The organism is Thermoactinomyces sp. DSM 45891 (assembly GCF_900119485.1).
Lineage (GTDB): Bacteria > Bacillota > Bacilli > Thermoactinomycetales > Thermoactinomycetaceae > Baia.
Genome location: NZ_FPJZ01000013.1, coordinates 1 through 57,671 on the forward strand (window position 1 = coordinate 1; position 57,671 = coordinate 57,671).

General features: G+C 41.6%; 52 protein-coding genes, 3 tRNA genes and 1 riboswitch (1 of these 56 running past the window's edge). Of the genes, 17 read left to right on the forward strand and 38 right to left on the reverse strand.

The features are described from left to right. Together BT147_RS10605 and BT147_RS10610 are read left to right on the forward strand one after the other, a co-directional pair. The coding region (locus BT147_RS10605) for a replication initiation factor domain-containing protein (RefSeq protein WP_143187981.1) at positions 1-622 on the forward strand (622 nt) is incomplete at its 5' end. A 14-nt stretch (positions 623-636) separates the two neighbouring features. Then, on the forward strand, positions 637-1,812 hold the full coding sequence (locus tag BT147_RS10610; protein ID WP_072334851.1) for a site-specific integrase: 1,176 nt from the start codon (positions 637-639) through the stop codon (positions 1,810-1,812). Between the two features lie 218 nt (positions 1,813-2,030). Here BT147_RS10610 and BT147_RS10615 read toward each other — a convergent pair. The 21 genes from BT147_RS10615 to citZ form a co-directional block, all read right to left on the reverse strand. Then, positions 2,031-2,119, reverse strand: a tRNA-Leu gene (locus BT147_RS10615). 27 nt (positions 2,120-2,146) lie between these two features. After that, positions 2,147-2,221: transfer RNA gene (locus BT147_RS10620), tRNA-Gly, on the reverse strand. Positions 2,222-2,224: 3 nt separating this feature from the next. Next, positions 2,225-2,300: transfer RNA gene (locus BT147_RS10625), tRNA-Phe, on the reverse strand. A 96-nt stretch (positions 2,301-2,396) separates the two neighbouring features. Further along, on the reverse strand, positions 2,397-3,332 hold the full coding sequence (dnaI, locus tag BT147_RS10630) for a primosomal protein DnaI (protein WP_083426517.1): 936 nt from the start codon (positions 3,330-3,332) through the stop codon (positions 2,397-2,399). Further along, positions 3,329-4,801 carry a DnaD domain protein gene (locus BT147_RS10635; RefSeq protein ID WP_072334854.1) on the reverse strand — a complete coding sequence of 491 codons (1,473 nt, stop codon included), beginning with the start codon at positions 4,799-4,801 and terminating at the stop codon, positions 3,329-3,331. The genes dnaI and BT147_RS10635 overlap by 4 nt, the downstream gene beginning before the upstream one ends. Positions 4,802-4,887: 86 nt before the next feature. Beyond that, positions 4,888-5,382, reverse strand: coding sequence for a transcriptional regulator NrdR (gene nrdR / locus BT147_RS10640; protein ID WP_072334857.1), 495 nt, complete (start codon positions 5,380-5,382; stop codon positions 4,888-4,890). Positions 5,383-5,539: 157 nt separating this feature from the next. After that, positions 5,540-6,580, reverse strand: coding sequence for a glyceraldehyde-3-phosphate dehydrogenase (locus BT147_RS10645; RefSeq protein WP_072334860.1), 1,041 nt, complete (start codon positions 6,578-6,580; stop codon positions 5,540-5,542). Between the two features lie 177 nt (positions 6,581-6,757). Then, on the reverse strand, positions 6,758-7,369 hold the full coding sequence (locus BT147_RS10650) for a lytic transglycosylase domain-containing protein (RefSeq protein WP_083426518.1): 612 nt from the start codon (positions 7,367-7,369) through the stop codon (positions 6,758-6,760). Next, on the reverse strand, positions 7,339-7,941 hold the full coding sequence (gene coaE / locus BT147_RS10655) for a dephospho-CoA kinase (protein ID WP_072334862.1): 603 nt from the start codon (positions 7,939-7,941) through the stop codon (positions 7,339-7,341). Before coaE ends, BT147_RS10650 begins: the two co-directional genes overlap by 31 nt. Before the next feature lie 13 nt (positions 7,942-7,954). Continuing rightward, entirely contained in the window at positions 7,955-8,617 is a 663-nt protein-coding gene (gene ytaF, locus BT147_RS10660; protein ID WP_072334864.1) for a sporulation membrane protein YtaF, read from the reverse strand. Positions 8,618-8,688: 71 nt separating this feature from the next. Then, positions 8,689-9,516 carry a DNA-formamidopyrimidine glycosylase gene (gene mutM / locus BT147_RS10665; RefSeq protein WP_072334866.1) on the reverse strand — a complete coding sequence of 276 codons (828 nt, stop codon included), beginning with the start codon at positions 9,514-9,516 and terminating at the stop codon, positions 8,689-8,691. A gap of 30 nt (positions 9,517-9,546) precedes the next feature. Continuing rightward, on the reverse strand, positions 9,547-12,207 hold the full coding sequence (gene polA, locus BT147_RS10670) for a DNA polymerase I (RefSeq protein ID WP_072334868.1): 2,661 nt from the start codon (positions 12,205-12,207) through the stop codon (positions 9,547-9,549). A gap of 536 nt (positions 12,208-12,743) precedes the next feature. Next, positions 12,744-13,097, reverse strand: coding sequence for a DUF2085 domain-containing protein (locus BT147_RS10680; protein WP_072334873.1), 354 nt, complete (start codon positions 13,095-13,097; stop codon positions 12,744-12,746). Between the two features lie 262 nt (positions 13,098-13,359). Further along, positions 13,360-15,102: a two-component system histidine kinase PnpS gene (pnpS, locus tag BT147_RS10685; protein WP_072334876.1), complete on the reverse strand. Its 1,743-nt coding sequence runs from the start codon at positions 15,100-15,102 to the stop codon at positions 13,360-13,362. Positions 15,103-15,108: 6 nt separating this feature from the next. Beyond that, on the reverse strand, positions 15,109-15,819 hold the full coding sequence (locus BT147_RS10690) for a response regulator transcription factor (protein ID WP_072334879.1): 711 nt from the start codon (positions 15,817-15,819) through the stop codon (positions 15,109-15,111). Between the two features lie 167 nt (positions 15,820-15,986). Then, positions 15,987-17,444, reverse strand: coding sequence for a PH domain-containing protein (locus BT147_RS10695; protein WP_072334882.1), 1,458 nt, complete (start codon positions 17,442-17,444; stop codon positions 15,987-15,989). Further along, the gene (locus tag BT147_RS10700) at positions 17,428-17,787 is read right to left on the reverse strand and encodes a PH domain-containing protein (protein ID WP_143187982.1); all 360 of its coding nucleotides are present in this window, start codon (positions 17,785-17,787) and stop codon (positions 17,428-17,430) included. The genes BT147_RS10695 and BT147_RS10700 overlap by 17 nt, the downstream gene beginning before the upstream one ends. Next, entirely contained in the window at positions 17,751-17,921 is a 171-nt protein-coding gene (locus BT147_RS15575) for a hypothetical protein (RefSeq protein ID WP_177239793.1), read from the reverse strand. Before BT147_RS15575 ends, BT147_RS10700 begins: the two co-directional genes overlap by 37 nt. A 120-nt stretch (positions 17,922-18,041) precedes the next feature. After that, the gene (mdh, locus tag BT147_RS10705) at positions 18,042-18,980 is read right to left on the reverse strand and encodes a malate dehydrogenase (RefSeq protein WP_072334887.1); all 939 of its coding nucleotides are present in this window, start codon (positions 18,978-18,980) and stop codon (positions 18,042-18,044) included. 28 nt (positions 18,981-19,008) lie between these two features. Then, complete coding sequence (icd, locus tag BT147_RS10710; RefSeq protein WP_072334889.1) at positions 19,009-20,298, reverse strand: NADP-dependent isocitrate dehydrogenase; 1,290 nt, start codon at positions 20,296-20,298, stop codon at positions 19,009-19,011. A gap of 85 nt (positions 20,299-20,383) precedes the next feature. Further along, positions 20,384-21,496: a citrate synthase gene (citZ, locus tag BT147_RS10715; protein WP_143187983.1), complete on the reverse strand. Its 1,113-nt coding sequence runs from the start codon at positions 21,494-21,496 to the stop codon at positions 20,384-20,386. 379 nt (positions 21,497-21,875) lie between these two features. On the opposite strand from citZ, the gene ytvI reads away from it, so the two are divergent. Beyond that, positions 21,876-23,000 carry a sporulation integral membrane protein YtvI gene (ytvI, locus tag BT147_RS10720; protein ID WP_072335053.1) on the forward strand — a complete coding sequence of 375 codons (1,125 nt, stop codon included), beginning with the start codon at positions 21,876-21,878 and terminating at the stop codon, positions 22,998-23,000. 209 nt (positions 23,001-23,209) lie between these two features. Further along, complete coding sequence (locus BT147_RS10725; RefSeq protein WP_072334895.1) at positions 23,210-23,785, forward strand: hypothetical protein; 576 nt, start codon at positions 23,210-23,212, stop codon at positions 23,783-23,785. A 94-nt stretch (positions 23,786-23,879) separates the two neighbouring features. Here the strand turns inward: BT147_RS10725 and BT147_RS10730 are convergent, their stop codons facing one another. The 9 genes from BT147_RS10730 to BT147_RS10770 form a co-directional block, all read right to left on the reverse strand. Further along, on the reverse strand, positions 23,880-24,278 hold the full coding sequence (locus BT147_RS10730) for an FxsA family protein (protein ID WP_072334898.1): 399 nt from the start codon (positions 24,276-24,278) through the stop codon (positions 23,880-23,882). A 4-nt stretch (positions 24,279-24,282) separates the two neighbouring features. After that, complete coding sequence (locus BT147_RS10735) at positions 24,283-24,723, reverse strand: acyl-CoA thioesterase (RefSeq protein ID WP_072334901.1); 441 nt, start codon at positions 24,721-24,723, stop codon at positions 24,283-24,285. A 331-nt stretch (positions 24,724-25,054) separates the two neighbouring features. Beyond that, positions 25,055-26,815: a pyruvate kinase gene (gene pyk, locus BT147_RS10740; RefSeq protein ID WP_072334904.1), complete on the reverse strand. Its 1,761-nt coding sequence runs from the start codon at positions 26,813-26,815 to the stop codon at positions 25,055-25,057. 29 nt (positions 26,816-26,844) lie between these two features. After that, positions 26,845-27,804, reverse strand: a complete 960-nt coding sequence (pfkA, locus tag BT147_RS10745) for a 6-phosphofructokinase (RefSeq protein WP_072334907.1) — start codon at positions 27,802-27,804, stop codon at positions 26,845-26,847. A gap of 78 nt (positions 27,805-27,882) precedes the next feature. After that, positions 27,883-28,860 (reverse strand): acetyl-CoA carboxylase carboxyltransferase subunit alpha, encoded by a 978-nt coding sequence (locus BT147_RS10750; RefSeq protein WP_072334910.1) that lies wholly within the window; start codon positions 28,858-28,860, stop codon positions 27,883-27,885. Positions 28,861-28,865: 5 nt separating this feature from the next. Further along, on the reverse strand, positions 28,866-29,717 hold the full coding sequence (accD, locus tag BT147_RS10755; RefSeq protein WP_072334913.1) for an acetyl-CoA carboxylase, carboxyltransferase subunit beta: 852 nt from the start codon (positions 29,715-29,717) through the stop codon (positions 28,866-28,868). Positions 29,718-29,745: 28 nt separating this feature from the next. Next, positions 29,746-30,441, reverse strand: a complete 696-nt coding sequence (locus BT147_RS10760; RefSeq protein ID WP_072334916.1) for a FadR/GntR family transcriptional regulator — start codon at positions 30,439-30,441, stop codon at positions 29,746-29,748. Positions 30,442-30,489: 48 nt separating this feature from the next. Next, positions 30,490-31,722 (reverse strand): NAD(P)-dependent malic enzyme, encoded by a 1,233-nt coding sequence (locus BT147_RS10765; protein WP_072334919.1) that lies wholly within the window; start codon positions 31,720-31,722, stop codon positions 30,490-30,492. A gap of 118 nt (positions 31,723-31,840) precedes the next feature. Further along, on the reverse strand, positions 31,841-35,278 hold the full coding sequence (locus BT147_RS10770) for a DNA polymerase III subunit alpha (protein WP_072334922.1): 3,438 nt from the start codon (positions 35,276-35,278) through the stop codon (positions 31,841-31,843). Between the two features lie 171 nt (positions 35,279-35,449). Here BT147_RS10770 and BT147_RS10775 point away from each other — a divergent pair, with 171 nt between their 5' ends. From BT147_RS10775 to BT147_RS10790, 4 genes are all read left to right on the forward strand, one after another. Further along, positions 35,450-35,653: a YtzJ family protein gene (locus BT147_RS10775; RefSeq protein WP_072334925.1), complete on the forward strand. Its 204-nt coding sequence runs from the start codon at positions 35,450-35,452 to the stop codon at positions 35,651-35,653. Positions 35,654-35,726: 73 nt separating this feature from the next. Next, the gene (locus tag BT147_RS10780; protein ID WP_072334928.1) at positions 35,727-36,008 is read left to right on the forward strand and encodes a YtpI family protein; all 282 of its coding nucleotides are present in this window, start codon (positions 35,727-35,729) and stop codon (positions 36,006-36,008) included. A 49-nt stretch (positions 36,009-36,057) separates the two neighbouring features. Further along, positions 36,058-36,642, forward strand: coding sequence for a TetR/AcrR family transcriptional regulator (locus tag BT147_RS10785; RefSeq protein ID WP_072334931.1), 585 nt, complete (start codon positions 36,058-36,060; stop codon positions 36,640-36,642). Positions 36,643-36,995: 353 nt separating this feature from the next. Beyond that, complete coding sequence (locus BT147_RS10790) at positions 36,996-37,442, forward strand: nuclear transport factor 2 family protein (RefSeq protein ID WP_072334934.1); 447 nt, start codon at positions 36,996-36,998, stop codon at positions 37,440-37,442. Positions 37,443-37,786: 344 nt separating this feature from the next. Here BT147_RS10790 and BT147_RS10795 read toward each other — a convergent pair whose 3' ends face one another. Both BT147_RS10795 and BT147_RS10800 read right to left on the reverse strand, forming a co-directional pair. Then, the gene (locus BT147_RS10795; protein ID WP_072334937.1) at positions 37,787-39,097 is read right to left on the reverse strand and encodes a DRTGG domain-containing protein; all 1,311 of its coding nucleotides are present in this window, start codon (positions 39,095-39,097) and stop codon (positions 37,787-37,789) included. A gap of 137 nt (positions 39,098-39,234) precedes the next feature. Beyond that, positions 39,235-40,026: a hypothetical protein gene (locus BT147_RS10800; protein WP_072334940.1), complete on the reverse strand. Its 792-nt coding sequence runs from the start codon at positions 40,024-40,026 to the stop codon at positions 39,235-39,237. 243 nt (positions 40,027-40,269) lie between these two features. Here BT147_RS10800 and BT147_RS10805 point away from each other — a divergent pair, with 243 nt between their 5' ends. After that, on the forward strand, positions 40,270-40,860 hold the full coding sequence (locus BT147_RS10805) for a class I SAM-dependent methyltransferase (RefSeq protein ID WP_072334943.1): 591 nt from the start codon (positions 40,270-40,272) through the stop codon (positions 40,858-40,860). Between the two features lie 164 nt (positions 40,861-41,024). Here BT147_RS10805 and BT147_RS10810 read toward each other — a convergent pair whose 3' ends face one another. The 4 genes from BT147_RS10810 to BT147_RS10825 all read right to left on the reverse strand — a co-directional run bounded on the left by BT147_RS10810 (position 41,025) and on the right by BT147_RS10825 (position 43,355). Next, on the reverse strand, positions 41,025-41,309 hold the full coding sequence (locus BT147_RS10810) for a hypothetical protein (RefSeq protein ID WP_072334946.1): 285 nt from the start codon (positions 41,307-41,309) through the stop codon (positions 41,025-41,027). 147 nt (positions 41,310-41,456) lie between these two features. Next, positions 41,457-42,107 carry a class I SAM-dependent methyltransferase gene (locus BT147_RS10815; RefSeq protein ID WP_072334949.1) on the reverse strand — a complete coding sequence of 217 codons (651 nt, stop codon included), beginning with the start codon at positions 42,105-42,107 and terminating at the stop codon, positions 41,457-41,459. Positions 42,108-42,292: 185 nt separating this feature from the next. Continuing rightward, positions 42,293-42,985 carry a metal-dependent hydrolase gene (locus tag BT147_RS10820; RefSeq protein ID WP_072334952.1) on the reverse strand — a complete coding sequence of 231 codons (693 nt, stop codon included), beginning with the start codon at positions 42,983-42,985 and terminating at the stop codon, positions 42,293-42,295. Between the two features lie 25 nt (positions 42,986-43,010). Next, positions 43,011-43,355: a YlbF family regulator gene (locus BT147_RS10825; protein WP_072334957.1), complete on the reverse strand. Its 345-nt coding sequence runs from the start codon at positions 43,353-43,355 to the stop codon at positions 43,011-43,013. A 193-nt stretch (positions 43,356-43,548) separates the two neighbouring features. Between BT147_RS10825 and BT147_RS10830 the strand changes: the two genes are divergently transcribed. The 5 genes from BT147_RS10830 to BT147_RS10850 are packed head-to-tail and all read left to right on the forward strand — an operon-like array spanning position 43,549 to position 49,307. Beyond that, the gene (locus BT147_RS10830) at positions 43,549-44,991 is read left to right on the forward strand and encodes a YheC/YheD family endospore coat-associated protein (RefSeq protein ID WP_072334967.1); all 1,443 of its coding nucleotides are present in this window, start codon (positions 43,549-43,551) and stop codon (positions 44,989-44,991) included. Next, on the forward strand, positions 44,988-46,121 hold the full coding sequence (locus BT147_RS10835; protein WP_072334970.1) for a YheC/YheD family endospore coat-associated protein: 1,134 nt from the start codon (positions 44,988-44,990) through the stop codon (positions 46,119-46,121). Before BT147_RS10830 ends, BT147_RS10835 begins: the two co-directional genes overlap by 4 nt. Positions 46,122-46,134: 13 nt before the next feature. Then, entirely contained in the window at positions 46,135-47,499 is a 1,365-nt protein-coding gene (locus tag BT147_RS10840; RefSeq protein ID WP_072334974.1) for a YheC/YheD family endospore coat-associated protein, read from the forward strand. A gap of 15 nt (positions 47,500-47,514) precedes the next feature. Continuing rightward, the gene (locus tag BT147_RS10845; RefSeq protein ID WP_083426523.1) at positions 47,515-48,837 is read left to right on the forward strand and encodes a YheC/YheD family endospore coat-associated protein; all 1,323 of its coding nucleotides are present in this window, start codon (positions 47,515-47,517) and stop codon (positions 48,835-48,837) included. Next, positions 48,834-49,307, forward strand: coding sequence for a GNAT family N-acetyltransferase (locus BT147_RS10850; protein WP_072334977.1), 474 nt, complete (start codon positions 48,834-48,836; stop codon positions 49,305-49,307). Before BT147_RS10845 ends, BT147_RS10850 begins: the two co-directional genes overlap by 4 nt. 90 nt (positions 49,308-49,397) lie before the next feature. Here the strand turns inward: BT147_RS10850 and BT147_RS15580 are convergent, their stop codons facing one another. Then, a complete protein-coding gene (locus BT147_RS15580; RefSeq protein ID WP_072334980.1) occupies positions 49,398-50,450 on the reverse strand; it encodes a C40 family peptidase in 1,053 nt (350 codons plus the stop codon). Positions 50,451-50,717: 267 nt separating this feature from the next. Here BT147_RS15580 and BT147_RS10860 point away from each other — a divergent pair, with 267 nt between their 5' ends. Continuing rightward, on the forward strand, positions 50,718-53,855 hold the full coding sequence (locus BT147_RS10860; protein ID WP_072334983.1) for a WIAG-tail domain: 3,138 nt from the start codon (positions 50,718-50,720) through the stop codon (positions 53,853-53,855). Between the two features lie 122 nt (positions 53,856-53,977). On the opposite strand, the gene BT147_RS10865 is transcribed toward BT147_RS10860, so the two are convergent. Next, positions 53,978-55,393 carry a SpoVR family protein gene (locus tag BT147_RS10865; RefSeq protein WP_143187987.1) on the reverse strand — a complete coding sequence of 472 codons (1,416 nt, stop codon included), beginning with the start codon at positions 55,391-55,393 and terminating at the stop codon, positions 53,978-53,980. A 203-nt stretch (positions 55,394-55,596) separates the two neighbouring features. Continuing rightward, positions 55,597-55,764: riboswitch (M-box (ykoK) riboswitch) on the forward strand. Positions 55,765-55,896: 132 nt separating this feature from the next. Between BT147_RS10865 and mgtE the strand changes: the two genes are divergently transcribed. Continuing rightward, entirely contained in the window at positions 55,897-57,246 is a 1,350-nt protein-coding gene (gene mgtE, locus BT147_RS10870) for a magnesium transporter (protein ID WP_072334989.1), read from the forward strand. A 289-nt stretch (positions 57,247-57,535) separates the two neighbouring features. Continuing rightward, a protein-coding gene (locus BT147_RS10875) for a branched-chain amino acid ABC transporter substrate-binding protein (RefSeq protein WP_143187985.1) crosses the window boundary here: on the forward strand, positions 57,536-57,671 show its 5' end (the start). 1,040 nt of this gene lie beyond the right edge of the window; the window shows 136 of its 1,176 coding nt (coding positions 1-136); it begins with the start codon at positions 57,536-57,538; its stop codon lies beyond the right edge, outside the window.

Consider the following 57,671-nt stretch of genomic DNA (forward strand, 5'->3'; position numbering starts at 1 on the left):
TGAAAAAATCCGACTCTCAGATGGATACAGAAAAGGGCAAACCATCTATCTTGGTTCTTCTTCTTCCCTACTCAAAGTTCGATTTTACGATAAGTACAAAGAAGCCCTGAAGGACGGAAATGAGAGCGAATTAGAAGGTATCAAGTTTTGGAATCGTACCGAACTGGAACTAAAGGACGAAAGAGCCGTTAAAGTAGCTTGGTTGATCGCAAATGAAGTGGATGCAGGCGAGATCGTAACAGGTGTTTTAAACTACTATGTCCGCTTTACAACGAAGGGAACCGATAGCAATAAAAGCCGTTGGAAGACTTGGAAGAAGTGGGAACGCTTTATTGGAGACGCAGCCAAAATCAAGCTTACAGAACTACCAAAAGAAAGAACCGTTGAAACGAAACTTAGTTGGTTAGATCGTCAAGTAACGCCTACTCTCGCAACCATCGTGAAAGCAGAATCCGAAGGGTTCTTGCTGGAGTTGGTACAAAAAGCGGTTAAGCGTTTGAAAGAGCAAGATTTTATTATGATTGACCAGTACAAGGATGCCAAGCAAGTTAGAGATGAACGTTTGAAGCAATTGAAAAGTATGATCCGTGTTAAAGAAGAATCCAAATCAGAAGCTATCTAAGGAGGAGACAAACAATGAGAGGACATGTTCGTAAACGAGGAGACAAATACTGTTTTGTGATTGACATGGGTCGCAATCCTGAAACGGGCAAACGAGAACAAAAATGGTTTTATGGATTTGATCGTAAAAAGGATGCCGAGAACGAAATGATTGCGATCATTCACGAAATCACTCAAGGAACCTATGCGAAACCTCAAAGAACGACTCTCATCGATTACTTGCAAGTCTGGTTACGGGACTATGCAAAAGTAAATACAGCACCTCTTACCTATGAAGGATATGAGTACATCGTGACGAGCCACATTCTCCCTACTCCTTTAGCTGAGATTCCTCTAAATGATCTAAAGCCACTGGATATACAAGGCTACTACTCTCGAAAGCTGGAGAATGGAAAAAAAGATGGCTCAGGCGGATTGTCTGCTAAGTCTGTGTATAGCCATCACCGCTTATTGCACGAAGCGCTTGAGCATGCGGTGAGATGGCAAATGATCGATTCGAACCCGATGAAGTCAGTCATTCCACCTAGACCCAAACGAAAACATTTCGATGTACTTTCTAAAGAACAGATTCACCTTTTGCTTCAAGAAGCCAAGAGGAGCAAGTTTTATTACCCTATCTACTTCGCCATCCATACGGGAATGCGTAGAGGTGAAATACTTGGGCTCAAGTGGCAAGATGTCGACTTAACAAACCAAGTTGTCAGCGTACGCCGATCCGTTCAACGGGTGAACGGGCAAGGGATCATTTTTAAGGATACCACCAAAAACGACGGAAGCCGTAGAACAGTAGCCATATCTAGCTCCGTCATCGAAACCTTACGTACGATTGAAGGGAAACAGAGCCGCCATAAGCAATCTTACGGAATTCACTATCAAGATTATGGATTGGTTTTCGCCAATGACAATGGATCTCCCTTCGATCCTGACGGGCTTTCTAGGGGGTTTCGACGACTTGTAAAGAACCTAGAAATCCCCCATATTCGCTTCCATGATCTCCGCCACAGTCACGCTACACTCTTGATCCAGCAAGGGGAACACCCGAAAGTAATATCAGAGCGTTTAGGACACTCCACTATCACGGTAACAATGGACACTTACTCCCATGTCATGCCACATATGCAGAAAGAAGCCGTACGAAAATGGGATGATTTTCTCTATGGCGGACAGGATGAACCGTATCGCACATCATGATACACCTATGGACACTTTGAAAAATGACAAGCCAAATGGACATAAATGACTTTTAAAAAATCGCTGAAACCCTTATATATCAAGGGATTTGGCGGTTTTATTTGTTGTACAACAAATTGCAAACGACTCACGGGTCAGAAAACCCAAAATGAACCAAAAAAGAGCCCCTCAACTTGAGGAGCTTTTTCTCTGAAACCCTTGATATTACTACGTTTTTTTGGTGCCGAGGGTCGGGCTCGAACCGACACGGTAGTCACCTACCGCAGGATTTTAAGTCCTGTGCGTCTGCCTATTCCGCCACCCCGGCAAGGCAGTATGAAATTCATTTTAAAAATGGAGCGGAAGACGGGACTCGAACCCGCGACCCTCGCCTTGGCAAGGCGATGCTCTACCACTGAGCCACTTCCGCAAATGGTGGCTCGGGACGGAATCGAACCGCCGACACGAGGATTTTCAGTCCTCTGCTCTACCGACTGAGCTACCGAGCCAAACTTTCTTTTCAGTAGATAAACAATGTTCGCTACCGACAAGAAAGAGTATAACATGGTATTCTTGCTGAATGCAACATGTTTTTTATTATATTTCTACAGCTCACTTTTCCTTCGATTATGGCCATCAACAAAATAAGCATCCGTATAATGCTCAATTCGTTCCATGATCCGCTTCGCCTTCATCACATCTTGCACATTTTTTTCACCTAAGCGAAGATGAGTCTCTAACTCTTCTAAGTCTAAGTTAGAGGTATAAATAGTAGGTAAGCCCTCTGCCGCCCGATAATGCAGCAAGGCCCCTAGAATTTCGTCACGTTTCCACACAGTTAAGTACTCTGCCCCAATATCGTCTAAAATGAGGACTTGTACCTCTTTAAATGCTTGCAGTTTCTGTTGAAGAGAATGATCTTGAATTGCATCTTGAACTTCCCTTATTAGGTCTGGGACGTAAACTAGATAAGAATGGATATTATGCTCTACTAATTTATTTGCAATCGCTCCGGCAATTCGGCTCTTGCCTACTCCAAGTGGACCATGTAAATATAATCCCCTTGCCGGGATTCCCTCTGAAAAGGACATACAAAAATCCATCGTAGCAGCGATCACTTCACTTCGTTCATCAAATTCCATCGTTTCAAAACTTGAATGCAAAATCTCTTTCGGAATATGAAGAGATCGAATTAGCTTCTGCTTCTCTTTCATCGATTCAAAAGCGGCTAATTTTTGACACTTCTTCATTCGAAACTCAATATACCCACCATATTGATTTAGATATGGATAATGCCCAGAGATCATATTAGAACATTTCTCTAGACCAGAGCAACGACTGCAATTTTCCCACTCCGACACCATCTGATTCATCTGAGGAAGCGAGCGGAGATATTGCTCTGATGGAATATCAGGATGTCGCTCCACAAAACTGCGAACCGCTCGATGTTGTTTTAACAGGCTTACTTGCTTTTCCATCTGCTCTGGTGTAATTCCTGTCCGACGTAGCATCGGCCCTACGACTTCGGAAATGGGGTTCACGGCATCTGCTCCTTTTCTCGTCCTCGATCCGCTAATTTTTCATTCATTAGGCGAAGTTTGGCTTGTAATCGTATCTTATTTTGCTCTAATTCTTCTTCACTCAGCATAGATGCAGCTTCATTATTTTTTTCCCGCTCCAACTGTTGTGCCACTGCTTTGGGTAGAATCGATTTAGAACGCTTTGATTTCGTCGACCGGGTTACCGTTCCTACACTTCCCTCAGACTCCCACTGCTCACTCTTGGCTATTTCAATTGCCTGCTCCATTGTTTTTACTTGTGCCCGTACCCAATGTGCCGCAATCTTATCAATCAGACTCCAAGTTAACTTTCGATTGTATTTAATCATCACATAGTCGATCAATACATTCACTACTTGAGGCGACAAATCATACTTTTGCACTAACTTCTCCACAATCTTTAAATCACTATCTGAGACCGGCCCACCCCCTTGATAACGATGTAACAATTCCACAGGTGACACGGTAGCCAGCAAATGAAAGTGTTTCTCTTCTGGTGAAGCATCGGATGCGGGTGTGATCACTTCTTGTCTTTCTCGAACAAGTTGTGCCTGCTTGAAAGATATATCTCCCTGTAACTGTTTCTGATGATATTGAACCTGTGGCAACCCACCAAAACGAAGCTGATACTCTCCGCGGACATAATTTCGAAGACGTTCTAAATTGATTTCTCCCCGTTGCGTGATGTACGGATCTTGTAAAACGGCTACTAAATCCCATGTCTCCAATTGATATAAGAAACAAATCTCTTTTAATTGAGCAATACACTCTGGGGTCCATGTACTTGAGTGAATAATCGACTGCAAGCGTGCTTTAATAGAGGTAAGATCCTCGTCGGACCACATCGGAATTTGACCCTGTTGTAAATCCTCTCGAATCGGATGCTCAGGGGCCGGAAATTCCTGATCAATCTCACCCATCTGCTGTAGGTCGTGAGGCGAGAAACTACCGTATACCTCTTTAAATGGCTTTGTCACATTGCGCTTTACTTGTTTTCGCCAGTTTTCAGATGGAACAGGTCCTAGCAATCTCTTTCGTAGTTCTGGGTATATCTCTTTTCCTACTGATTGATACAGAGCTAGATTGAAAACTTCGCTCTGAAAAAATTGGACCGGAGAAAGAGGGGAGATCATTTCATATTCATAGATTAAACCATTCTGAGGATTCCCAAGCTCATACGTATTTAGTAATCCTACCCCTTCCAGCCGATGCCGAGCCTCTAAAAAAGAGTCATAGGGCGTTCCTAGCATCTTCATTAGCATGGCATGTGTATGAACTTCCGTCATTCCTGCACGTTCGGTAGGCAATTGGTAGGAAAGGGTTAAATAGAGACTATAGGCTGTTGCCCCGATCAATGGTTGATACAGTTGAGTTAGCACGATCAAATCAGTGGGTGCCAACGGACGATGAGAACGACAATACCATCCTAATTCTTTCCAAAGAAACGCCATCTTCTGGTCTTCCTCCACACTTTCAATACTGATTTGTCCATTTTAACATAGGTTCCAATTTTAGAAAAAAGCTCATTTTTATCCAATTAGTCCTCATCTTCTTCAGAAGCCTTTTGCGTATTCTCCTGACGAGAGCGTTGTAATAAATCTAATTCTGTAACAAAAACGTGAATATCCTTAAACTGGCGATAAACAGAAGCAAAACGAACGTAAGCTACCTCATCAATGGCCATCAAGCGATCCATTACATACTCTCCAATTTCATTACTGAGAACTTCGGATGTATTTTGATCACGTAACAGCTTTTCAATCTCGTGGACTAGCTTTTCTAAGCTTTCAACCGAAACGGGGCGCTTTTCACAAGCTCGAATCAAACCACGTAGTAATTTTTCGTGATTAAACTCTTCTCTGCTTCCATCTTTTTTCACCACAATTAATGATTTTTCCTCTATCATCTCAAAGGTTGTAAATCGCTGTTCGCACTCTTCACATTCTCTCCGCCTACGAATCGCCCTCCCTTCATGAGCAGGTCGTGAATCTAACACACGAGATCCATAATGATTACAATCTGGACATCTCATCCTTACGTCCTCCTTCGCCATCCAAACAACTTTTCGCTCTAGTGCTTCAAATCTATTTTATTTCATCACACTTGGTATAAACAATGGAAAATCGGAAGTGCCTAAAAACCCGAGCCTACTAGAGCTCGGGTTTTACCCTGTGTAGCTATATTATATACTAAGCCGATTGAACTTTTATTTGCTCATTTACTTGACTAGTAGAAGAACCCACTAGTTTCACCAGATCGACAATGCGACAAGAATAGCCCCATTCATTATCATACCATGCCAACACCTTTACTTGGCGATCCCCCATCACCATCGTCGATAATCCATCTACTATAGAAGAATTTTCATTACCGATAAAATCTGATGATACCAATGGCAACTCTGTATAAGCTAGAATCCCTTTCATCGTACCTTCAGCAGCTTGCTTCAAAGCGTAATTTACTTGATCTCTGGTAACATCTATTTTTAGATCCACAACCAAATCGACGATTGACACATTGGGAGTTGGGACACGTAAAGAAAATCCGTTTAACTTACCCTGTAACTCCGGGATCACAAGACCCAAGGCCTTAGCGGCCCCTGTTTTAGTTGGGATGATCGATTGTCCACATGCTCGAGCCCGGCGCAAATCTTTATGTGGATTATCTAAATTTAATTGATCATTTGTATAGCTATGGATCGTTGTCATGAGACCATGCTCAATCCCAAATGTGTCATGCAATACTTTTGCGACGGGAGCTAAACAATTCGTCGTGCAAGAAGCATTTGAGATCACATGATGGTTTTCAGGTTGATAGATATCTTCATTTACCCCTAGTACAATGGTAGCGTCTTCATTTTTCGCTGGAGCCGTAATCACTACCTTTTTAGCACCTGCTTGTATGTGTAATCCTGCTCCTTCTCGATCGACAAATTTCCCTGTGGCTTCTACGACCACATCAATTTGGTGCTCTGCCCAAGGTAACTCAGCTGGATTTCGGTTAGAAGTTAACCGAACAAATTGTTTATTTACATAAATACCGCCATCTGTAGGGATTACTTCCTCGTCAAAAAAACCATGAATTGTGTCATACTTAATCAAATGCGCTAATGTTTCGGCTGGATAACTAGCATTAATTGCTACTATTTCTATTGTTGGGTCAACTATTGCTTTTCTAAAAAACATTCTACCAATGCGACCAAATCCATTTATTGCAACACGAATGTTCATTATGAATGAATCCCCTTCCGGCTATATAATACACACAATTCCCCTTTAATATTATAATCAGTATAACACATTTTGCAATAAAAAAAGAAAAAAAACCAGTCCTATTTGTGAACAGAAAAAGGGACCTGATCACTTATAAGTGACCAAGTCCCTTCCTAATCAACGATCCTTATTCCTCTAACCTTCTACTAGGTATCCATATACGGATTTATACTTTCCATAGTAGCCCATCACTTTTTGAACATATTTCCTTGTCTCTGAGTACTCTATGTGGTTGGCATTTTGCAATGTGCCATCCCATTTCTTATCCTTCAACCAACTTTTCACCTTATTCGGCCCTGCATTATAGGCGGCTATAGCCACCACTTCATTTCCATTAAACTCTTTAATCAAGTAGGCTAGATACCATGTACCTAGCTGGATATTAACCTTAGGATCACCGATTTGATCACGTACAGCAGGAGAAAAGGGTGCCCTTTGAATCACAGTATCGACAGTACCAGGTGTAATTTGCATTAAACCTTGTGCATTAGCATGCGAAATCTTCGACGGATCAAACTTTGTTTCGACACGTATCACTGCCATCACGAGAAAAGGGCTTATCTTATACTGTTTGGAGCTATTCAGGATATCTTCTTCGTATTTTAGCGGGTACATCCAGCGGTTAGAGACAGGAATCGCGATAAACATGATGATCACAATGAGTATGATCCCAATCAAAATCATTCTCTTAGGAGGCATCGCTCGAAGTGCTGGATCTATCCATTTTTTAAAACTAGATAATTCCATAGCTGCTCTACCTGTCTTTCTGTATGAAGTACGGGTTGACTGTTATCAATCACAAAATCGGCCATCTTCTTTTTCTCTTCAATCGAAAGTTGTGCACCAAGCCTAGCTTTTGCTTCCCTTTCCGTTAGTTGATCTCGCTCCATTAAACGCACGATTTGTAGTGCTTCTGGTATATACACAACAATAACCTTTTCCACTAACTGCGTCAAACCGCTTTCAAATAGGAGCGGAACATCCCAAATAATAACTGCTTCCATATTTTCTCTTTGAAATTCGGCTGTCTGTCTTTTCATCTCAGCTCGAATAAGAGGATGTAAAATAACATTTAACTGCTGACGCGCACTAGGATCATGAAAGATGATATCCGCTAACGCTTTCCGATTTAATCGTCCCTGTGAATCGAGAACTTCCTCTCCAAATACTGCGATCACCTGCTGTAACCCTTCTGTATCCGGTTCCACGACTAGCCTAGCAATTTGGTCTGCATCGATAATTTTCGCTCCACGCTCTTGGAACATCTTCGAAACCGTGCTTTTGCCCGTCGCAATTCCTCCTGTTAACCCAATGACCAAAACAAACACTCCTCTACCAAATCCGAGCCATTCCTAGAACAATTAAAAGTATCCCTGGAAGATACGACACAACACTACTAAACCGATTATATTGAAAACGGAATCCAATCCACATCCCAATGTGTAAAAACATCCCACACATCAGGGTAATTAAGCCAAGAACGACGAAAGGAGAATAACCCAATAAAGCTACTCCCAAGCCCGCCCCAAGCGAATCAAGTGAAAGAGCCATTCCAAGTAAGATTGCCTCTGTTGCATTAATACTGCCTGAATGATCTATATCAGCAGTGGTCGGCTTTTTGAGGACTTGAATCACCAAACCCCACTTGGGTAGTTCCCAAATCCAGATCTTTGGATCAATTGCTTGCGCTACCAACACTTCATCTTCTGGTCCATTATCCTGTTCATTTCGAGTTAGATAATGAAATAATGTCCAGCCCCCCAACAATATAAGGATGGTTGCTCCGATCCATTTTTCCATTTGAGGCGAGAGCCACGCACTAATTTGGTCCCCGATTAACATCGTCAGAAAAATACTAAGTCCTGAGCATCCTGCAATTATGAGAATAGAGCTAATAGGGATGCGAATTCTTCGTAATCCATATGTAACACCAGCACTGAAACTATCTAAACTGACCGCAAATGCTACTCCAATCATCGTCCATATATGCCACATAGTAAAACTCCTCCATATCACTAGGGTGCTATCCTAGCATATGAAGGAGCCCAGACGTGGGTGCCAATGCGTTACGTTTGGCACTGAGGGCAGATATGTGTCCCTCGTCCGCCTACTACCATACGTTCAATCGGATTGCCACAAGTATAGCATGGCTCATTCTTCCGTCCGTATACTCGAATCTGTAATTGAAACATCCCCATCTCACCTTGTCCATTTACATAGGAACGAACCGAAGAACCGCCTGCCTCCACTGCTCTTGACAATGTCTCAGAGATGCTATGGTAGAGTAGATGAACCTCTTTATCCGTTAGCTCATTAGCACTACGTTCGGGGTGGATTTTTGCGCTATGTAACGCTTCATCTACATAGATATTCCCTAAGCCAACTAATATCTCCTGATTGAGTAGAAGAGGTTTAATCTTCGTTTTTCTCCTCCGAATCACTGATTCAAACCAATCAAGTCGGTATTGATCTGGATCTAAAGGCTCTGGGCCTAGCTTTTTTAACGGCAGATGGCCTTCCTCTTCTCCTTTCGGAAATAGATGCATCGTACCAAATTGTCGTACATCCTTATAACGAAGTTCAGTTCCATCAGTAAAGTGGAAAATAACATGGGTATGCTTCTCTAAATCAACATCTTGATCCGCAACTCGGTATCTTCCTTCCATTCTCAAATGGGAAACAATCACCCATGGATCACAAAAAATCTTCAAAAACTTACCTCTTCGTCCAATCCCTGTAATCGTAGAACCTTTTAGTTCTCTACAAAAAATCTCAATATCATCTGGGCGCTGGATGATCCGCGGAAGATGAACCGATATGTCTTGAATCGTTTTTCCCACTACTAATTGTTCTAGCGTTTTGCGGACGGTTTCCACCTCTGGTAATTCTGGCATCTTCTGTCTCTCCCCTAGTTGTGCTTCAAACTATTTGGCTTCATACCAACTCTGGCCTATGTTTAGATCAACCTCCAATGGAACCGATAATTCGACCGCTTGTTCCATCATCTCACGTACCAAATCTCCCATGCATCCTAGCTCCTCCGTCGGAACCTCGAAAATCAGCTCATCATGAACTTGAAGTAGCATTCTACTTTTCATTTTCTTTTCGACCATTAAGCGATCAATGTCAACCATCGCCTTTTTAATGATGTCCGCTGCCGTTCCTTGAATGGGTGTATTCATGGCTGTTCGTTCTGCAAAGCTACGGCGGGCGAAATCAGTTGCATATAGCTCTGGAAGATAACGGCGACGTTGGAGCAAGGTTGTTACATAACCATCTTGTTTCGCTTGAGCCACAATCTCATCCATATATTTTTTAACACCTGGATACGTCTCAAAATAGCGCTCAATAAATTGTTTGGCTTCCTTCTGAGGAATATTTAGGTTCTGGGACAAACCAAACGGACTAATGCCATATACAATACCAAAATTAACCGCCTTGGCTTGGCGACGCATGAGAGAGGTCACCTCTCCTTCCTCTACTTGGAAGACATCCATCGCTGTTTGGGTGTGAATATCCTTAGAATCACGAAATGCCTTTTGTAAGCTAGGATCCCCCGAGATATGGGCCAACACACGAAGTTCTACTTGCGAATAGTCCGCAGCTAAGATCATCCAATTCTCTTCGGACGGTACGAAAATTTGACGGATCTTCCTTCCCTCTTCCAGCCGAATCGGTATATTTTGTAGATTAGGCTCTATGCTGGATAATCTTCCTGTGGCGGCAATCGTCTGGTTAAAGTGGGTATGAATTTTTCCATCTACGCTGATTTCTTTTTTTAGACCTTCTACATAGGTACTCAAAAGCTTTCCTACTTGTCTGTAATGAAGAATTTTATCCACAATCTCATGTTGCGGAGCTAATTTTTCTAATACATCTGCACTAGTTGAATAGCCGGTCTTCGTCTTTTTCAATACAGGTAAGCCTAATTTATCAAATAAAATCTCACCCAATTGCTTAGGCGAATTAATATTAAAATCCATACCTGCAATATCATAAATCTCAACCGTAAGACGCTCGAGAGTCTCTCGGAGAACAGAACCTAACTGTTCTAATCGCTCTCCATCTACTTTTACCCCTAATTTCTCCATTTTCCCTAATACGCGTGATAGCGGCATTTCCAAATGGTAGAGTAGATTAGCTAAATCAGTTCTCTCAATCTCTGGTTTTAATTGTGATTGCAGATCGTAGAGTACGTATGCTTTTTGGGCTAGGTGTTGGGCAAGGGTTTCCCCTGTAGGAAGTTTTCGTTTCGCGCCCTTTCCGTACACTTCTTCATCAGAGACTAAGCCAAATTCACTATGCTGCATAGCTACATCACTTAAATTCAAATTAGCCTCAGAGGGATTTAGCAGATAGGCGGCCAATAAAATATCGATTTCGATCCCCTCTAACGAAATCCCCAACTTTGAAAGAGTAATCTCTGATCTTTTCCCATCAAATACAATCTTCCGAGAGTTGCTTGATCCAAGCCAATCACGCAATTGATTCCACTTAGTCACTACTTCAGCTGGTATATACAGATTCGTAGCCCCATCGGATAAAGATACACCAATTAACTCCGAACGATGCGGATTCTCTTCACTCAATTCGATATGGAGTGCCAAAGAATCTGATTGTAATAAAGCATTCCAATCTCCTGTAGAATCTTCTGCTACGATTTGATACCCTATCAATGTTTGATCAGGCTCAGACACCTGTCCTAACGGTTCGCCAAACCCTTTTTTGATCCGATCCACCAATGTCTTAAACTCTAGCTTTTTAAACGTCTCAACTACTTCTTCAGTATGAATCGACGTATGCTCTAAATCATCGATGTTAAAGTTCAAAGGCACCTCACAACAGATAGTAGCAAGTCGTTTACTTAGTAATGCTTGCTCCTGAAATTCAGTCACTTTTTCTTGTAACTTTTTACCAGGAAGATCATGAACATGGGCAATAATCTCTTCTACTGAGCCATGCTGATGTAATAGCTTCAAGCCAGTTTTTTCCCCTACTCCAGGGATGCCCGGTATATTGTCAGACGGATCTCCCATTAATCCCTTTAGATCAATGATTTGGGAAGGGGTTAAACCATAACGCTCTTGAATGCTTTCTGGAGTATATCGATCTGCTTCTGTTACTCCTTTACGAGTCATTAATACACTAACTTGGTCCGTCACTAATTGGAACAAGTCTTTATCTCCACTCACGATGAGAGTTTCCGTCTCCTCGGCATCTGCCATTTTAGACAGTGTCCCGATAATATCGTCTGCTTCATATCCTGCAATGCCATAATATCGAATTTGGCAAGCATCCAGTATCTCTTTAATCAGCGGGAATTGCCCTGTTAGCTCACCAGGTGTTTTATCACGCTTTCCTTTGTATTCTTGATAGAATTCATGGCGGAATGTGTCTTTTCCTTCATCAAATGCAACAAGCATATGGGTTGGCTTTTCTTCTTCTAGTACTTTTAGAAGCATCATGGCAAATCCATAGGCGGCATTGGTATAGAGTCCGGAGGAATTTGTTAACAATGGCAAGGCATAAAATGCACGAAAGGCAATGCTATTTCCATCAATGAGAACTATTTTTTTCTTAGACAATGGGGTTCACATCCGTATCTAGATTCTATAAAAAACATATTGATTATGATTCCTAACCATGAAGATGTCCCAGGGCATGTATCTGCCACTTTTCTGTTTCCTGTTAATGAGTTGACTAGCGTTATGCTTTTTGAGCTTTTTCTTCAAGTGTGTTCCTATTAAAAAATAGTTTTGGGACTCTATCATTGTATCATGCGAACCACATTTTCTTCCAGTTTGATGGTAGTAGATTTCCATTATGGAACGCCGTACTGTGGATAGTGCGGATAGTATAATATCATTATTTTATTGAATACAACCACACTCAGGAGTGGGGATACATTCGAGTGAACAGTCCGGTATGTCATTGCAACTATGTTTAGAGTTCTTCTTTTCTCGACGATAATACCAAACCATGAATAAAAATCCAAAAATACCCATTCCTAGCAAATTCGCCCCGTATTCAAATTCTCCTGACCATAGCGAAACTATTCCACTTATCAACAAAGAAACATTCAACCCTAGTAGTAGAAAAAACAAAATGATTTGCCTCCCTGCTACAAAATATCCCCTAAAAGTAGGAAAATAAAGTGAGTCACTAAAATAGACATTCCTATTCCACTTAGTAATCCTGTCACACACCGTAATGTATTCGTACTCTCACGAAATCTAACCAGTTGAGTTAATCCGTCTATAAGCATAGGAACCTGCAATAGGAAGCCTAGCCACCACGGCATTGAAAAAGGAAGCAGAAGAAAAATCGGTAACCAAAGATATCCTATCAGGATACTCGAACAACGAGCACAAATTGGCATAGGCTTTCCATTTATATGAAAGCACCGAGAGACCTTGCGATGACAGGGAACTACATACGCTAATCGTGTCCAAATACTAACATCTTTCGATTCCATCACTCACGATCCATTCATAGATAAAATATAAGCATACTAAACACTTCCCGACTATCACGGATAAAAACACCCACTTTTAATTGATGAAAAAGTAGATCTGGATATCCAATTATCATGATCCGTAGGTAAAGACATGCCTCGGGATTGTCCAATAACCTTGTAAAATCAATAAAAAGAAGCTCTTAGGAAAAAGCTAGACCTTTCTCCCAAAAGCTTTATGCATATACTCTATCAGGCTCATTTCCTAGGAAATAGAAAGAACCTATGCCTTAGAAAACCAAATCGTAAAGGTGGTCCCCTCTCCTACTTTACTAGTTACATTGATCTCCCCTTCATACTCCTCAACCAAATGCTTCACAATAGCAAGTCCAAGTCCCGTTCCACCCGACTCACGCGATCGCGCTTTATCTACACGATAAAAGCGCTCAAAAATCCGCCCTAAATCCTCTTCTGGAATCCCCATACCAGTATCGGATACTATCAAAATCCAATGCTTCTCCTCTTGATCCACTTGAACCCGTATTTCACCGCCAGCTGGCGTATAAGTAATGGCGTTACCAACTAAATTTAAGACAACCTGTTTTAATCGATCTGGATCCATCTTAATCTGGAAGTCTTCTTTTATCTCTACTAGTAGGGTTTGTTCTTTACTACGAGCTTGTTCATCTAATGTCTTAGTAATGTTTTGGAAGAAGCTAGAAATAGAAAGCTGTTCGAAGTTCATCGTCATCTGCTTCGATTCAATTGTCGATAAATCTAGTAAATCGCCTACTAAGCGTTGCAAGCGAATACTCTCTTCCAAAATAATTTTTAGGAATTCTTCACAAGTATCTGGATCTTGCATGGCTCCATCCAACAGAGTTTCCGAAAAACCTCTTATGGATGTAATTGGAGTTCGCAACTCATGAGAAACGTTGGCTACAAAATCCTTTCTCATTTGCTCCAAACGTCTAATAGCAGTCAAGTCATGGAAAACAGCCACGACTCCAATCCCATTTGACTCCACCCACATCGGGGCTAGGTTCGCCTCTAGAATACGTTCAACTGGGTGATGGAGGTGAATCTCTTCCCTAATTCGAGCTCCTGTCTGAGCACATCGTGAAATCAATGAACTGAGGTCAAAGGTTGTCTGGATCTCGTCATAGGGTACTCCTACAATTTCACTCGGTTTCGCACCAAACTGCTGTTCAAATGATTTATTAGCAATACTTACACGACCTCTAGCATTAACCATCAATAAACCACTTTCCATTGATTCAATCACACTTGTTAACCTGCGCTCACTCTTCCGAATCGTCTCCATCTGAAACTGCAAAGAATGAGCCATTCGATTAATTGCCCGTCCCAAGCGACCTATTTCATCTTTTCCATCTTCTTTTACTCTTCGATGGAATCGTTTCTGGGCGATATCAACTGCTACCTGTGTCATCTCTTCTAACGGTCGTGTCACACTACTGGCAACCCGCGAACTCGCAAAAGCGGCCAAAGCATAGGCGATGACAAGCCCTCCCGCAAGAGATAGCCATACTTGAGAAAGTGATTGATTCACCTCATCTAAGGGAGACGAAATCCGAACGACTCCTATCTTTTTTCCGCCTTGAACCACCGGTACTGCAGCAATCAATTCATCCGACTTAGGGATCGTGATCACCTCTAAGCCATTCGACTGTGATCGTATCTGTTCCCACTCTGCATCTAACTCGGAACTCGATTTACTGTTCGTCGAATCCCCGAGGACTTTTCCTTGTACATTATATAAAGTCACATGCGCCTCTAAGGTATCTCCAAATGCCTTGATTTCTTGTTGTAGAGAAGCTAAATCGCTCTCGCCGCCATTCCATTCGATCATTTCAGCAATCATCTTACTTTCCTTCGTAAGCCGACTGCTGAGTGAGTCAATATAAGAGGAATGTAATAAAAGTGCTAAAAAGAATCCCGTTCCTAACACAGAGCAACCAATTAAAAACAGAAAAAGTGAAGTAATTCTAGCTCGAAACGTCTTCATAATGGGCTATAACTTCTTTCCCTCAAATTTGTAGCCAATCCCTCGAACCGTCTTAATATAATAAGGGTTGCGAGAATCGACTTCGATCTTATCTCGCAGATGGCTCACGTGGACATCAACGATTCGTGAATCCCCTACATAATCATAATTCCAAACCGCATTCAGTAACTGATCACGAGATAGAACCTTGCCCCGATGGTTCGCCATATAAGCTAGTAATTCAAACTCTTTCGGGGTCAGATCCAATTCCTCTCCAGCACGAGTCACCTCATAACCATCTGGATTGATCAAGAGTTCACCTATTTTAATCAGTGAAGGTTCCGTTTCCTCTTGTTGGCTTCCTTTTAATGCCTCCACCCGACGAAGAATGGCTTTCACTCTTGCAGTTAGTTCCCGTGGACTAAAAGGCTTGGTCATATAATCATCGGCACCTAGCTCCAACCCAAGGACTTTATCAAACTCATCCGATTTTGCTGTAAGCATGAGAATCGGAACATGGATTTTCTCTTGGCGCAACCGTCGACATACTTCCAACCCATCGATCTGAGGAAGCATGAGGTCCAATAATAATAAATCAGGAAGTTGATCCTTTAATTTCTCGATCGCCATCAAGCCATCCGAAGCACTATCTACAAGAAAGCCTTCTTTTTCTAGATTAAATTGTACCAATTTTACAATTGAAGACTCATCATCCACCACTAGAATTCGTTTTGACATGATCGTCACCCCACGTATCTTGATGTTACTTCTATCATCTCTGATTTCAATCCCTATTTCCAATGATTCAATCCGTTTTTTACAAATCCTTTACAAGAAGTCCAGTTTAGCAAAATAAACAAAAGAAAACACACCTTACTCCACAAAGGGAAGATGTGTTTTTTCTCCTATAGATCCATAAGTTTCTCTGCTTCACCGCGTGGAATATGTCCAATTCCAATGGGTTTACTTGTCAACAATGTAGTGTACCAAGTGAATAAGTCATGTCTACGATAAAAGGGGCTCTGACGAATTTTTTTAAATTGAATAGATCGACAATTAACAATCTCTGTAACACGGTTAATCCCACGACTCCGATGGATGAGCATTTTCCCAATTAAGCTATAACCTCCATCAAGGTAACAGATCCATGAATAGCCAATTATCCCCATACTGATCATGATCCCGATCAAGGCAGTCCACTGCCAACTCGATAGCAAAAAGGTATAGATACCTCCCGCGATTGCAAAACTGATAAGCACCTTAAGCCACATCCACTTCTTTAGGGGAATAGGCGAGAATCTAGAGAGATTAACATGAACACCTGATTGGAATTCTGGTAAGTATTCGCTAAAGAATTCCTCTAGATTTGTCCGACGTACAAATGGAAAGAGTATGTCCTTTTCTTTGTGATCATCATCCTTAGTCGTACACTCCACTGCTATGCTAACCCAGCCAAAGAGCTGACGAATAGGGGTTTCGACAATTCTTACCGCTTGAATCTTCTTTATTTGTATTGACGTACGATATTTCTCCAATAAACCTCTCTCAATAATAAAACTTGAGGGGAGCCTTGTTAATTGGAATCGGTAAAACTTTATAAATGTGAATAAGGCAGAACCACCCCACGCAACTAAAATCGCAAAGAAAACTTCTATCACAATCATCGATTGGCTTGTCCAATCAATTCCAGAAACTAATTGAGATAATCCTTGAGCAATCTCCTGCTTAAATCCACCTAATTGAAAGTCACTCAGCAGTTCACTCAGACGACTAAATAGTGCCCACAAGATAAAAATAACAGCAATATTAAATGTGCTCAAAGAGAGCAATCGTAGATCTGATGATGAAATACACTTCACCCGTTTTTGTGATGAATCTGTAGGTGAATCAAGGGCTTGCGAGTCGTCAATCCGGTTTTCGGTTAATAACACTGAGGAAGTAGGTGCTTTTTCGTCTAATAGCTTCCTCTTTAACTCCTCAGCCACTCCTAAGCGCAACCCAACTAATTTAACCTCTGCCCCTTTTCCGCTCGGAGTCTCAATCTGAAGAGTTGTCAGTCCTAGAAGCCTCTCTATCACAGATTGAGTCACGTCCACCGTTTGAATTCTCGAATGCGCAATCACAGTCTTGCGTTTTGTAAATGCTCCCTGATAAAGGTAAAAATCGGTATCTGATAAATGATATAGTGTAAACTTCCAGTCAAGTACCGCCAAACAAAGAACAAATGCAACTATTGCTAACAGTCCCCACAATCCCCAAGCAGTTGTGAAAGAAGCAACAATGATACCAATAAGAGGGAAGATGAAATCCTTAAAAAACTTGATTATGTATAGAATCATTGCCTTTTTACTCAGTTTTTGCATCGATTTCATCCTCATCTACTTTAATCCATTGACGAACTTGCTCACATAACCTCTCTGCTTCTTCAATTGGAATATACGCAACCTCAAACACACCGCTACCACCTGTATAAACACGAAACTCAGCTAATCCATATTTACTAATGATTGGACCCGTTTTAATATCAACATGTTGAATTCTGATCATAGGAACATAAATCGAATTTCGAAATAGTGCACCTTTTTGTATCACTACATCACGCTCATCCACATCATAGCGGAAGTATGCCCAGCGAAAGCGATTGAGCCAAAAGAAATCTAAGATCCAACCTAATATAGAAGGCTTGCCACAATAACAGGGATCCATAATGGCCAATTCCAGTAGGTACAACAGAAAAAAACAGCAATGCTGATTAAAACTCCCGTGCCATAAAAAATAGTGGACTGCATCTGATGCGCACGAAACGAACCTTCCGGAAGCTTCAAAGTCGGCTTCTTCATAACCTCACACTCTCTTCATAAATTTCAATTACTCAATACTAAAGATACCCATTGTACTGGCAAGTAAACGTAAAGACACACCCTCCTATACATGAAGGGTGTGTCTTTACGTTTCAATAACTAAGCGTTTAATACTTGCATTACTTTGCGAACAGAGTCAGCAGACTTATCAAGCTCTTTCTTCTCATCGTCTGTTAATTCTAGTTCAATGACTCGTTCAATTCCGCTACCGCCTAAGACAGTTGGAACCCCAAGGTATAGATCGTTATAACCATATTCGCCCTCTAGATAAGCGATGGATGGCAGGATACGTTTCTTATCTTTTAAAATCGCCTCTGCCATTTGAGTAAGGGCAGCTGCTGGAGCATAGTAAGCACTACCGTTACCAAGTAGGTTTACGATCTCTCCGCCACCTTTACGAGTACGTTCTACAATAGCATCCAGACGGTCTTGCGGGATCAACTTCTCCAGTGGAATTCCACCTGCATAGGAGTAGCGAACGAGTGGCACCATGTCATCCCCATGACCACCTAGAACAAAGCCCGTTACGTCTTCTACAGATACATTTAATTCTGCGGCTACGAAGCTACGGAAACGTGCTGTATCTAAAACGCCCGATTGGCCGATTACACGCTCTTTCGGGAAGCCAGATGTACGGAATACTTCATAGCTCATCGCGTCTACTGGGTTTGTAAGTACAAGAATAATGCAGTTTGGAGAGTATTTTACGATTTGTTCTGTAACAGAACGCATGACTTTGGCATTGGTATTTACAAGATCGTCACGGCTCATACCAGGCTTACGAGCGATCCCTGCGGTAATAATCACAAGATCAGAATCTTTTGTATCCTCATAGCTACTTGTTCCTGTGATCTTTGCATCAAATCCTTGAACTGGGCTTGCTTCAAACATATCAAGCGCTTTTCCCTTTGTTGGGTTTTCTGCTTGTGGGATGTCAACTAGTACTACATCACCCAGTTCCTTTTGTGCCACCATGAGAGCGGTTGTAGCACCTGTAAAACCGCCACCAATCACAGAAATTTTTTTACGACGAATCATGAGATTTCTCCTCTCAAATTATCTATTTTTAGGCCATGTTTTTGATAACATGATCAGCAAACTCGGAACACTTTACCTCGGTTGCACCATCCATCATACGTGCGAAGTCATAGGTGACCGTTTTATTCAAGATGGATTCTTCGATTCCTTTGTACACCAGTTCTGCGGCTTCTTGCCACCCAATGTATTCAAGCATGAGAACACCGGATAAGATAACCGATCCTGGATTCACTTTATCAAGACCTGCATACTTCGGGGCTGTACCGTGAGTTGCCTCAAAAATAGCATGTCCTGTCTCGTAGTTGATGTTAGCACCTGGAGCGATTCCAATACCGCCTACCTGTGCAGCTAACGCATCCGAAACATAGTCACCGTTCAGGTTTAGAGTGGCGATCACATCATACTCTTTCGGACGAGTTAGAATTTGTTGCAAGAAGGCATCCGCAATCACATCTTTTACGATAATCTTGCCGGCTTCCTCTGCCTGCGCTTGTGCTTCGTTTGCTGCCCCTGAGCCTAGTTCTTCTTTGATGCGATCATACTGTGCCCAAGTAAACACTTTGTCGCCAAACTCTCGCTCCGCCACTTCATAGCCATGAGACTTAAATAAGCCTTCTGTAAACTTCATGATATTTCCTTTATGTACGAGCGTAACAGACTTACGATTATGCTGAATCGCATATTCAATAGCAGATTTCACAAGGCGGGCAGTACCCTCTTTGGATACAGGTTTAATTCCAATACCAGAGGTTTCTGGGAAGCGAACTTTCTTCACTCCTAATTCGTCTTGCAAGAAGGAAATGACCTTTTTCGCTTGATCTGACTCAGCTTCCCATTCAATTCCAGCATAGATGTCTTCTGAGTTTTCACGGAAGATCACCATATCCACATTTTCAGGATGCTTCACAGGGGAAGGTACTCCTTCGAAATAACGAACGGGACGGAGACAGACATAGAGATCTAATTCTTGGCGTAGGGCCACGTTTAATGACCGAATTCCGCCACCTACTGGTGTGGTTAACGGTCCTTTAATCCCTACTAGATATTCTCTAACGCTATCGAGCGTCTCTTCTGGAAGCCATGTACCTACTGCACTATGTGCCTTCTCTCCAGCAAGCACTTCCATCCACGCGATACGCTTGTCACCTTTGTACGCTTTTTCAACAGCCGCATCTAATACGCGTTTCGCCGCTATCCAAATATCAGGACCAATTCCGTCCCCTTCAATAAACGGGATAACCGGTACGTTTGGAACTTGTAATTTTCCGTTTTGAATCGTAATCTTTTCCCCAGCAACTGGTGGGACATATTGTGCCATGATGCTACACCCCTTCATTTGTTCGCTGAATATATAAAAAGAAACCAACGGGACAGCAGCCGCCTGCCACTGCCCCTAATTGGTATTAACGTTGTTCAATTGGTACATATTTTTGATTTACAAGACCTGTATAATCTGCACGAGGGCGGATCAAGCGATTGTTACTGTATTGTTCTAGAGCATGTGCTGTCCAGCCTGTAATGCGGCTAATCGCAAAGATCGGTGTAAAGATATCGCTTTGGATACCGAGATAGTTGTATACACTTGCTGAGTAGAAGTCTACATTTGGTAAAATGCCCTTCTGCGATACAACGATCTCATCCAATTTGATAGACATCTCATACCATTGGGTTTCTCCCATTTGCTCGCCCAGCTGGCGGGACATCTCTCTTAAATGCTTTGCACGTGGGTCTCCATCTTTATATACACGATGTCCAAAGCCCATGATTTTTTCTTTGTTATCAAATTTTGTTTGTAGATAGGTTTCCACACGATCCAAGCTTTCAATCTCTTTTAGCATCTCCATCACTTGCTCGTTTGCTCCCCCATGAAGAGGCCCTTTGAGTGCACCGATCGCGCTAGTGATATCTGAGTAAATATCTGTTAAGGTAGCCGCTGTCACACGTGCTGCAAATGTGGAAGCATTTAATTCATGGTCAGCATGAAGCACCAGAGCCTTATCAAAAGCTTTTGCTGCAACGTCTGATGGCACTTCTCCATTCAACATATAGAGAAAGTTTGCCGCAAAGCTTAAACCAGGCTTAGGAGCTACTGGTTCATTTCCAGCACGAAGACGAGCAAATGCTGCTACAATGACAGGTAGTTGAGCGGTTAATCGAACGGATTTACGATAGTTTGCATAGTGACTATTGTCTTCTGTCTCTTCATCGTATAAGGATAAAGCAGAAACTGCCGTACGTAGGAAATTCATTGGATGTCCATCTAGAGGCCATGACTTATACTGCTTAAGTAACTCCTCAGGCAAAGTAGCATATGCTTCCAATTCTTGCTTCAATTGCTCTAATTCAGACTTCGAAGGTAAACGACCATTCCACAGAAGGTACGCAACCTCCTCAAAAGTAGCATGCTCTGCTAAATCATCAATGTCATATCCACGGTAAGTAAGCACTCCGTCCACAATGGAACTGATTTCAGAAGTAAGTGCTACAACACCTTCTAATCCTTTTGCAACCATGATATATCGCTCCTTTATTCAGTCTAACACGCATATAGGCACCGATGCATTCTATATTCACAAGTGAAGGCGATGTCAATTCGATTATAAATGAAAATAGCAAAATATAGGAAGGCCAATCATTACTTTATATAATTGTTGCCTTATACATAAAGAGGAAAGCCTACCTACAGATGCGAAATATTTTATTAATCTAAAAAACTCGGTGTATGGTGCCTCTATGTGCATGACGATTCATTTACGATATTAGTGTAACATAAACACCTTCATTTCGCACCTTGTGAGAAAGCTGTCAATGTACTCATTTGAAATGATATAATCATCCTAATAGATCTCTAAATTCTAGGAGGTGTGACCTCTGACATTACGACCATGGATGCAGGTGGGACTACGTAGCCTCGTTGTTCTACTCATTTTAATCGGAGTTTATTTAACACTTACCTACTCCCTACCTTTGGTATATCCCTTTCTCATCGCTTGGTTGATTGCCATCTTCTTAGAACCTTCTATAAGGTGGTTGGAGCGTAGAATTCGTCTCCCTCGCTGGGCTGGGGTTTTGATTATGTTAATATTCCTTCTCTCGATTGTGATTTCTACCATTATCTTCTTGGTTGCCGAACTGGTTCAAGAGCTTGCTAAGCTTGCTGATTTCTTACCTAAAATACTAAATCAGTTTGGACAACAATTACTCGATCCCTTTTCTAGAGATGGGTCGAGTATGAACAAGATTGTGGAAACGATTCAAACCTATCTGGCTAAAAATCCGACGCACCAAAAAGGGATTGAAGACAGCATAAGGGAAAATTTAGGCGTAGTTACGGTAAAGATTACCCAAACCATCACTGATATCTTATCTGGAATCGGAACCTTTCTAAGCAACCTCCCATTTCTACTAACCGTACTCGTCTTTGTTACCTTAGCTACTTTTTTTATCAGTTTGGATCTACATAAGATAAAGAATCGCTCAACCAAGTTTATCCCTGTGAAAGTCCGAAGTGCGGGTGGCCTTGTATTTGAAGACATTCGGAAAGCTTTATTTGGCTTTGTACGAGCTCAAGTAACGTTAATCTCCATCTCAGGACTTATCATGCTTGTTGGACTGTTAATTTTAGGGGTCAAGTATCCCTTTACCTTAGCTGTCGTCATCACGATTGTAGATCTTCTGCCGTACCTAGGAGTAGGCGCTGTGGTTATACCTTGGATTATTTATCTGCTTCTGATTGGCGACGTAGAACTTGCCATTGGACTCAGCGTAGTTTACGCGATTATCGTGATTACGCGTCAGATATTAGAGCCTAAGTTAGTAGCTAGTAATGTAGGACTGGATCCGTTGTTAACTTTAATTGCTTTGTTTGTAGGACTACAATTATTTGGCTTTACTGGGCTTATTATTGGTCCCGTTGTAACAGTAGTTATGTTAGCTCTCTATCGGGCTAGGGTGTTTCAGGATGTGTATCATTATATTGTGGCACCATTGAATCAAACCCATAAACAGCCCTCCCCGTAGTAGGTCGTAATAAATAGCAAATAGGCTCTCCTATAGTAGGGAGCCTATTTGCTATTTAAATTCCGATTCATTTTCCTATATTTTTATCCAATAACACAAACCATTTACATGTTGTGAATATATACTAATATACATGCTTTGATAAAAATGATGATGAAACAAGATCACTTCTGTCAAGAAATAAGAGAGAGCGGCAGGAGGAAATAGCGATGCAGGTCCTTAGCATTTACTTTACGATTTTATTTGTAGTCGTTTTTATAGTTGCGGATATATTACGGGAACTTTCTTCTCGATGGGTTGATGGTGAGGCGCCTGAGGAAAAAGGTCCGCTTACTGGTGATCAGATTCAGAAAGATTCTTCATGGTGTGAAAAAATGTGTATCACGCTTATTACATCGTTAGCACTCCTTTTTGTCCTGTTCCTTTTTTCTCTCCCCTTTTTGCTTTTCTTTCAAATTCTATCTTGGATTCAATATTCAGGACTCTACTTCGTCAACTTTGAGATGATGATCATGGCTTCTTTTTCAATCTGTATCGGAATTACATGTTCCAGCATTCTATTATTTCTTCCCTTTCGTGTTATCCTACAAGCCTTTCTTGACAACCTTCACATTTGGCTCCTATTTCCCGTCAGCATCACCATCGATTGGCTCATTATCCATTCCATCCTCATGATAAGCCCGGGTGTAGAAATCACCTCAGCAAGGATATCTTTTCTATTGGCTTTATATACAAATCTACTAAATTACCTTTTTAATCGAGCTAATCCTGACGAAAGCCAGTAATCAGAAACAAAAATCGAAATAGGGGCAGATTTATTGCCCCAGGAAATCCAATGTTTGATAATTGATTAAACAACAAATCTTATTCTCAATTCAACTACCTTCGCTTTGTTCCCCACACTACCATTCTCTTCGAAATACGAGTCTTAAAAGTATATTTTACCAATAGACGCATCATCCCTCGAGTATAGGGAGTCATCATTAAAATTCCAATTATATCGGACAAAAATCCTGGAATAATTAACAGAATTCCACCTACAAGGATGAGTAAACCATCAATTACTTCATCACCTGGAACTTCGTGATTGGATAGTCGTAGTCGAATCACCTGAAGAGTCTGGAGTCCTTGTCTACGAGCATAATGCCAACCCAGAAAGCCAGACGAGAGAATCAACAAGACCGTAGGAAGAGGACCTATCCAGTTACCCACGATGGCAATTCCCCATATTTCTAATACCCCTAACAAAATAAAAGGGAGGAAGAGGCGTTTCACCATTCGATCACGTCCTTTTTTGAGTAGCTGAAGCAACTAGCGTAGCATACAAATCAGGAAACTTTTCTTTCATGTTCACGCGTTTCATCTCTTTATTCACCCAGACATGAATACTATGTCCCGTAGTAAGCAATACTTGGTCTCGTTTCCGTTTTATCTCATATTCAAATATGAGCCGACTTCCGGAAGCTTCTGTACAAGTAGTATAGACAATCACTTCATCATCATAACGTGCAGGTGCACGATAATTAGCTTTTACCTCAATAAGTGGAAGCATAACCCCTAACTTCTCCAGCTCCCGATAACTATACCCCAAATCATGGGTATATGCAGTACGTCCTATCTCAAACCAAACCAGATAATTCGAATGATAAACAACCCCCATCTGATCTGTCTCTTGATAACGTACCTGGATTGATGACTGTGATACATAGTTAGATGCGTTCATATTAGAGGATACCTCCCGTTGCTTGTCAGTCATTGCTTACATCGCTTGTTGCTATTATAACTCTAAAAAACTGCTTGCCAACCTCACTCAAATGTGAAAAGATAATGCCGACACATATTTCTTCTGCCGGACTCACATAATGAGTATAAGCGAAAAAGAAAAAATCCTGCTTCGTGTACAGAAAATATAGATAAACAAAAAGAAAGGAGTTTGACACCATGTTTCGCAAGCGAAAATTAAAAAGAAAGCTTCGTTGGTGGGTGTTCCCACGCCTCAGTCTTTTCTAAATAAGATACATTTAGAGCACTGGTATAAGTCCAGTGCTCTAATTTTATGCCTTTGGAATGATATCTGCTTGTCCTGAGTAAATCGAACCACGTGAAGGGTCAATGGTAATAATCGTCTCACTCTTTAATTGATTCACTGCGTTCTCCACACCCACTATCACAGGGATTCCCAAACTAACCCCTACAACTGCGGCGTGAGAAGTAAGTCCACCTTCTTCGGTAATGACGGCGGCCGCACGCTCAAAGGATGGGATCATCTCTTTCTCCGTACCACGAGTGACGATAATTGCTCCATCTACCATTTTTCGATTGATTTCGTCCGCTGTGTTCCCTACCACGACTGGACCCGAAACCACTTTCTTCCCAATTCCCTGTCCTTGAAGGAGAACTCCACCTGCTACATAGATCTTCATCAGGTTGGTTGTTCCCGATTTTCCTACTGGCACACCGGCTGTAATGATAACCAAGTTGCCTTCTTTGATAAAGCCTGAAGCAAGAGAAGATTGTACGGCAGATTGGAACATTTCATCGGTATTACCACAGATATTACCACAAATAGGATAAACCCCGTGGATGAGCTGTAATTTTCTTTGTACATCTTTATGAGGCGTTACTGCAATAATAGGTACACTTGGACGATACTTGGAAATCATACGTGCAGTATAGCCACGCTCAGTTGCTGTGATAATCGCAGAGCAATCCAATGAGTGCGAAGTGTAAACCACTGCTTGCCCGATTGAATCGGTGATGCTGAGATCGGTATCTCGTTGCATCTTCTTCAACAACTCTTTATACGGGAGAGTCGATTCTGCTTTCTTCGCAATCGTAGCCATAGTGCGTACTGCTTCTACTGGATAACGACCTGCCGCTGTTTCGCCTGATAGCATGATCGCGTCCGTTCCGTCAAAGATTGCATTCGCTACGTCACTTGCCTCTGCTCGTGTAGGACGTGGGTTGCGCTGCATTGAATCCAACATCTGGGTAGCGGTAATAACTGGTTTTCCTAGTAAGTTACATTTACGAATCAGTTCCTTTTGCGCAATCGGCACTTCTTCAGTCGGAATTTCTACTCCAAGATCTCCACGAGCTACCATCAAGCCATCGGATACCTTCAAAATTCCATCGATGTTATCTAAACCCTCTTGGTTCTCAATTTTAGAGATGATTTGAATGTCAGATTGCTGTTTCTCCAAGATCTTCCGAATATCTAAAACGTCTTCGGGTTTTCGAATGAATGATGCTGCAATAAAATCAACACCCTGCTCTATGCCGAATTGAATGTCTGCCGCATCTTTCTCGGTAATACCTGGTAGATTGATTTTGATCCCTGGGATATTAACCCCTTTTTTATTTTTTAGAACGCCACCATTTGTAATACTACATATGATATCTGTGCCTGTTACTTCTTTTACTTCAAGTCCAATCAAGCCATCATCAATCAGAATGGTTGTGCCTGGCTTTACATCGTTCGGTAACTGATCATACGTAACCGCTACTTTTTTCTCGTCACCAAGGATGTCTTCTGTGGTTAAGACAAACGTTTCTTCCGCTTTTAATTCCACTTCGGGGACCAAGAGATCCTTTGTACGAATCTCCGGACCCTTGGTATCCAGTAGGATTGCAACGGTTTGTCCTTCTTCTTCGGCCGCTTGACGGATATTACGAATCCGACCTCCGTGCTCCTCATGGGAACCATGGGAAAAGTTTAACCGAGCCACATTCATACCTTGCTGAATTAGCTGACGAAGAATCGAGACTTCTTCACTGGCTGGACCGATCGTACATACTATTTTTGTTTTTCGCATAGATGAGTTCCTTCCTTCCCTGTCCATCATTATATCGATAATATACTTGCCAAATGATGATTCGATAAATCAAGATGATGCTTCTGACTGTTTGCCTCATCAAAATCAATTCCGAGCACTTCATTATTCCGAATCGCAACCATCATATCTTTCTTCCCGCTTAATAAAAGATCAACCGCCTTTGCTCCCATACGGCTAGCTAACACTCGATCGAAAGCGGTCGGAGTACCCCCACGCTGCACATGGCCTAATACCGTAATACGTGTTTCAAAACCAGTCGCTTTTTGGACTTGGCGTCCTATATCAACAGCACTGCCAACACCTTCTGCAACGATGATGATACTATGTTTTTTCCCTCGATCTGCACCGTGCTTCAGACGAGCAATGATTTCATCTAAACTTGAGTTTACTTCTGGAATCAAGATGGACTCTGCACCGCCGGCTAAGCCGGCTAGTAAGGCAATATCACCTGCATCTCGACCCATCACTTCCACAATATAAGTCCGTTCGTGCGAAGTAGCAGTATCACGAATACGGTCGATTGCATCTATCACTGTATTAATCGCTGTATCGAATCCAATCGTATAATCAGTACCATTTATATCATTGTCAATTGTACCTGGAACACCAATGGTTGGAAACCCAAGTTCAGTTAGCTTCTTAGCACCTTGGAACGTTCCATCTCCACCGATCGTAATAAGCCCATCAATTTGATGTTTACGTAATTGCTCTACAGCCTTCAGTCGTCCCTCTTCTGTACGAAATTCATCACAACGAGCACTATATAAAATGGTCCCACCCCGTTGAATCACATCCCCTACCGAGCCAACCGAAAGCTCTTTAAAATCGCCTTGTATAAGTCCTGTGTAGCCTCGATATACACCAACTACATGTAGTCCATGATAGATCCCATTCCGTACAACTGCACGAATAGCAGCGTTCATCCCGGGAGCATCTCCACCACTTGTTAGAACCGCAATCCGTTTCATTCTTTTTCACTCCTCATCGAAAGCATTTCCCATCCCACAGGGACAAATTACGTCCATATACTATAAAAAGAGAAACCGTTACCGGCTTCCCTCAAATACAGCAGCAGTAGAAAACTGCCCGATTTTCGAGAACTTTTGGTAACGGTCTTCCACTAATTCCGACTGGCTAAGTGGTAAGAGTTCATTTAAATGCTTACATAAGATATGTTGAATCGTTTGAGCCATTAGCTGAGGATTACGATGTGCCCCACCTTTAGGCTCTAAAATAATCTCATCGACAATCCCGAGTTTCTGGAGATCTTGTGCTGTAATTTTGAGTGCCTCTGCTGCTTCTTGCGCTTTCGTAGCATCTCGCCACAAAATGGCTGCAGCCCCTTCGGGAGAAATGACAGAGTAATAAGCATGCTCTAGCATCAAGAGACGATTACCTACACCGATTCCGAGTGCCCCACCACTACCGCCTTCACCCGTGACCACACAGATGATCGGAACTTCAAAGCCTGCCATCTCCCGCAAGTTTCGAGCAATGGCCTCACTCTGTCCACGTTCCTCTGCTTCAATACCTGGATGAGCGCCTTGGGTATCAATAAACGTAATAATAGGACGACCGAATTTATTAGCTTGTTGCATGAGGCGCAATGCTTTTCGATATCCTTCTGGATGAGGTAAGCCAAAGTTTCGGGCAATCTTATCTTTTGTATCTTTGCCTCGCTCTTGCGCGATCACGGTTACAGGAATCCCATTCAGCTTCCCGATTCCTCCTATGATCGCGGAGTCATCACCATGATGGCGATCCCCATGCAACTCAATAAAATCTTGGAAAACCTCTTGGATATAATGCACACTCGTTGGGCGTGATGCATGACGAGCAATTTGTACTTTCTGCCAAGTTGTCAGATTTCCATAGATCTCCGTTTCAAGATGTTTTGCTTTCGCTTCAAGTGTATCAATCTCTGAGCTAAAATCAATGTCTTTTTCCTTTGTAAATGCTTTCAATTCATCAATTTTTTGCCTAAGCTCTAAAATTGGCTTCTCAAATGGTAGATAATTACCCATCGCAGTCACCCCCTAGTAGTATGAAGTTCAAGGATTTTTACAAGCGTATCACGTAGTTCAAGCCTCGGGACAACTAAATCCAGTTGTCCATGCTTTAATAAAAACTCCGATGTCTGAAAGTCATCTGGAAGTTTTTGGCGCACAGTCTGTTCGATAACACGTCGCCCAGCAAACCCGATTAATGCCCCCGGCTCCGCAATATTAATATCCCCTAAAGAAGAAAAACTGGCAGATACCCCGCCTGTAGTTGGGTTTGTTAAGACGGAGACAAACAGAACCTGGTTTCGATTCATCTTTTGAAGAGCCGCACTCGTTTTCGCCATCTGCATAAGCGAAAGCGCTCCCTCCTGCATACGAGCTCCTCCAGAAGCAGAGAAGAGGATAAATGGAAATTTCTTCTGAATAGCACGCTCTGCTGCACGGGCAATCTTTTCCCCTACTACTGAGCCCATGCTCCCCATCCGGAACCTAGGGTCCATCACACCGAGAATGACAGGATAACCATCCATCGTACCTTCACCTGTGATAATCGCTTCTTTCAGATCGGTTTTATCCATATCCTGCTTAATTTTCTTCTGATAATCTGGAAATTGTAGGGGATCAACTGAAATCAAGTCAGAATCATACTCAAAAAATCGTCCATCATCTACTAGTGATTGAATTCTCTCTGGTGCTGTCATCGTAAAGTGATAGCCACATACTTTACATACCTTCTCGTTTTTCTCTACTTCCTTTGAAAGAAGAATCGTTCCACAAGTAGGGCACTTTTGCATGATCCCTTCTGGGACCTGATTTTTAGTAGCTTCTGTAGGAATAGTGGCATATTTTTTTTGTTTGCGAAATAGATCCTTAAGCAAGTGGGATCACCTCATTCGATAAATTCATCTATACTGGATTGCTCTGCGATTCAACCGTTTGAAACACGGATGGACTGAAATGTTCTTTCATCAGTGATAGAGACTGGACCATATCGCGCTCACGAATCGCTGTAAGTAGCTTCTTATGCTCGTCCCATAATGTTTGAGCACCCGTTACCTTTGATAATGATAAAACAGCAGGCTGTGTATGTAAAAACTGCATGATCTCCTGCCAGATACGAATTAATAAATGATTTCGGGATAAATACACGAGGCGCTCATGAAAAGTGGAATCGAGTTGTACAACCTGCTCGAGCTTCTCTACATGCAAAAGCTGATCATTCACCTCACGTAATTCGGCTAGATCTTCTTCCTTCATGCGATCGCATAATAGCCAGACAGCCCCCATCTCTAAAAGAACGCGTGTCTCTAATAAATTCTCCAGTACCTGATGTCCTTGCAAAATATATTTGGCCAATAACTCTACAATCTGATTCGACTGAGATGACTCCAAGAACGTTCCTTCACCCCGTCTGGTCGAAATGATCCCTAACAGTTCAAGAGAACGCAATGCCTCTCGTACTGTAGAACGCCCAACTTGTAGTCGCTCAGACAACTCTCGTTCAGAAGGAAGGCGATCACCTGTAGATAGACCATCCGCTTTGATTAATTGATGGATACTATTTAAGATGCTATGGAATTTATTCGAACTTACATCCTTCATCCTATGTGCTCTCCTAACAAACAAAGATGTCTTGATCATTATTGTAGCCTATTTCCGCTCAGTAAGCTGTAGTGTTCGCTCATAAATGACATCCGGATTTAGCTCTATCCGTGCCACACCTGATTCAATGGCAGCTCTGGCAACCTCAGCCGCTACTTTAGCTGAAACCCTAGGGTCGAGTGCATCTGGAATCACTTTTTCTGCCGATAATTCTTCTGGGGAGACAAGGTCAGATATCGCATATGCCGCGGCCACTTTCATCGCTTCGTTAATCCGTTTTGCTCGCACATCTAACGCCCCTCGAAAAATACCTGGAAAAGCCAATACATTATTAACCTGATTTGGATAATCAGAGCGTCCCGTCCCCACTACCCTCGCACCAGCTTGGTAAGCCTCCTCTGGCATGATTTCAGGTGTTGGGTTTGCCATCGCAAAGATAATCGGATCGCGATTCATTGAGCGCACCATCTCCTGTGTAACCATTCCGGCCACAGAGATACCGATAAAGACATCCGCATCTTTCATCGCGGTAGCTAGATCCCCAGTCAATCCAGAGCGATTCGTTACCCTTGCAATCTCTTCTTTCATCGAGTTCATTCCCTGAGGACGTCCTTCGTAAATAATTCCCTTACTATCACACATAATGACATCTTGTACACCTAAACGAATCAATAATTTAATAATCGCGATTCCAGCGGCTCCTGCACCACTTGTCACCACTCGAACCTCAGAAAGTTTCTTATCTACCACTTTGCAAGCATTGATTAATCCCGCCAATGTAACAATGGCCGTCCCGTGTTGGTCATCATGAAACACAGGAATCTCCACTTCTTCTTGCAAACGTTCTTCAATTTGGAAGCAATTCGGTGCCGCGATATCTTCTAGATTTACACCACCAAAAGTGGGAGCCAGCATCTTTACTGTTTTTACAATTTCTTCTACATCCGTTGTATCTAGGCATAGAGGAAATGCATCCACACCTGCAAACGATTTAAAAAGGAGTGCTTTTCCCTCCATAACAGGCAGAGCCGCTTCAGGGCCAATATTTCCTAAGCCAAGTACAGCCGTTCCATCTGATACAACTGCTACTAAGTTGCCTTTCATCGTGTAGTCGTATACCTTATCTGGATCTACATGTATCTCACGACAAGGCTCAGCTACCCCTGGAGAATAAGCCAGGCTTAAATCATAGGAAGTTTCAACTGGAACTTTGGATTGTACCTCTAACTTCCCTTGATGTTTTCGATGCATCTCGAGTGACGCTTCTTTTAAACTGGACAAACCTGATCTCTCCTCTACCTCTACGCTTCTATCTCTCTTACCAGTGGTCTGACCACCAATAAGAGACATTATACCAAAATTGCGTTATGGGGTAAAAGAGAACATACCGTTTATTCCTCTAATTATATACACTGATCCGAACAGATCCGTCACCAAGTAGTGCTTCCACTTCCTGTTGAAACCGAAGAGTTGTATTTACGCCATACAATTGAACGGGGAGAGCATGACCCTTTTTCGTTCGTTCATACACTAATTGGACAGGCGTTTTTCCAACGTTTTCTTTTAAGATCAGCTTTAATGCATACAAAATATCAGATGTCTCTTGGTAAGTGCGGATAAAAATTTGTACTTGTTGATCTGCTCTATACCCAGCCGGCTGATTCGATTCATCCAATTGGATTATTTGATTAGCAATACACTTCCCACTTTCATCGTTACCTTGGTATACACCTTTAATGAGCAGGGGTTGCTCTTCTTGGAGAAAAGATCGAGCTCGCCGATACGTGTTCGGGAAAACAACCACTTCAATCGTACCTGATTGGTCTTCTAACTCAACAAAAGCCATCGGGTCTCCTTTTTTCGTGAGTATCGATTTGATATGAATCACAATCCCCGCCAGTACAATCGACGCTCCGTCCGTTATCTCCTCCAACTGATGAATTCGATGCGTAATCTGTCCTTGATATCGCGACTGATATTCATCTAAAGGATGCCCCGAAAGGAACAAACCTAGATATTCTTTCTCTAACTGAATCCTCTCTCTAGATGAATAAGGGGTAATCTCTTCTTCATAATTGCGGGTTAATGGCTCTTCGAAAAAAAGATCTTCACTATCTTTAAATAGATCGATTTGATCTTCTAATCCCCACTTTTGGGCCATGGATGTCTTCTCTAATACCTCTTCCAACATCTCTTTTTGACTCGCGCGATGTCCGGGCAACGATTCAGTAGCGCCGCATAAAATCAACGACTCCAATACACGTCGATTGCAGATCCGCAAATCAATCCGTCGACAGAAGTCGCGAAGATCTACAAAGGGCCCTTTCTCCCTTGCCTGTAGAATCACATCAATCGCCTGTATTCCGATGTTTTTAATAGCAGCTAGCCCAAAACGTATCTGATTTCCCTCAATCGTAAAATGATGGCGGCTATGCTGAATATCAGGTGGAAGGACTGAGACACCCATTCGTTTGGCTTCCTCCATATATTCGGCTACTTTCCCTTGATTCCCCATCATCGTGGATAGCTGAGCCGCTAGATATGCTTGCGGGTAATTCGCCTTCAAATAAGCCGTTTGGTAGGCTAGGACGGCATACGCAACCGCATGGCTTCGGTTAAATCCATAATCAGCAAAACGAACGATGAGGTCGTAGATTTGATGGCCTACCTCTTCTTCAAAGCCATTTTCGACACACCCCTGGGTAAATGCCTTCCTCTGTTCATCCAGTAGCTCTTTCTTCTTCTTCGATACCGCACGACGCAGTATATCCGCTTGTCCCAAAGAAAAGCCAGCCAACGTCGCAGCTATCTGCATAATTTGCTCCTGGTATACAATAATTCCGTAAGTGGGGCGCAATATTTCTCGCAATGCCGGGTGAGGATACGAAACAGATTCCAGCCCATGCTTAGCACGAGTATACCGCGGGATTTGCTCCATCGGACCCGGTCTATATAGAGCCAGAACCGCTACAATATCCTCGAAGTGATTCGGCTTTAGCTCACGAAGAACCTTGCGAATTCCGCTGGACTCTAATTGAAAGACCCCGGTCGTTTCGCCTTTTGCCAATAGTCGATAGGTAGCCTTATCTTGATAATCACAATCCTCAAAAGATACCTGCACCCCTTGATCACGCCGAATCATCTCAATTGCTTTTTCAATAACACTCAGATTGCGCAGTCCAAGAAAGTCCATCTTAAGTAGCCCGATCTGCTCCAATGCCTCCATCGCATACTGAGTCAGCGATACTCCATCTGCACCCTCTTGCAAAGGAACCCAATCTGTCAACGGCGTTTTGGACATAACAACCCCGGCCGCATGTGTAGAGGTATGCCTTGGAATCCCTTCGATTCGTCTCGCATAATCTACTAACTGTGCCATTTGCGGATTCGATTGATATATCTCTTCTAATTTAGGCTCTAGCTGAAAGGCACGTTTTAAAGTCATACCTGGGTTCCCGGGAATCAACTTCGCCATTCGATCTACTTCTTGGTACGGAAAGTTTAAAACCCTACCCAAATCACGAATCGCCGCACGGGGAGCCATCGTCCCAAATGTGATAATCTGCGCGACTCGATCATTTCCATATTTCTCCGTCACATACCGTATCACTTCTTCTCGCCGTTCATAACATATATCAATATCAATATCCGGCATACTGATCCGTTCAGGATTTAGGAAGCGCTCGAAAAGTAATTGATACTTAACTGGGTCTACATCCGTAATCTCAAGTACGTATGACACCAAACTACCTGCCGCAGATCCCCGACCCGGGCCAATTGCAATTTGGTTTCGATGGGCAAAGGAAACCAAATCCCATACCACCAAGAAGTAATCAGCAAAGCCCATCTGATCAATCACATCAAGCTCATATTGAAGTCGCTGCTTGATCTCATCTGTCAGCTCTCCATATCTTTTCCGTGCACCTTTCTCACCAATGGTCCGCAAATATTCACTGCTATTTACCCCTTGTGGAAGAGGAAACTCAGGAAGCAATCGCTCTCCAAAGGAAATCTCCACATCGCACCGCTCGGCGATCTTCACCGTATTCGCGATGGCTTCTGGCACATGGCTAAACTGCCTAATCATCTCTTCCGCACTCTTAAAATAAAACTGATCGCTGGCAAATCGTAATCGATTCTCATCTTCTACTTTTTTGCCAGTACCAATACAAAGCAAACAGTCATGAACTTGATCATCATCTTGGTGAACATAATGAATATCATTGGTCGCAATCAGTCCTAGGTCGTACTCGTTCGCCCATGAAATCAGTCTCTGATTTACCTTTTGTTGCTCCCATATTTGATGATCCTGTAATTCTAGGAAAAAATGATCTCGCCCAAAGATATCCACATACTCTTCTAACAAGCGCTGCGCCTTCGCATCATCATCTTGCAAAATGGCCTGGGGGATTTCCCCACCTAAACAGGAACTAGTCGCGATTAGTCCGTTCCGGTACTTGCGAAGTAACGATCGGTCAATTCTGGGTTTATAATGAAATCCGCGAAGATGCGCTTCTGTCGTAAGCCGAATGAGGTTATGATATCCTTCCGTTGACTCTGCCAACAGGAGTTGATGGCAGATTTTCTGCTCTTTTAACATCGGTTTCTCTAGGTAGTTCTCGCTCATGTACATCTCACAACCGATAATCGGCTTAATCCCCGCTTCTAAACAGGCCTGGTAAAAAGGGATTACTCCATACATCGCCCCATGATCCGTAATCGCTAGGGCCTTCATTCCATGCCCCTTGGCTGTTTGTATGAGCTGTTCGATCTTGCCTGCTCCGTCCAGCAAACTATACTCACTATGTACGTGCAGATGCACAAATGCATCCTTCATCCTTCACCCCTCCGTTCGTCTTCATTTATGATTTATTATACCATTCAATCGAAACAGGAGAACAAATCTTCCCTTCTCACCATCTAGTTGTGTCAATTTTCTTTCCATAGTCGAAAAATCAATAAAAATAAGGTATGATTGTGTGTATAACAAGAAAAAGGGGGAGCATCCATGATTATTAGTCGCAGGGCACTGGCTAAGGCTAAACTGGAAAAGTTAAAACAAGGTTTCTCCGTATATACTGAAATCGAAGAGATTGCACAGTCTATTGAAAAGAAGCTGGATACTGTTGATTTTCCAGTCCACATTGATCGCACAGACCTTGGATGTTGGTTCATCCCCGAAACAGATACATCAGATCATAAGGTTGAATAAAACAAGTGAAAAACACACCCGATCCTCTAAGATCGAGGGTGTTTTTCGTACTTTTCTGTAGGAGGCTTCTCTCTTGAGTGTACTGATTTTTACACTAGGCATGATCTCTTTTTGCGCGGTTGTCGTTTTTTCGTTCGCCTATAGGCGTAGTCAAGGAAACACACGCATGAAGAATCAAGGATTTATGAGCATCTCCATGGGAGCTTTATTCCTCAGCCTAGCTGTCTTAGAATACGCTACCCTTACCTTTAAATCTCCATTAGGATATATCCTGCTCGCTTTAATCGCTCTTATTGGGCTTGTTTGTCTCTATTATGGATACAAAAGGGTTCAACTAAGCCGGCAGAAGTCATAAATACATCCATTATGGATGTAAGGTAACGAAGGAAAGGAGGCAACACACTATGGCCAGAAACAAAGAATTCGATCCAACGCTTGTACTACGTAAAGCTACAGAGATATTCGGTCATTACGGATATGAAGGCACGTCCATGCAAAACCTACTTGACGGATTAGGCATAGCCCGCCAAAGTCTCTATGACACATATGGTACAAAAAGAGAACTATTCATTTTAGCGATTAAACATTATTTGAATGAGAAATCATTAGCTGCTTCCGAATATCTTGAAAGACCCGATTCAGGGAAAGCAGCCATTGCCGATATTTTTTATCAAATTGCGACCGTTTTAAAAGATGAACGGCGCCGTAATGAATGTTTTATTATATGTAGTGCTATCGATCAAATCCCTCACAATCCCGAAATCGCCGCTTATTTCGAAAAAGACAAATCTCGATTAGAACAAGCCTTTTATGTTGCTTTATTACGAGCTAAAAAACAAGGCGAATTAAGTAATCGGCAGGAAGACTTGCTTGCCCTTTCCAGATATCTATACCACGCCCGCTATTCCCTTACTCAGGCGGCCAAGATCAGCTCAGACCCGAAAGTATTAGATAACATCGTAGCCGTCATCCTATCCACTTTAGACTAATCATGGAGTATTTCTACTGCTTCATGATCGTCCACTTTCGCTGGCTAATTACTCGTTCCCTTACATCTTGGAAAGCGATTCTATGACCCAAAAATATTTTTATCTTTTTTCTTGACCAAACGATCTAGAAAGAGTATGATGATGTTGTAAGGGATATCCGATGTTAGAATTTGAATCAGATACCTATCTAACCACATCAAGGAGGTGTTAGAATCCAAATCTTATATTATAGACTGATTGTTCTATAAAGAATTACCGCTTAATTTTTTGATCATTCCAGACCATTCGGTCTTGAAAATGATACAGTAGTCACATAAAACCAAAAAACACACATCCCTTAGGAGGAATATACAATGACTACCCAAATGACAAGAGAACAAATTCGTGAAAGAGCAGAAGGCATATTTAAAAGCCACCTGAAATACTTATCCGCTGGCGAGATTGCAACGTGGACCGATCTTTTCCATCAAGATGGGGTGTTAGATTTCCCTTATGGAATTGGGAACTTTCCTAAAAAAGTAGAAGGAAAAAAAGCTCTTTACGATTACATGATCAACTTTCCAAAGCATTTCCGTGTCAAGTTTTATGATTTGAAGTTTTATCCTACTGAAGATCCAGAACTCGTAATCGCCGAATTCAAATCTACTGGGAAACATCTCGAAACTGGGAATCCATATGAACAAACTTATATCAGTGTCGTCCAAACAAAGGATGGCTTCATCCAAGTATATCGTGATTTCTGGAATCCAATGGTAGCAATCGAATCGATCGGCGGGAAGTTAGAGGATTTTGTAGGATAATGTTTTAAATGAAGTAGACCAGATATTAGTTGAGATGTTAGGGATATTCGCTTGGGACATTGATAATCTCTCCTTTGCTTCATTTTGACCATTGCAAAAAATCAAAAATTATGGACTCACATAATTTATTTAGAAGTCCATGTAATCACATACATGGATTTTGAACGCACGAGTATGAATCATTTCCTCTAGAGTAATTTATGATGGTGAAAAATGAAATAAACCTATTGCACTATAAAAAGAGGATGCATATGAAGAATTTCTACATATGCATCCTCTCACGAATGGCCTAATTTAGTTGCAGAATCACACAACATTTGAGAATGAGCTTGTCACTCCATCCGCTACTTCTCAATCATCTGCGCCGTAATCAGCGCCTTCCCAACCACCTGATGGTCCGTCAATACTTCTATATCTAACTTCGCCTGATTCCTACCTAGCTCTAAAATCTTAGGTACAATCTCAATCATCGTTTCCAATTGGACCGGCTTTAACGTATATAAAGTAAAGTTTTGGATCACTAGATCCTCTCGATGATATTTTCGAAGTAATCGTAGGCATGTTTCGGTCATCAAAGTCGTTAGGACACCTGTGCTTAAGATACCAAGCGAATCGGTCATCTGTGGACTGATCTTGCCGCGTAAGACAGGGGTCCCTTCTTTCATTACCTCTTGGAAACCCCGCGTCGATAACTCATGAACCGTCTCACCTACTTGGGGCTGTTTCTGCATCGTTTGCAGGGATTCGATCACGTCTTGTCTGCTGACGATTCCGAGTAGCCGTTTCTGCTCATCGACCACGGGTAATAGTTCAATTCCTTCCCACACCATCTCATGGGCGGCAGCCGCTAGAGAGGTGCGAGGATGGACATAGACTGGATTGCGTGTCATGGCCTTCTCAATTCGATCGGAGGCCAAGAGACCGATTACATCTTTGGCTGTAACCATTCCTACAATTTTACCTGTTTCCTCTACCACTGGGAATTTACTATGTGATGTTTCTCTTACTAGTTGATGAAATGTATCCACCGAATCTGTAGGCTCTAAAGTAATCGGTTCTTCGTGAGTCGCTAAGAGGTCCTCTACTAGTAAAATCTCTTTTTTAATTAATCGGTCATAGATTGCACGATTAATCAAGCTTGCTACGGTAAATGTATCATAACTACTTGAGATGACTGGCAATTGGTAGAAATCCGCCATCTGCTTTACTTCCTCTGTCGCATCAAATCCCCCCGTGATCAGTACCGCCGCTCCATATTCCAACGATACTTGATGAACGCGATCACGGTTTCCTACAATCAATAAATTCCCCGGACCCACATAGCGAAGAAGTGCTTCTAGTTTCATCGCTCCAATCACAAATTTCGTTAATGTCTTATGAAGCCCTTCTTTCCCGCCCAGTACTGTTCCATCTACGATGTTCACCACTTCAGCAAATGTAATCTTCTCAATCTCGGAACGTTGCTTCTTCTCGATCCTCACCGTTCCTACACGCTCAATCGTATTCACAATCCCTCTCGCTTCGGCATCTTTAATCGCTCGATAGGCCGTCCCATCACTTACGCTGAGATTCTTCGAGATTTGTCGCACCGAAATCTTATGACCAATTTCCAGTTGCTCTATGTAGGCTATAATTTGTTCATGTTTGGTAGTCAACCCAAACCCTTCTTTCTCCGCATCTATTACGTTTATTATACACGACAAATCCGAGATTCCTAAATATGTATGTAAATAAAACAAAAGCGCCAATCAAATCGATTAGCGCCGATCGTATATGAAATGGATCTATCTTCTCACGGGATGTTCCATGGTTCGGCATGTCTCCCTGTTTTCTTATAAAAAATCGGTGTAAAATGTGTAGGGATTCGACTACTAGGAAATGGGTTGTAGTAATGGCCGGCTGCCGCTGCATCCAAACCAGACTGAAATAAATCACAAAATATGGCTTCGTGTTTGCTCAAAATCCACAGTTCTTGAGCTATATAAGGATGTGCTGGACATACTGCCTGAATATCAGCATTTAATTCTTTTAGATAACTGCTATGCGCCCACCAAAAATTCCCTGCAAAAGTTACTGCACTGGGTGTATATTGAAGACTACAAACATCTACTTTTGCTAGGCATTCAAGGGCCAAAGAATGATGGTTAATTAAGAGAGTTTCCAACATATTTCTCCAATCTGTCACATTCGATTCTGTTGCTTGACCGTGGTGTCTTACACCCTTTGTATGAAAATATAACACTCTTACGTCTTGTTTATTTACAGTGCTATATTCGTGCAACCACAATAGACTTGATTTCTCACATTCATCCGCGTCAGGCTTAATGACATATTGAAGGGTATCATCATATTGATCTATTCCTAACCATGCTAGATCTGCTTCAATTCGGCTAGTGTCATGAATCTGACCTGTAACGATGTTTAAGAAAATGGCATCAAGTTTTTGATATAGACCCGAAGAGCTTAGCCGTTTAAGCTGACTGTCCACTATTTGTGCCCAATTATTCACGGCCCATGCGTGTATAAAGCAAACAGTAGAATGTTTAGGAAAGTCTACTAATCTATCAGATAGCCTTATAGACAATCCTATCACCCGCTTTTATTTTATTTCCTTGCTCTATATATCTATGATTACTAGTTTCATAATGTTCTATATTTTAAATAAAAAGGCACCAATTGCTTCTATTGGTGTAGTCTCGTTACTCTATTTTTCATATTTTCTATCTTTTATAGACAACTGTTGTAACGGGCACGCATTAGAATGAATTAATATAAAGAGTATTCATTGTTCTCTACCACCATTCTATTAGAAAGGACGTCGAGATAATTGAATATTCCAATCGAGGTTCAACATATCCCAACCGCTTGGAGAGGACACGAACCCTTTGCTATATGGCTAGTACAAAGACTACAAGCTAGGATTACGGTAGATTTAGGCGTTGATTCTGGATTTTCTACGTTCTCGTTCGCAACCCCCAACATAGGCACCGTCTATGGTATCGATCACTTTCAAGGAGATGGACATGCGGGTTATCGAAACACCTATGATTTCGTAATGGGCACTAAAGATATTTTAAAAAACAAATATGGCCTAGATAATATTCAATTCATACAAGGTGATTTCACAGAAGTCTCGAAAACATGGACACAGCCGATCGATATACTTCACATAGATGGATTTCACTCATATGATAGTACTAAAGCAGACTTTCTAAATTGGTTGCCCCATCTACAAGAAAACGGAGTCTTGTTGATGCATGATGTAACTTCTTTCCCATCCGTTAAGCAAGTCTATGATGAATCTAACATGTATCGCTGCTTCTTTTCACACTCAGCTGGGTTAGGAGTCTTATCTAGGAATAAAGAAATCATCCAAGAAATTGCTAGCTTAAATCATTTAACATTTGAAAGCGCTTAATCTTCTAACATATAGACAAAAAATCATATACTAGACATTAGACTTAACCTTTTCATATAAAAAACTGTAGACTGTGTCTTTACGAGACCAGTCTACAGTTTTTTATACTACAGATAAAACGATATGTACAATATGTGCAGGGGTCATTATTAGATTAGCGTCTATCATATATAAGAAGATCTTTGCATTCTCTTCTGCTCCTGATAATATTCCTGTTCTTTATGCATCCATTCTAACCGTTGTTTGTATTCCTTTTGGATCTCCATTTTCTTACGGAATCCCTTCCATTCCTGCCTATATGCCCATAAGACTAACAAGGCCAAAGCAACCCACATCCCCAAAAAACAGAACTGTTTCAGTTCAGACGTCTGTCTGGAAATATTGACTATAAAGACCGTACACAACATCAAAGCAACGGATATTTTGATTCCAACCCAACGCATCGTCATATAAAACCTCCTCCGCTTCTCTTTTACACTATATGTCCAAGCTCCTAGATCATGACATAAAAAAGAGAGATGGATTTAGCCCATCTCTTAGCTAGTTAAAACAACACTTTCTTCAAAGTGAACAGATTTACCCATCAGTAGTACCTTCTAGTAAGAAAGATGGCCCGTAGTATATCTGTATGGTGCACTCCTAGCTTTTTTCTCTATAACCAAAGTAGAGTCATAGTAGGTAATGGACCCAATAGAAGTAGTTAAATAGTCTACATTTGATGGCTTCTGATGCCATCCATTTAAGGAATCCACTATATTTTTAGAATACTCTATAAAACTATTACTGTTGCGCAAGCCACCACCTGCTTCACTCCAGTAACTTGTGTGAAGATCTTCTACAAGATATACACCATTCTCTGCAAGGACAGGAAACATTTCTTCAAATGTTATCTTCTGTTGGTGCACATAATGACCCCCATCATCGATTATAATATCGAATTGGGGAAGTTCTGGAATGGTTCTTCTCCAAAAATCTCTATCACCTTGATCACCAATTATGATTTTGATTTGATCTTCTTCAATACATTTACATTGAGGATTAATATCTAGTCCATATATGGTTGCTTGTGGGCCGAAATAATCTTTCCACATTTGAAGTGAACCACCATGAAACACACCAATCTCTAAAACATTGACCTTCTGATTAACGAAGCGCCCAAAATGGTTTTCATATATATCGAAATAATGAACCCACTTATCAATTAATCGTTTGTTATTTGAATCAAAATACTCTCTTAATCGCCCCATATTGTCCCCTCCAATAGCGATAATCTTGATCTTCGTTACTCTACAAAAATATAAATAAAAAGGTTCGCCAAAATTTCTTAGTCGGATACATCTTTCATTGAACAACATGATGATCGAGGCGATGTCTAGAGCACAAAAAACAGTTAAACCATGCATTAAAAGGCAGAGCCTAACTGTTTTTGATCTCACAAATTCATCGATTCTTGAGGCTCTAAGACAACCCCTGATAGGCCTTTTTCCTGCAAGTCTCTCACAAACTTTTTCCCATCCTGCTTGATCGGCGGAAACGTATTATAATGAATCGGAATATATTGATCAGCCCCGATCCACTCAGCCGCAAGCAGAGCTTCTTGTGGACCCATGGTAAAGTTTCCTCCGATTGGAAGTAATGCTAAATCGATTTTTTCTCCAAAACCAATCAGTTTCATGTCCGAGAATAAAGAGGTATCTCCAGCATGATAGATGGTGCGGTCGCCCAAAGTAAGTAGAATCCCTCCCGGCTGACCTGTATAGATCATCTGATTTGTCTCTGAGTCTACAAAACTACTTCCATGGATGGCATTTGTATACATAACTCTTCCAAATGGAAAATGGTATGGACCTCCAATCCCCATCCCATGAGTTCGGGTAACGCCCTTCCCCTCTAGATAGAGAGCTAGTTCATAAGGAGCAATTACCAGAGCATCGTATTTCTCAGCTAATGCAATCGTATCCCCCACATGATCGTTATGGCCGTGTGTCAGTAAAATCACATCTGCTTTTTGCTCCTCTACCTGCACCGTAGCGACTGGATTTCCAGTCAGAAACGGATCAATCCAAAAATGGAGTCCTTGATGAATGATTTCAACCGCCGCATGACCATGAAATGTAATTTTCAATGCTTCCACTCTCCCTGATGACTAACTAAGAAATATCCATAATATCCGTAACAGGTGCTAGTATAATCGTCTGAAGATCCTTTATCATGGCACCAAACCGTTCTTCTACTTGCAAATATTGCATAAGAACAGGAACTTCTTGAATGGCTAGAGTAATTTTCTCTGCTCCCTCTTTAAACTCGTCCGTTGGCTCGATTCCTTGCTTGCGAATCTTCTGCATCGCGATGTGTAGTTGATGATAACCTTTTAACATTTCACTATAACTTTCATTGGCCTCAATTTCAGTTTTTAGCTTTTTCAACTCTAGGTATACATCTGTTTCTCTTATTGAATTAACCATTCCATATGCAAAATCGTATGGACTATTCATTATAATCATCCTTTCGATTTCAAAAAACTCCCATAATTAGTTTATCACCTTCAGGCTAGAGATAGAAGTGCGATAAATGATCTCTTTAAGAAAAAGCATCTAATCATGGGTTTAGTCAAGCCCTTTTTCCGCACCCTCTGATACTTGCCCACATAGATTGCAGTAGTGATTTTTCTGGCGGAAGGGGATTGTCATGAGGCAAGCAAAAATCCAAATCCAAGTTCTACATGAACGCCACTTTCCCGCTCATATAAACATGGTACTGAGTCAGACGCTTGCCGAAAAATTAGGAATCCAAGGTTCACCCTTTCGGATTTCATTCGGCTCAGCATCAGAAACGGGATACGCATCGATTCGGCAAAGCAATAACCCTGTCCTACGAATCAGCTCCAAACTTGCGACACATTTACGAATTGAAAATGAAACCACCATTTCCGCCTATTTTGATAACATAACAAGACGATTAAAGATTGGCCCTCTCCTTGGTATCTTAATTAACTCCCATCCGAAGGAAGGGACAGATTCCCCGTTTGGAGAGATTACCAAATTTCTCGACGAATGTGTGCAAGCAGGCGACAACCACGGATTACGAATTGCAGTCATTTCACCTGATTTGATCCATCTAGAGAGTCGAAGTATAGAAGGCTATGTGAAAGACCAGAGCAAATGGAAACGCGTTTCACTTCCTTTACCCGATGTCATCTATAATCGAATCACCTCAAGACGTATCGAAAGAACGGCAGCAGTACAAAAAATGGTTGAACATCTGAAAAATTCTTGCTCTATCCCATTTTTCAACGATCGGTTTCTAAATAAGATGCAAGTCCATCAGCTATTGATCCAAGATGAAAACTCCTCCGAAATGCTCCCTGAAACCTATTATCTAAACACAGAAACACTGAAGAGCATGACCAAAAAATATCCCATCCTTTATCTAAAACCAACCAATGGAAGTCTGGGTGATGGAATTATTCGCGTCACTCGAAAAGACGATAAGTGGATTGCTCAATCATCTGTACAAAATGGTACAACTACCAGTCATACCGCACAAACATTTACCGAACTAAACCATATCCTAAGAAATAAGGTTAAAAAGCGTGCCTATATCGTGCAACAAGGCCTGCAACTGGTACGCTTTCAAAATCGCGCGCTTGACTTCCGAATACTCGTACAAAAAAATAAAGCCGGCGAATGGGCTGTTACCTCCTCTATAGCCAGAATAGCGGGTGATCAGCAAATCGTCTCCAACGTAGCAAAAGGTGGGACTCTTCGCCGGGTAAAGGATATTTTGTCTGAATTAGGGGATTTACGTAACAAGCTAACAAGTGCAGATATTCGAAGTGTTGCAAAATCAATTGCTACATCATTTGAAAATCAAGTAGACGGACACTTTGCCGAACTAGGAATTGATCTTGCATTAGATCAAACTGGACGTCTTTGGTTAATTGAGATAAACTCTAAACCCTCGAAAACTGATGACACAGTTCACAATCCAACATTATCTGCTAGGCCTTCTGTGGTCCGTCTTATGGAATACACTATTCATCTTACTAGCGAACTCAAACGTAACAGGCACTCACATCCTCCACACCAAGGTTATTTACAATCTATATCAAAAAGGAGGACACCAAGATGAAGGATGCTATTCTACGCAAATCAGTTGCTAACCATCATGTACTAGGCATATTAATATGTGGAGGAAAAAATGAGAAGAAGCGCCCATTTGGGGAAAGTGGATATTTTCGACTCCTAGCTGAAGCTGGCAAGCCATTAGGTATTAGCATCTTCGTATTTAATCCGAAAAAGATGAATTGGCAACGGCGAATTGCCACAGGCTATATTCCATCCGCAGAAAAGGATTCTTGGGAACTAGTAACCAAACCCATACCGAACCTAATCTACGATCGCTGTTTTTACAACTCAAGCAACCACTATCTCACCTATCGACCCTATCTCTCTCTCCTAAACCAAGATCCATCTATCAAAATTTTAGGACGTCCGCTTAGCGGCAAAATCCAAACCTATTCCATCCTTCGAGCTCATAAAGAAATCACATCTTACCTTCCTGAAACGGTACCTTATCAATCTACAGCCCAAGTATTTGATTTCCTAGATCGCTATACTCATATCGTGATCAAACCAAATGGCGGAAGTCATGGAGTTGGGGTAGTGGCGATTTTCCAACTCTTAAAAAGAAAAGGATTTTATATAAAAGGTCGCGACCGAAAGAATCACGCTTTCCAAACTATCGTTGAGACGAAAACGCAATTACGGAACTGGGTCCAACAACACATCGGGACAACTCGTTTCGTCATTCAGCCATACCTCAGCCTTTCCACTCCAGACGGTCAGCCATTCGACTTACGAATCCTCATTCAGAAGAATAAAGAACAGGAATGGGAAACCACTGGCATGGCCATCCGAGCCGGTAAGACAAATAGTATTACTTCCAATCTACATGGTGGCGGAAATGCTCATCGACTCTTACCTTTTATTAAACAACATTTCACACCCGAACAAGTCGAAAAAATCCACGAGGATATCAAAAAATTAGCGTCTGTTATTCCAAGCTTTATCGAAGAAAATCACGGTACCCTCCTTGAGCTTGGCCTTGATGTTGGAATCGATCGTAATGGGAGAGTATGGATTCTAGAGATCAATTCCAAGCCTGGACGTATGATATTTTTGCGCACAGGTGAGCACGAAACACGAAAACGTTCTATTCAGTTACCTATGCAGTATGCACAATCTCTTTTAGTGAACTAGTAGGAGGGTTTTTATGAATCCGATCATTTGCCAAGTATCAATCACCTCTCATTTACAATCACCTCTCATCGCCCTTTCTCGTAGCTTAATGGAACAATTTCGAATCTCGAAAGGTCAAACCATAAAAGTAGGGTTTGGGAAGAAAAATGTTGAAACACGAGTAATTCCCAATAAATCCCCGGATGGTAAAATCAATGTTTCCCGCTCTCTTGCCCAAAGCCTCTCTTTACCTTTTAGCGGGAAACTTCTAGTCACATTTCAAGATCGTCGTCTCCGAATCGGTCCCGTAATCGGAATTCTCACCACTGGATTTACTGGTAATGATAATAAACCTTTTGGAACACGATCTAGACTCTTCAGCTACTTTACTTCAGCTGGCTCTGCCTTATATCCTTGTATGTATGTATTCACTCCTAACATGATTGATTGGCAACGAAAAGTGATTCAGGGATGGCATTATCAAAATAGTAGCTGGAGCAAGAAGACATTTCCGTTCCCAGATGTCATTCATGAACGTTCTCCAAATCGAAAAGCAGAGACCATATATTCCATAGGATCGACTGTGAATCGACTAAGAAATACAGCGAAAATCCCCATTTTTAACCAAGGTTTCTTCAACAAATGGACCATTCACCAACATCTGAGTTCTACTCCAAAAGCCAATCCATACATTCCCGAAACGGTCTTAGCCCCTTCATTACCCACTTTACAACGAATGCTGGACCAATACTCTATGGTATATCTTAAACCAGCTAGAGGAAGTTTAGGCCTAGGAATCTTTAAAGTGACACGTCACCCCCAAAAAGGGTATAACTGCCGTTTTAATCAAGGAAAAAAAAGCTTCGTCCATCGTTTCCCTTCCCTATCCAAACTAATTACCCATTTCTTTGGAAGAGGAGGAGGACGCTTTCAGGGATATCTCGCTCAGCAAGGGATCCATTTGATTAAAGTAAAAGATAATCCTGTCGATTTTAGAGTTCATTTGCATAAAGACTACACCGGGAAGTGGAAAGTCGTGGCCGTAGGGTCGAAAGCGGCCGGTAGCGGTAGTGTTACCACTCATATGCGCACGGGCGGCACCGTTATCCCTACGGAAGATCTTTTCCGTGTCACCTTTGGTGATGACTCACAGCGAATCAAAAATCAATTAGAAAAAGCTTCCATTACGATTGCAGAATCACTCGAAAAACAACTTCAAGAGCCTCTTGGGGAATTAGGGTTGGATATGGGAATTGATCAGAATCGAAAAATATGGATGTTTGAATCCAATTCCAAACCAGGTAGACACATTTTCCTCCATCCGAGCCTCAAAGATGCCGGTCGAAAGTCAGCACGTTGTATTACTGAATATAGTCTGAAGTTAGCGGAATTTATTTAAGGAGTGGATTAATAGATGGATCATTTACCTACTGGCTGGCTTTCCCTCGCCAACGGAAAGCCTCATACATTTTTTCCTCACCCATCATTTCATAACTCCCTACAAGAACGAAAAACGCTACCGATCTCTTTAGATGGAGAATCAGAAGTAGATCTCCCGATCAACCTTAATCCACCTCATAACTTACATCAGGTTGTTCCAACTCGATTACGTAAAAAAGAAGACGGAAAAATAGTAACTGGCCCGTTTATTGCGATCCTCAGCTCCGATAATCGATATCCATTTTCAGGGAATCACTATAACTTTCGGGATATTATTAAAATGGGGAAAAAAATGGGCGTTACCGTCTATGTAACTACCCCTAAATACCTCTCACAATCAGGAGACGTCGTAAAAGGGTATCTACTCGATAGTAAATCAAAGCGAATCAAGTGGATTCCATCTCTACTTCCAAGACCCAATGTGATCTACAACCGTATTCCGAGTCGAAAAGCAGAAAAACAAATGAGCGTTCAAGCTGTTTTACAGAAAATTAAACATTCATCTACTCCTATTTTTAATCCTCATTACTTCGATAAATGGACTTTACACAAACAGCTCTCCTCTGATGAAAACTGTGCCAAATACCTTCCTATCACGATGCGAATCGATCAAGAGTCCGTCTTACAAACACTCCTAACTTCTCACAATTCCATCATGCTAAAACCAGTTGAAGGCAAAGCTGGCATCGGAATGATGAAAGTTACAAAGAAACCAGCTGGATATGAATGTATCATCCAAACTCTACGAGAGAAGAAGCGTTACAATCTAGCTACTATATCAGACGTATGGCGCGTGATTTCTCCATATACTCAAAATCGCGCCTACATTGCTCAACAATATATCCCGCTCGCTCAATATGGAAATTGTCCATTTGATGTCCGGATGCTATTCCAAAAAAATATGACTGGAGAATGGGGACTTACAGGGATTGGAGTTCGGGTAGCAGGAGCAAAAGCGATCACTACACATGTTCCGATGGGCGGCCGAATTGAAAGTGCCGTGAAAGTGTTCACATCCATATTCGGTGATCAAGAAGCAAAAAAAATTCGCGATAAATTAGAAAGAATCGGTATCACGATTGCCAAAACCATTGAAAAGAAACAAGGATATCCCCTAGGTGAGATGTCGATGGATATTGGACTCGAAAGAACTGGTCGTCCGTGGTTCTTTGAAGCGAATGCGAAACCCATGAAATTTGATGAACCCAATATTCGCGAGAAATCTCTGCGTAGGTTGATTCAATACAGCCTCTATCTAAGTGAAAAAGCAAAAAAGAAGCAGGAGATCAAAGCATGAAAATAAGAACGCTTTCATCCGAAGAAGTAGGGCGCGCTAAAGATCCTCTCATCTCCTTTTTAAAAAAATATAGTGATGGTCGAATTACGGCAAAAGGAATTAAGTGGTTTCGGCAGTTACCACTTAACGAAGTGAAAGATGGGAACTGGGTAGCAGTTACATGGAAAGAAAACAAGATTGCAGGCACGATGATTATTGGAGATTATGGACGAAAAGAAGCGATGGTTGTTGTACACCCAGAGTTCAGAAAACATGGAGTTGCAGAAACAATGCTCAATCAAGCATTACAACAATTAGGCAAGGTTTATACGAGAGTAGCATGTGATAATATTCCGAGTTTAAAACTTTGTTTCTCATGTGGATTAAAAGCATTTCATCTCGTTAAAGGGCCTACAGGAAAGCCTACTTTATGGCTAGGCGGGGGAAACTTTGTAAAAGAAGAAATCGTACAATCAGAATCAGTTGGTTAAACGAAAAGAAAACCATTTATCCTAAATCCAATCGGATCAGTCGGATAAATGGTTTTACTATGCCAACCTTTTTATAACATTAACTCACTATTACTTAATTACTCTCTTCGCAAATAGGTACGTGCTCATCCAGTTGCTTAGTTTGTCGTAACGCACTCCACCTGGACCATAAGTATGAAGAATCTTACCATCTCCAGCATACATTGCTACGTGTGCAATCTGACCGTTTGAAGACTTTGTCTTAAAGAAGATCAAGTCACCTTTACGAAGCTGGTCTTTAGATACAGAAGTTCCTTGGGTAGCTTGTTGACGAGAACTACGTAGAAGTTTAATCCCGTTTTGACCAAAGATGTATTGTTGGAATGAAGAGCAGTCAAAGGTTCTAGTTTGACCCGATTTTGCTCCAAATTGATAAGGGGTCCCTAAGTACTTATTACCTGTTGCAATAATTTTATCTGCAAGTTGAGATCCTTGTGAAGATTCGTTATTTGTTGAACCTGTGTTGCCGCCATTTGATGGCTTATTTGTATCCGTTGAACCATTTGATGGCTTATTGTCATCAGTTGATGGTTTCGTTTCGTTCGTTGTAGAGTTACTCTTAAGAACACGTTTTGCACCGATATATGAGGCTGCCAACCATTTGGTGCTTAGACTATCATAACGAACTCCGCCCTGACCGTATGTGTGAAGAATTTTATTGTTACCTGCATAAATTCCAACGTGACCTACCTTACCCTTTCCAGACTTACTCGATGAGAAGAATAGAAGGTCCCCTACTTGCAAGTTTGACTTCGAAACAGGAGTTCCGACTGATGCGTATTGACTTGCAGAAGTTCTTGGAAGTTTGATTCCGTATTGTCCAAACACGTATTGTGTAAACGTTGAACAATCAAATACTTTCGTCTGGCCAGATGGTGCTCCATATTTGTAAGGAGTCCCCAGGTATTTTTCCCCGGTAGCAATAATCTTGTCAGCGAGAGTCACTGTAGATTGTCCACTCGTTACGGATGTACCTTTTTTGGTATCCGAGCCTTTACTCGCGAGAGCACTCGTTGTGTGGGTTGGGAACAGTGTAGCTAAACCTAAAGCAGAAACAGCAGTAGCAGTAACAGCAACTTTCTTGAAAGCTTTTACGTTAAGCATCAAATCCTCCTCAGGATATAAAATTTTATTCTTCGGTAAGGTTGTCCCCTCCGAAGTGATACCATCGTAACATAAATCAAACCTTGTTTAAGATGTAAAATTTACCACAATAAGTAAAATGACTTAATATGTACTGAAAAAAACTTCTTTCTCACAAAAATAAACCTCTTTTTTTAGTTCTTTTTGATACATTTGTGACGAATCTAGGCACAAGTGAATATACCTAGAAACATAAGTGTTTTTATGGATGGAAAGGAGTCTTGTCTAATGAAGAATCGTAAGCGTAAACCGGGTTCTGTCAAGCGCACTCTCTTCCCAAATATTGCCTTTGACGGGAATGAGCCCATTATTGAACCACACCATTCACCCTCATCAGAAGATCAAAGGTTAGTCACCTTAGATTTATCGAATAAAGCATCTTCTGAATGGCGGCCACTAAAAGAAAAAAACCTTACAAATAATGAGCATTCCTCCGAAGAAAAGCCAGATCTAAGTGACTATGACCTATCTCAAGAACTCTCTCTCTCTACTGGTCAATCTAAATCAGAAGAATTAGCTACACCAATTCATACCCGCAAGCCTAAAATCATTCCATCCCCTCCAGGAACCACCAGATTATCTATAAAAGATCAAATTCAAATCCATAGCTCTAAAGAACCGTACTTATACACAAACGATTTAACCGATGGGATTATCACAACGGAAAAAATCGCCAACCAAGCAGTAAACGCGTCCAAAATCAGAAGAGGCTCCATCCACCGAGATCATCTCATCAATGAATTAATCGACGAATTTAAAATTGCCTCTGAAGCGGTTACATCGTCCAAAATTGCTCCTAAGTCCATTCGCCAAGAGCATTTGGCAGAAGAAATGATCACGGGCGCCCATATTAAAAAAGAAACCATTACCACCAAACATGTACAACCACGTTCCATTCAATCAAACTTATTAGCAGATCGCTCCATTGACTCGTCCAAAATTCAGGAGTATGCCATTCTCGCACAACATATCGCACCAGGTCATATTGAAGGAGAGCATATTTCAGAGCAGGCGATCTCGTCCGAACAAATTAAAAATGGCTCAATCTCAACCGTTCATCTAACCAATCAAGCTGTCAATCATGCCAAGCTGGCCCATTCATCAGTATCCGCTGAAAAAATTCAATCCAATGCCGTCCACAATACACATATCCAAGAAGGTGCCATCACCGGAAATAAAATATCGGATCATTCCATATCCACAAATCACTTAACACAACAACTCATCCATGAACAACATCTACACAATCAAGCTGTCACAGCTGAAAAAATCGCTGATCTATCCATTCAACAAGAGCATCTCATTGATCATAGCATTCAAACACGCCATATTTCCTATCAATCTATCCATACTCCACATATTGCAAATCAGGCTATTACCCATGATTTGATCGCTCCAGAATCAATTGATGAAGGCATGATTCAAGACAAATGTATTCAACATTACCATCTCGCTCCTAACATCATCCATGAAGAACATCTCACATCTGAGATTATCGGAAAAAATCATATCCAGCCGCAGTCCATCATGGAACAACACATCCGCAATCAATCCATTTCTGGAGCCAAACTAATCGACCTTTCGATTACAGCATCAAAATTGTCTCCTGAATCCGTCTCCACTTCTAAGCTAATCAATCTATCCGTCACAACAGAAAAAATTGCCGATAAAGCAATCAATGGAGAAAAAATCGTTGATAAATCAATCCGCGGAGAACATATCATTCCTTCCTCCATTCAATCCTCACATATACATGAATCAGCGATTACAGCAAAATCAATCGCACACAATGCCATTCAAGCCGAACATATCGACCATGAGGCCATCTGTGAAGATCATATCGCCCCTCACACCATTGGCATCAAGCATATTCAAGAAAACTCGATTACAGAAAAGACCATCGCTCCTAAGTCCATTGGCAAAGATCATATACAAGAAGAGGCCATCTCCGAAGAACTCATTGCTCCCGATTCGATCTGCACACATCATATACAAGAAGAAGCCATCTCCGAAAAGCTGATCGCTCTTGGCTCCATAGGCACAAATCATATAAAAAAAGAAGCTATTACCGAAGAGCTAATCTCTCTTAAATCCGTGGGCACAAGTCACATACAACAAGAGGCTATTACCGAAGAGCTAATCTCTCCAAAATCCATAGGCACAAGTCACATGCAGATAGAATCCATCACAGAAGACCTAATCTCTCCAGAATCGATTCGCACAAATCATATTCAAGAGGAAGCTATCACTGAAAAACTCATCTCCTCTGATTCAATCAGCACTCGCCATATTCAAGAAGAGGCCATCACGGATAAGCTGATTGCCCCTTATGCCATCCACACAGAACACATGCAAGAAGAGACCATCACAGATAAACTTATTGCTCCTGACTCCATCGACACGAAACATATGAAAAAAGAGGCTATTACCGAAGAGCTTATTGCTCCTGATTCCATCGGCACCTATCATATTCAACATGGAGCGATTACCAAGAGCCATATCGCCCAACACTCCATCCAATCTTCTCATCTAGCTGAAAAATCGATCACAGAGGATTCCCTTTCTAATAGAAGCATCTCATCTAGACACGTCCAACCAGACTCCATTCAATCCTCACATATCGCAAACTACTCGATCGTAACCGAAAAAATCGCACCTCATGCCATTCAATCCCTACACCTCAAAGACTTCTCCATCAACGAAAATCACGTTCAACCAGGAGCTATTCAATATAGTCATCTCTCTCCACAGTTAAAAGAACAAATCGAGCCTTCCGTTTTCTCAGGAATCTGTCCGTTCACACTGAATAAAAACCAAAAGAGCATCCAAATTCACATTCCATTTTCGGTAGCAGATGATTATATCGTGGTAGCTATGACTGATCAGCCATCTTGTTTTGCAAGCTTGGATCAAAAAAGCTCAAGCAAATTCACGCTCAGAGTGCAACACGTAGGAACCAAGTCATCCACATCTACCTCAGGATATATCTCATGGATCGCTACTGTTCCCACCCACGCATCTACTCATACCATTACTGAGGATTTATTAAAAGAAGTTGTGGAAATATCCTCTACATCCCATGTACAAGAAGATAAACCTAGATCAGGAAAAACTTCTACTAATACAAAGAAATCTCCCACATCTCAAAAAGTAGATTCCTCTGACGCTGCAACGAATATATCTTCTTCTAATAAAGAGGATATCTCTCAGGAATCAGATCTGTCTGATGAAATCCTTACAGCAAATATTACTTCTTCTATTAAAGAAGATATCTTGCAAAAAGCAGACCCCTCTGATGAAATCCTTACAGCTGAAATCACTTCTTCAGATAAAGAAGATCGTTCAACCAAGTCTAAGTGGGATTAGATCTACCATTTCAATAACCGAAGCGGTTTCGTAATTCGCTAAACCGCTTCGGTTATTTTTTTCTCGTTAAAAAGACAGAGCCATGTAGAGTGAAGTGTACCTCACATAGCCCTGTCTTTCTATCACACATATCGCCGAATCACTTTTTTGCCATTAAAACTAAAAATCACATTCCTCTTCTCTACAATTGTCTCCATATGAACCGACTTACCCCAAAGCGCATAGACATGAGGCAATGTTTTTTCTAAATACTTCACATCTAATTCTACTCCCTCAAAGCGATGGGCGAGTAATAACTCTCCACTACTTTGATAATCCCCGTCTTTCACTAAAATAACAGGACTTCCTCCATTAACCCGACTCGCAACTAGCTCTTCACGCACGTTTTCCCACGCAGTATCCGTAACAATCCATTCGTTTCCTTTTTTTTCATATATATATAAGTCCAAGTCCTCTACTAATTTCTTCGTTAGATAGTTTCGTATAAAAGAAAGATCGGAATCAAGTTCTCTCACTTCAAAGATTTTCTTACGTCCACTCCCCGGAACTCTTCTATATAAATCTTGTTCTTCCCTCGTAGGATGATCCCATCTCTGTTCAATATCTTCAAACATCTTCAGCCCTAAGTAATATGGATTCAGCGAAGTGGAAGAGGGCTGGATCACAGAGGCATTTAGTTTCGCAAATTCAACAGTCTCTGCTTCATTCAGGTCTAACTCTCTCATAATCCGGATATGCCAGTAGGAAGCCCATCCTTCGTTCATCACTTTGGTTTCAATCTGTGGCCAGAAGTACAGCATCTCTTCCCGCATTATGGTTAAGATATCCTGCTGCCACTCGGTCAAATCTGGACTATGGCTCATGAGGAATAATAGAAGATCTTTTTGTGGATACTCTGGAAATGTTTTTTTCAATGACTCATTTACAGCAGGTTTAGGTGGTAACTTCGGAGAGTCCAAATTCCATAGATCATCATAGGGAGTCGTCTTACTAGTAGGTGGAGTTGCTTTAGATGAGGATGGATTTCGTGCCGATTTCCATAACGTGGGGTCAATATGCTCTTGAATCGCCAAGACATGATCGATAAAAGTCTCTACTTCCTCCTTGCCATAACGCAACTCATATTCACGAATTCGATCAGAGCTGGCAGACATCCGTTCCATCATATCTCTGGATGTATTACCAAAGCGAACGTTATTCTTGAAAAAGTCGCTATGCGCGAGGACATGCGCTACAATCAGCTTATTTTGCAGTAAGCTGTTTCCTTTTAATAAGAAGGCATAGCATGGATTTGTATTAATAACCAATTCATAAATCTTACTTAGATTAAAGTCGTACTGCATCTTCATCTTGTGATACATCTTGCCAAAGCTCCAGTGGGAAAAACGCGTTGGCATCCCATACGCGCCAAATGTATAAATGATGTCAGCCGGACAAATCTCATATCTCATCGGAAAGAAATCAAGACCAAATCCTTCTGCGATTTCCGTTATCTCTGCAATTGCCTTTTCAAGAGCTTTTTTTTCATGAGTCATCAGCAATCGATCCCTTTCCATGTAGGTTTTATACCGCTCATATCAGGTGCATCGATCTATCAACACAAATCATTATCTTTCTAAACATTATAACAAAAACAGAACATTCTTGACATACGGCGCGAATCTCTTTCTTACCAAAAAGTTAACATTGACATCAAAAAAGACGAGGAGTATAATTTCCGTGTCGTATAGACAATTTTATATTTTGTCTCTATTAGGTGAGGCTCCTATACGGAGAGACGCTACTGCCCAGCAATGTCGAGAGACGCCAATGGGTCAACAGGAAAGATCGGAGAGAAGGTCTTTCTTAATGTAGCTGGTCATAAAGACCTATGCCGTATAGTGCCAAAGCTCAAATGAGGGGGACAACTAGGGATTCGTTCTATTTGCTATTACTATTTGCTATTTCACAGCATTTTTTAGGACCCATCTCTCTTAAAAACCCTCATCAAATGGATTGAGAGTTTTTTTTATTCTATGCCTTTTGTGAGGAGGGGAACTATATGGACTACAACTTAGTTCAAAATCGGATTCAAACTGTACTGAGCACTAGCCCTAATTCAGCCGAATTATTAGAGGCAATCCAACCACTACAGCCGTATGATATCTCGCAAGTTATCGGTCATCTAGATGAGTCAGAGCAACTGAAACTGATTCCGAGTCTACCTATACCTATGGCCGCAGAATCACTCGAATACCTAGAACCAGAAGTACAATACAATATTCTCCAGCATCTCGACAACTCTATTTCTTCCTTATTATTGAAACAAATGTCAAGTGATGCAGTCGTAGATACGTTGCTCGCGATTCATCCCTATCAAGCAGAACGCCTCTTACGCCTTCTATCAGAAGAATACCGGCTACAGATTAATAAACTGATGTCCTACCCGGAATATACAGCCGGCAGTCTCATGACCGTCGACTATATCTCTGCTAGAGCATACTGGAGTTGTGATCGCACCCTAGATCATATTCGAAAAGTAGGGCATGAAGCCGAAATCGTCTCTTACATCTATGTCACCAATGTTCGGGGTGAATTAGTCGGGGTCGCCTCGTTGAAAGAAATGATTTTAGCTAGTCGAGATACGACAATCGGGACCATCTCAACAGCTGAACTCATTTCCGTACCCGCTGAGATGGAGCAAGAAGAAGTAGCGAAAATCTTATCTCGCTATGATTTATATGCACTACCAGTCGTGGATACCCAAAAACGTCTCGTTGGCATTATCACACACGATGATGTAGTAGATGTATTAGAAGAAGAAGCGACTGAAGACTTCCAAAAGCTCGGAGGTAGCCAGCCGCTAGAAGAACCCTACTTCAAAGCAACTGTCTGGAATCTCTACAGCAAACGAATTATATGGCTACTCGTTTTATTTGCTGGAGGAGCCTACACATCAACTGTGATCGAATCCTATCAATCCGCTCTAAATCAAGTCGTAGCTCTCTCTTTCTTTATCCCCCTTCTCACAGGGACAGGTGGGAATACAGGCTCACAGATCGTCACTACTCTCGTTAGAGCTCTCGGAGTAGGAGAAGTTCACTTTTCAGATGTGTTTCGCGTAATTCGTAAAGAATTAATCACAGGATCTCTTATAGGAGTCTCTCTTGGAATCATCGCTTTAGCCCGATCATGGATGATGGGCGTAGACATCAACGTGACCTATGTCGTTGCAGTCTCTGCCTTATGTATCGTGCTTTGGTCATCACTGGTATCCTCGTTTTTACCGCTCATGCTTCATCGTCTCAAAGTCGATCCCGCCGTCGTATCAGGGCCACTCATTACGACTTTAGTAGATGGAACAGGACTCATCATCTACTTCACAATGGCTCAGTTCATTTTGCATATCTAACTCTCATTGATTATTTTTAAAAACGCATAGGAGTGATCTTATGGACAGTTCCAGTCCTAGGTTGCGATCTAAAATGAATCCCAGAAAACAAATGGAGAACTAACTAGTTGAGAATGATCTCATCCTAAACTAGTTGTTCTCCATTTCTATTTATAAAAAGCAATATCTATTAATTATAATTTTTTAAATTAATTTATTTTTTGATCTAATACAAATTGGTGGTGAATTCCCAACCTTTTGCGTGTATGATATAGCTATAGTTACAACATTAAAGAGGAGGCTTACCCTTTTGAAGCGTAATTTTCTTACTATTCTCACTGTGTTTGGACTTGTTACCACCACAGCTGTCGGCTGTAATACCGATGCTGGAGGGAATAACACCATCAAAATAGCAACACAAAGCCCGCTTTCCGGAAGTAGCTCCA

Coding starts and splice junctions, on each gene's coding strand:
- BT147_RS10610 (WP_072334851.1), top strand. CDS start 637: ATGAGAGGACATGTTCGTAAACGAGGAGACAAATACTGTTTTGTGATT.
- BT147_RS10635 (WP_072334854.1), bottom strand. CDS start 4,801: ATGGCGTTTCTTTGGAAAGAATTAGGATGGTATTGTCGTTCTCATCGT.
- nrdR (WP_072334857.1), bottom strand. CDS start 5,382: ATGAGATGTCCAGATTGTAATCATTATGGATCTCGTGTGTTAGATTCA.
- BT147_RS10645 (WP_072334860.1), bottom strand. CDS start 6,580: ATGAACATTCGTGTTGCAATAAATGGATTTGGTCGCATTGGTAGAATG.
- BT147_RS10650 (WP_083426518.1), bottom strand. CDS start 7,369: ATGGAATTATCTAGTTTTAAAAAATGGATAGATCCAGCACTTCGAGCG.
- ytaF (WP_072334864.1), bottom strand. CDS start 8,617: ATGTGGCATATATGGACGATGATTGGAGTAGCATTTGCGGTCAGTTTA.
- mutM (WP_072334866.1), bottom strand. CDS start 9,516: ATGCCAGAATTACCAGAGGTGGAAACCGTCCGCAAAACGCTAGAACAA.
- BT147_RS10680 (WP_072334873.1), bottom strand. CDS start 13,097: ATGGAATCGAAAGATGTTAGTATTTGGACACGATTAGCGTATGTAGTT.
- pnpS (WP_072334876.1), bottom strand. CDS start 15,102: ATGAAGACGTTTCGAGCTAGAATTACTTCACTTTTTCTGTTTTTAATT.
- BT147_RS10690 (WP_072334879.1), bottom strand. CDS start 15,819: ATGTCAAAACGAATTCTAGTGGTGGATGATGAGTCTTCAATTGTAAAA.
- BT147_RS10695 (WP_072334882.1), bottom strand. CDS start 17,444: ATGCAAAAACTGAGTAAAAAGGCAATGATTCTATACATAATCAAGTTT.
- BT147_RS10700 (WP_143187982.1), bottom strand. CDS start 17,787: ATGGATCCCTGTTATTGTGGCAAGCCTTCTATATTAGGTTGGATCTTA.
- BT147_RS15575 (WP_177239793.1), bottom strand. CDS start 17,921: ATGAAGAAGCCGACTTTGAAGCTTCCGGAAGGTTCGTTTCGTGCGCAT.
- mdh (WP_072334887.1), bottom strand. CDS start 18,980: ATGATTCGTCGTAAAAAAATTTCTGTGATTGGTGGCGGTTTTACAGGT.
- icd (WP_072334889.1), bottom strand. CDS start 20,298: ATGGCACAATATGTCCCACCAGTTGCTGGGGAAAAGATTACGATTCAA.
- BT147_RS10725 (WP_072334895.1), top strand. CDS start 23,210: ATGCAGGTCCTTAGCATTTACTTTACGATTTTATTTGTAGTCGTTTTT.
- BT147_RS10730 (WP_072334898.1), bottom strand. CDS start 24,278: ATGGTGAAACGCCTCTTCCTCCCTTTTATTTTGTTAGGGGTATTAGAA.
- BT147_RS10735 (WP_072334901.1), bottom strand. CDS start 24,723: ATGAACGCATCTAACTATGTATCACAGTCATCAATCCAGGTACGTTAT.
- pyk (WP_072334904.1), bottom strand. CDS start 26,815: ATGCGAAAAACAAAAATAGTATGTACGATCGGTCCAGCCAGTGAAGAA.
- pfkA (WP_072334907.1), bottom strand. CDS start 27,804: ATGAAACGGATTGCGGTTCTAACAAGTGGTGGAGATGCTCCCGGGATG.
- BT147_RS10750 (WP_072334910.1), bottom strand. CDS start 28,860: ATGGGTAATTATCTACCATTTGAGAAGCCAATTTTAGAGCTTAGGCAA.
- BT147_RS10760 (WP_072334916.1), bottom strand. CDS start 30,441: ATGAAGGATGTAAGTTCGAATAAATTCCATAGCATCTTAAATAGTATC.
- BT147_RS10770 (WP_072334922.1), bottom strand. CDS start 35,278: ATGAAGGATGCATTTGTGCATCTGCACGTACATAGTGAGTATAGTTTG.
- BT147_RS10775 (WP_072334925.1), top strand. CDS start 35,450: ATGATTATTAGTCGCAGGGCACTGGCTAAGGCTAAACTGGAAAAGTTA.
- BT147_RS10785 (WP_072334931.1), top strand. CDS start 36,058: ATGGCCAGAAACAAAGAATTCGATCCAACGCTTGTACTACGTAAAGCT.
- BT147_RS10790 (WP_072334934.1), top strand. CDS start 36,996: ATGACTACCCAAATGACAAGAGAACAAATTCGTGAAAGAGCAGAAGGC.
- BT147_RS10810 (WP_072334946.1), bottom strand. CDS start 41,309: ATGACGATGCGTTGGGTTGGAATCAAAATATCCGTTGCTTTGATGTTG.
- BT147_RS10815 (WP_072334949.1), bottom strand. CDS start 42,107: ATGGGGCGATTAAGAGAGTATTTTGATTCAAATAACAAACGATTAATT.
- BT147_RS10825 (WP_072334957.1), bottom strand. CDS start 43,355: ATGAATAGTCCATACGATTTTGCATATGGAATGGTTAATTCAATAAGA.
- BT147_RS10830 (WP_072334967.1), top strand. CDS start 43,549: ATGAGGCAAGCAAAAATCCAAATCCAAGTTCTACATGAACGCCACTTT.
- BT147_RS10835 (WP_072334970.1), top strand. CDS start 44,988: ATGAAGGATGCTATTCTACGCAAATCAGTTGCTAACCATCATGTACTA.
- BT147_RS10840 (WP_072334974.1), top strand. CDS start 46,135: ATGAATCCGATCATTTGCCAAGTATCAATCACCTCTCATTTACAATCA.
- BT147_RS10845 (WP_083426523.1), top strand. CDS start 47,515: ATGGATCATTTACCTACTGGCTGGCTTTCCCTCGCCAACGGAAAGCCT.
- BT147_RS10850 (WP_072334977.1), top strand. CDS start 48,834: ATGAAAATAAGAACGCTTTCATCCGAAGAAGTAGGGCGCGCTAAAGAT.
- BT147_RS15580 (WP_072334980.1), bottom strand. CDS start 50,450: ATGCTTAACGTAAAAGCTTTCAAGAAAGTTGCTGTTACTGCTACTGCT.
- BT147_RS10860 (WP_072334983.1), top strand. CDS start 50,718: ATGAAGAATCGTAAGCGTAAACCGGGTTCTGTCAAGCGCACTCTCTTC.
- mgtE (WP_072334989.1), top strand. CDS start 55,897: ATGGACTACAACTTAGTTCAAAATCGGATTCAAACTGTACTGAGCACT.